Below are 54,037 nucleotides of genomic sequence, written 5' to 3' on the forward strand. Positions count from 1 at the left end.
GAGTCTCGCACTTCCGCTCCAATCAATCTTAAAAAGTTTCGTATTAAAAACAACAATCTTTACGAAAGGAGCCAAAATAAAAAATAAACAACCAATTAGGGTTCTCCCTTGGTTGTTTATTTTTATTCATGACCCCTGTGTTTGAAACAGTAATATTCAACTATTTATACTTTATTCTATTCTGAAATAAAAATCGATTAAGACTTTCCAGCCCATTTTCTGACCTGCCAAACGGATGACTTCCTGCCAGTCACCTATCGGAAGCTTTCGGGAAACGTCCACATACTTATATTCTTAAAGCCGTAAAGCAAATTCCCCCTACGGTTAAGATTAATCTTGAAATGCCTGACTCGGCTCTCTCCTTCTGCCCCAGCCAGACCAATCATTACTAATGCCTTCATGATTCGATACTTGCCCATATACATTGCATCAATGCCGAACGCACTTAAATAGCCTTTGCTGCATTGAGCAAAGGCTTACCTTTTTGACGAGTTTCTACTAATCATAAAAATAAAAATTCCGCCATGCAATTTCGTTTTTCTTCAACCTTTTTTTAAAAAAACAACTCTATTTCTCCACTTTTTCCTTATTTCTTAACTTCTCCACTTTTTCGGGAGTGAGGGTGATGTCCCTGACAGGAGAAACTCTTCCCCATTCATCCTTGTGAACGATGTGTTTTCGTTCAAATTTGGTCGGAGTATCTATACCTGCGGCAGCTGCAAGGTTAAATAGCCCCTCTCGGAGGGATATAACGTAATTGGCGACTCGGTATTGTTTTTCCTCAATGACCAGACCTTCCTGCAACTTTGAATCAGTTGTGGCTACTCCGGCAGGGCAATGATTTGTATGACAGATTTCAGCCATGATGCAGCCAACGCTAATCATAAAACCGCGGGCTATATTGACTAAATCTGCCCCCATCGCTAAAGCGACCGCCACTTTATCTGGAGAAGTCAGCTTGCCTGATGCAATCAGCTTGACCCGGTTACGTACACCATATTTTTTTAACATCTCATCTACGATTGGCAAGGCTGACATAATTGGGAGTCCGACTGCATCTGCAAGCTCCTGATAGGTTGCCCCAGTTCCGCCTTCTCCGCCATCCACCGTGATAAAATCCGGCCCTTTACCTGTATCTTTCATGGTTTTCGTCATTTCCTCAAGTGCATCAAGATCCCCTACAACAATTTTGATACCGATGGGCTTTCCGCCTACATCCCTCATTCTTTCCACAAATTCGAACAATTCATTAAAATTCTTGAATTCATAGAACCGGTTTGGGCTATTGATCGTTTGGCCAGGTTCTACCAGGCGGATTTGTGCAATTTCTTCTGTCACCTTTTGACCTTCAATATGCCCTCCTCTGATTTTGGCACCTTGTGCCAGCTTAATTTCAAATGCCTTTACTTGTTCTATTTCACTTTTCTTCTTGAATTCTTCCCAGGAGAACTCCCCACCTGGTGTCCTTACTCCAAACAGTCCCGGACCGATTTGCATCATGATGTCAGGATTTCCGGAGAGATGATATTTGGAAAGACCACCTTCACCAGTATTCATCCATGTTCCCCCTGCAAGCCCTAATCCTCTCGACAGTGCAGTGATGGCATTCTCACCGAGTGCCCCGTAGCTCATTGCAGATTGTCCTACGAGCCCCTTTAATTTAAAGGGATTCCGGCATGTATCCCCTCCGATTATGACAGCATCCTCGTCTCGTAAAAAGTACGGTTCTATTTGTCTATCTTCCCGCTTCTCCTTTCTGGTCAATAGACCTTCCTCATCTACTTCATATACCTTTGTATTGATTTTTTGGCTATTATCTATTCTCAATTCTTCCCGAAGATTGGGAAACATACTATTTCGAATATAGTATCCAGCCTCATTGAAGTCACGTTCCGATCCAAATCCGATTAAACGCTCCTTATATTTTCCTGCTTTTACAACATCCTCGAATTCCTTTCTTGAGAAAGGGGTGCCTTCATTATTATTTTCAAATAAATACTGCCTAAGTTCAGGTCCTATTTGCTCTGTCATGTATCTTATTCTGCCGATTAGGGGGAAATTCCTCAGGATTGAATGTTGTTTTTGTGTATCATCCTTTCGGTAAAAGTACGCTGCGGCCGCAACTGTCCCTAACACGGCAGATCCTTTTAAAACTGTAGGAAGGTAATTTTTTAACTTGGACATTTTATCACCCTTTGCTTCTTATTTTTTGTGCAAGTTACTCGAGTTATCTATAATCTTTGGAGTGCTTCATTAATCAGAATTTCTCCAGAAGTTACATGGAACGTTTTATTAAATACTTCTTTAGTATCCAGCGCTTTGACCAATACAGAAGCAATATCCTCTTTTGGTATCTCGCCTTTGTCATGCACAATTGATGGTCCAGCTTCTACTTTACCTATTCCCGGCTTATCCACAGGCATACTTGTCCGTATAACCGTATATGTAAGCTTTTCCTGTCTTAATAGCTCTTCCGAATGGTACTTGACATCGCTTGTACTAGAATCTAAGCTCTCCACTTCTTTTGCTCGCATGGTGTTCATCAGAACAAAGCGCTTCACCCCATGTTTCTTAGCAGCCTCAACTGAGTCCATTATTGACTGATGGTCAACCAGTATTGGTTTGCCCTCCCCCGTCCGAGGACTGGCGCCACTCAGGTAGATTACTGCTTCACAGCCCGAAAAAGCACTGGAAAAATCCCTACTTTCCAAAGAAACTACATCTCTTGCTCCAAGTTTAACCATTTCCTCTACTTTATTTTCTGCTCCCACCAGTGCTACCGGGCTATGGTGCCTGTCTGCCAGCTGTTTTACAACGTGCTCTCCGGTCATGTCCTCTGTTCCTATTACTAGAACTCTCATTTTAATACCTCCCTGCTAGTTTCATAATTTATATTTACCACTTTAATGTATAATGAAACAATTAAGCGTCTTCTGCCGTTTCGTTAATTTTAACGATTCTTTGATTGTTAAATATTAGGGAACCCTATTTATTCACTTTTTTTACTTATATTGGACGTACGTAATCTCTATCTGACATCCATTATTACTGAAGCTGTACAATTTAAAAATAAAGAAACCCAACTACACTGCTCTTGTGGAGTAAATTGGGTTTGATTTAGGTGATTATAAAAAACTTGACATTAATGAAGATTATTTCCTGGGGAAACTAAACCTAAAATTATCTCTTATAAAAATTAGTTTTTTCATACATTCCATAGTTAATCGCACCCAAACTTTCTTACGAACACCATATTGAGGAATTCCACACGAAGGATACTGGCCATCTATAAAGTATAAAAACTATATTTATCAATCCGGAAATGAGGATCCCCATTTTTTTCAAAACTGAAAAATTACTAACTACAGGAATGCTAAACTGACAAGCTTTCCATATATGAAAAAAGAACCTCTAGTAATAAACTAGAGATTCGGGATTAATAAATATATTGTAATTTTAATATATTAAATGAAAGCAATTAAATTAATATATTTCCATAATACGAGATAAACGAATAGAGAAAATCTTTTGATTTTCATCCTTTAAGGAAAGGGTTTGTTCATTAAGGTTAAGTTTATGCAATTGTCCCTTGCATGTTTTTAATACTCCTTCTTTATTATAAATGATGGTTGTTATACCCTTTTTTTTCAACGATTTCAAGATCAACTGATTATCTCCTTTCTGTCGATTCAATTATTTATTAAAATTGTATGATAAGTGGTGCAAAACTATGAAATCAATTAGGATATATATATTATACAATGAAAACAGTAAGCGTTTTCATTGTTGTTGTGAACAATTTGTGAAAGTTTGAACATTAGAATATTTTAGGAAAATCAAATAGCCTAGGAAATAGTAAAATCAGTAATAAAAAAATGGATATTAAGTGAATTGACTTTTAGACTGAAAATTACTTAACGTATAATATCCGCGTCTTATTGGCGCACTCCCTTATCGACAAAACGGGCTGATTTCTTTCATGATATATCCAAAGTCATTCCAAGATCATTCATAGATTTTCTAGTCTAGAAAGAATTAAACTTCCTATATTTTTCAAATTGTCATTTGGACTAAACGGTATTGCTTTTCAAAAGTTAGGTTTAAAAGAGATTGATAGATTTGAATGTTTGATCATTTTTTTACAATACAATTTATTGATGGCTTGAATACGTGATGCAATTCTTCATTAAGAAGGATCGCTTTTTCTTTGCGGCATAATCTTAAGGGAAAGCGGGTGTCAGATACCGATTGATATTCGGAATTTAAAGACTAATGCCTCATTTACAAATTATTCAGTTAAATGCATAATTAGGAAGATTATGAATAAGGAGGGATTATATGTATAGAAAATCACTAACAGTACTATTAGCTGCGGGTATGGTTCTATCTACTGGTACAGTATTTGCACAAACAAACGGAGCAATAAATGCCCAGTCTGACACAGCTTTTGATAACAAAGTTATCAAAAAAATTAGTGCGGACAATATGTATAATACGATTGCCTATCTATCAGAGCAACCGAGGGCTGCTGGTACAGAAGGGGAGCTCCGTGCAGTCAAATACATAGAAAGTCAGTTTAAAAGTCTTGGTTTTGAAACAAAGATTCAGCCTTTTCCCATCTATGATACGGTGCAAAATGTAAAAGTGAAAATTGGTGAAAGTGATTTAGGAGGAACACCGCGTGCCCTTAGCGGCAGTATCAGCGGGAAGGTAACGGCCGAACTTGTTAATGTCGGAAAAGCAAAGCCAGAGGAAGTTGGAGAAAATGTATCCGGGAAAATTGCACTAGTTGAACGTGGGGACATTACCTTTGTTGAAAAGGTTCAGAATGTCTTAAATAAAGGAGCGGTTGGCGTTTTAATGTACAACAACTCACCATCAGGAAATAATTTCGGACAAGTATCAGCGGGGCAAAATATACCTGCTGTAGCCATTACCCAAGCCCAAGGGTTAGAGTTGGTCGAACAGCTTAAAACTAAACAAATCACGTCCACTCTGGAAGTGGGAAAAGCTGAAAGAATCGAAAAGACATCCTACAATGTCATCGCTTCCCTAAAACCAAAAGCCAATAAGGATAATGGTCAAATCGTGACTGTGGGAGCCCATCATGATTCTGTCCCGGGCGGCCCTGGTGCAAACGATGATGCTTCGGGTGTATCAGCTGTGCTGGAACTGGCAAGGATCCTGGCCAAAACGCCAATTGACACTGAAATTCGCTTCCTCACGTTCGGATCTGAGGAAAGAGGGCTCGTTGGATCATCCTTCTATGCTGATTCCCTTCCCAAAGAGGATGTAGACCGCATGGTGGCTCACTTCCAAATGGATATGATAGGCGGACGTGATGCTGGCGAGGATAATCCTGCAGGTGGTTTGATTATGTATACCATTGATGGAATGAAAAACCTTGTGACGGACCTGGGTTCCTCAGCAGGGGCCAGAACGATGGATGTTGCGATTCCTTATGGACAGCTGGGCAGGAGTGACCACCAACCATTCCATGAACTTGGCATTCCATCCGCCTTGTTTATTCATTCCCCTGTAGAGCCTTGGTATCACCAGCCTACAGATACACTGGATAAGATATCGAAAGAAAAATTGCAGCAATCAGCTGAAATTGTCGGTGCCAGTGTGTATCAAATTGCCCGTCCGGAAACTCCGGCATTAACAAATGCACGTGTAGCTCCTGGCACGGTAGACTATGATTTTGATGACCGTCCGGTAGATTAGTTGTACAGAATTACTAGATTAATAATGGATCTTGGAGAAAATCAGGAGGGCACCTGTGTAGTTTACAGATGCTCTCTTCTTTTTATCGGCCAGCCTATAAAGCAAAAACCTTTTTAACTTACGCTATCATTTTGCAAAGCTTCCGAAACTTTTTTTAATAGGTATTATCTAATTCGACCAATGAAGTTCCGATTTAGATTTTTAGCTGCTTGTCCTGTTTACCCTTAACCCATAAAACAATCTAATTTAGTTTCACCTTTATTATTGTATGGATTTTATGACTATAACTGGCTTTTGACTTTGACAAATAAATTAATTTAATTGCTTTCATTTATCCCCAACAAAAACAAAGGATGATGAATTACTAGAAAACAGCGTATAACGACATATTTGTTAGATAAACTGATCATCCCTTTTATAAGCCAAACTATTCAAAAAAGGTAAGAGCATACAAGTAGCTCTTACCTCCCTTAAATTTTCCCCTGTTACTCTTCCTTACTTGCTGCCATATTCATGCTCGCTTTGACATTCTCCTGGCTGATGGTGGTGAATGGTAAATTTCGTTTTCCCGAGAAATTCTCAAGCAAGTCTTTGACATCAATTCCCGAAGATGCTTTTAATGACTCCTGCAAGGATGCCATTAAATCCGTTGCATACCCAGTCACTTTATTAGCCCCGCCATTCGCAACAACTCCAAACGCATTATTCTTGAGGTGCTCTTACACTTGTACGCAAAGACTTGTCGGTGATTTCTAAGTTGTGGATTACTGATCTTTCACACACCACCACTTGGCTTCGAGATTCTTATTCTGTTTTTTGTATCATGGATTCTGTGCGGCAGGGTCTCACAAATATTAGCTTATTTCCTCTCTAATTACGAGAGCCGCGAATGGCCTTAAACTACACTGATTCCCCTTTCGCATCCAAAGATGGTTGGAATTGAGATTGCCGTTTTTTTACTATTAATATTAATGTGACACCAACTACAAACAATGTGCTCGTCAATAATAATCCGGTGCTGAATCCAAAAAAACCAAGCAAAGCAGCCCCTACTAAACCACCTAAGTTACCTACAGAATTTATAATGGCAATGCCGACTGCAGCTGATGTTTCTGTAAGAAATAAACTCGGAAGTGACCAGAAGGGTCCTGCACCTGCAAAGATACCCATTGATGCAATCGTAAACATAGCAACTGCGATATATGGATTGTCAGTTAATGCACATCCGATAAAACCTGCTGCGGCAAAAATAGACCCTGCTATCGTGTGGATCCATCTTTCACCCTTCTTATCCGAATGACGAGCCCATAATACCATTGCAATAACCCCTGCAATAAATGGAATCATCGCTAATAAACCGATCAATGTATTAGACAACGTCCCAGATAGCGAATCTATAATAGACGGCATCCAGAAACTTAATGCATACATTCCTACCAGCGACGTAAAGTAGGCGAATCCCAGCATCCATACATCAGCATTTTTAAATACTTCCTTCTTTGAGTAGTTGTTCACCTTGACCTTTGCCTCATGTTCAGCTTTCAGTTCGCCCTCCAGCCAAGTTTTCTCTTCTTCTGTAAGCCATTTTGCATCTTTCGGACGGTCAGTTAAATAAAATAAGGTAACGATTCCGAGAATAACAGCAGGGATTCCTTCTACAATAAATATCCATCTCCATCCTGTCATGCCGAACCAGGTGATATTGTCAAGAATCCAAGTGGAAACCGGAGCGCTAATGATTCCTGCTACAGGGACAGACATGGTAAACAGGGCGACTGCCCGGGCCCGTTCCTTGCTTCTAAACCAATAAGTAAGATACAGAAGGATCCCAGGAAAAGCCCCTGCCTCAGCAGCCCCCAATAAAAAACGTAAAATATACAGATGAGCAGCGGATTGCACCCAACCGGTCAAAACAACGATCAAACCCCAGGTTATCAAAATTCTTGCCAGCCAAATTCTTGCCCCGATGCGGTCCATCAAAATATTGCTCGGCACTTCAAACAGAAAATATCCGATGAAAAAAATACCCGATACAAGTCCAAACACTTCGGCTGCTAAAGCAAGGTCTTTATTCATCTCTAAGGCTGCATACCCCAAATTGACCCGGTCAAGGAAGGCGATGACATACAAAATAAAAACAAACGGAATAATTCTTCTCATCACCTTTTTCATCGTACGATTTTCAAATGAGACTTGACTTTCAGTCACAGAGCATCTCTCCTTTATAGTTTAGCGATACCTGCTGTGATATAAGATGTAATAGACACTGGAGGTGTAATACCGGTGAAAATATCAAAATAAAAGACAAAGAAGTGGGCGGCGAAGACTCCGACATTTGTGAGTGAACTCACAACAACTTAAGAAATGGCTATTCCAATAAATCAGGCTGTTCTTTGACAATTCGACTCCATAAAGGCTGGAACTGAAACCAACCCGTTTGCGGAGATCCGACATAGTTACTTGTACGCTCTGCATGATGTTCGTCAATGAGCACAGGATTACCGACTGATTCAGCCATTAGTTGCGCTTGACAGGAACGTTCCATCGTGATGAACCACCATGCACACTCATCTACCGTTTTCCCAACAGTGAGTAAACCATGGTTACGCAAGATGACCGCTTTATGAGGCCCAAGCGCTTTGCCTATACGTCTTCCTTCTTCAAGGTCATGGACCACACCTGTGTAATCATCAAACACCGAATGATCCTTGTAAAAAGCACAGGCATCCTGCGTGATGGGGTCGAGCAAACGTCCCAGGGTCGACCACGTTTTCCCGTATACGGAATGCGAATGGGCCGCAGCGATAATATCCGGACGTGTAGAATGTACTTGGGAGTGAATAGTGAACGCTGCCCGATTAACAGGCCTCTCCCCTTCTACCACATCACCATTGTGATTAACCAGAATCAGATCAGAAGCCTTGATTTGGCTAAAGTGCATGCCGAACGGGTTCACCCAGAAACAATCTTTTTCTCCCGGATCTCTTGCCGTGATATGACCGGCTACGCCTTCATCAAATCCAAATTTGGAGAACAAGCGAAAAGCAGCTGCAAGACGTTGTTTGATATGTTTCCTTTCTTCTTCAACAGAACTGAAAGTCGGTGGTTCTTTTAAATTTTTTGTTACCATATTTTATCTATCCTCCTTAATTTTTGGCCTCTACCAAAAGGGTTCGGTCAAGTTCCACCACAGATTTTCTGCCGGAAAGGGCTATTGTTAAATCCATATCAGCGATGAGATTCCGAATAACCTTTTGGACACCTTGTTCAACTGCTAATGCCAATCCATAGTCATAAGGTCTTCCCAGGAGAACAGCAGACGCCCCGAGAGCCAATGCCTTTACTACATCTGCACCGCGTCTAATGCCACTGTCAAACAGTACAGGAACTTTTCCCTGGGCAACGTCACACACTTTTGGCAGCGCATTCAGTGCCGCTATCGCCCCATCCACCTGCCTCCCACCATGGTTAGATACGATTAAACCATCCACGCCGTAGTTTAACGCCAGTTCTGCGTCTCCAGAGTGAAGAATTCCTTTCAATAAGATTGGTAATTTCGTGTGATCACGGAGAAACTTTAAGTCTTCCCATGTCAGACTGGTATCTCCAAATATCTGCGACCAAAGGGAAATGGCACCACTCATATCTTCTTTAGGCGGTTTCAGTAACTTTGCACAAAAAGCAGGATCATTCAAATAGTTACCGAGTCCTTCTCCAAACGAGAATGGATGATACATATTTGCAAGATCGAACTCTCGCCATGCCATCATCGGGGTATCTAGTGTAACAACAAGCGGAATAACCGGCCGCTTCTGCACGACGGAGCATACTTGCAGCTATGTTGCGATCTTTACTCCAACACAATTGATACCACCTGGGTGAAGTATCCATGACATCAGCCACCTCTTCCATGGAACAACTCTCTTTCTTTACTCTTTCAAACAGTTCTACACCGGCAATCGCTGAGACCACCCACCATCGATGTTGTACAATCCCGTTCGGTATTACCGGGTCATATTCGCCACTGCCAGCCTGCTGACTTAATCGGGCTAAGGCATCATAGGATAGCGATGACAGATTTTCCGAGAAGGGAGTTAAAATATATCACTCATACTAAGAATGAAGTGTACATTCCATTCAGAGGGTATCTACCTAGAATTATGGAAGTTTCCACAGTACAGACAACTTCACTAATATACCAATGCTGATTAGTCAGTATATAAATAACTCTACTATTTAACTTTTTAAAAAATCTGGTTTCATGTAATTAGGGTTAGGATATTTGTAGAATCCTTCTCCTGATTCTCTTCCAAATTTCCCTTTATCGATAAACTCTGTTTTTAACCACTCAGCAACTTCAGCAGCTTGATTATCACCAGCTTTTGCTTTTTCAAGAAGGGCATTGTATGGAGTATTAAAACCAATAACATCATAAGCACCAAACGGCCCTATAGGAGAACCAGAAGCTATCATCCAAGTCTTATCAACAGTTTCTGGATCAGCAATCCCTTTCATCACCAAATACGTAGCAGCCTCTAAAAACGGACTTAATAAAGTATTTAGAATATATCCTGGCTGTTCTTTGTATAGGGGTATAGCCACCATACCAATCGTTTTTGCAAATTCAATCACTTCATCAAACACTTTCATGTCGGTTTCCTTGTGTTTCATGATTTCTGCCGTATTGTTTTTCCAAATTTCATTTGCAAAATGTAAAGCCAGAAATCTTTCTGGGCGTCCTGTCGCTTCCGCAAATTGGCTTGGTAATAATGTAGAGGAGTTTGTCACAAATGTGGTCTTCTCAGGTGCTACTTTCCCTAACTCCTTATAAAAATCAACTTTAATTTGAACTACTTCAGAAATGGCTTCAATCAAGAGGTCAGCATTGGACACAGCTTTCGATAAAACACTGCAAAAAGAAATGCGATTATAAGCCGAATTCACTTCTTCCTCTAAAGCTCCTAAATCTTCTTGATAACGCAGTTCTAAATTTCTGATTCTTACCTTTGCACGTTCTAAAGCTTCATCATCAATATCATATACTGTTACATTGAATCCCTTAAACGCAGTTTGAAAGGCAATCTGACTTCCTAAAACACCACTACCAGCAATGGTTATATTCATATATTCCATACTTTCAATCTCCTCTTTCATCCTTTTCAAGGTTCCTGTTTACACTTGTTATGACTATTTTTGAAGATTTACAAGTGAAACCTATTTACCAAATGAAAGTAGTATATTCTTGTCCTAATGTATAGTTCTTTATATTAGATTCGGAAAGGAATCGCCTGACCTTTTCTATTGTCTATATGGAACATTCCCAGTGTTTCACGTCCTCTGATTTAATTAATACAATGGTACTGATACGATATAATTGAATTAATATTTTCACATATATAGCTGAGTACTCATCTCGCACTTCTTGTACACGATTTTTGAAGGCATGATATATAGCCTTCAAAAATCGTGTATTATTACCAACTTTGTTGTATTATAAATGGAGTATTTCTCCCTATGAACGACCTCATCGACTGTTATTTCAGACCATCTACTATTTGGACGATTGCCCTATGAGATGAAAGACACTAGCATCCTAGTAATGAATATGGATTGAATTAAAATCTTGTTACATCAACCGGTTCGATACCGTTTTCAGCACAATATTGGTGATATTTCTCCAATGACGTTTGCCAATTGCTGATAAATAAGGTGTTGCCGTTTTCATCTTTAAACTCAAGTGCGCCATCAATGACAACAAATGTCATGATATCTTCATCTTGAGATATAGCCACTGGCCTATGCAGTGAACCAGCTGGTTCAAATACCACGTCCCCTGGTCCTGATACCCATTCCTCTTCAACATACTTCCATTTACCTTGAATAGTATAGACAATTATTGGGCCATGATGAAGGTGGGCAGGCACGTCTTGGTCACCCCCAGGGCTTTTGGTGAGCACAATATATTGACCTGTTATTGGGTTTACCTTACATAATTTTGTTTCCATACCACCTAATCCAGTCGGAACCCAAGGCAACTCCTTCGGGTCAACATAATTAGACGGTAGTACGTTGTTTGCAAATTTCATTTCCATTCCCCTCTTTCCATTTATTTACAGTCTTTTTCTCTCTTAACTTATACTTCTACCGAACAAACTGCACATCATTACTGTAAGCATCGGAAAAACAAATATTATATTGGTAGTGAAAACCTCCTATTCTTTATATTTTTTTGGAATATTCAATATATTCACAAATATAGTGTACCAATTAATTTCATTCTGATAAAATAGCTATTAATCATGATAAACATGACTAACAATCATATATAGAAAGCAAGTAATGGGTGAGTTGGTCATAAGTTCCTTCTGCACCATTTTTTGCGATCCCCCAAAGCTCTTGGTTTCCTCCTCAATTTAGGATCCAGGCTCTCATTCATCGCAAGAGTAAGCTGCGACTATTAAACATAAAAAAACACCTTGCTTTCGATCAAAAATTAAGGATTTTTGGCATTTTAATGGACTTAGGGATACGAATAATCTATGGTTGCATTGTTGAAGAAACGCACCATTTCATATTATAAGATCTGCCAGATATTTAAAGTGTACCCTTTGTAAAGGACATTTTTAAAAAGGGCACATGGAGAAGATGATTCTGTATTGAACAGGATTTACTTTTGGGGACAAGGATTCATAATAAAATATATAGAAGGATACGGGGAATGATCCATGCATATTGAGCAATTGGAATATATCGTAGAAATATCAGAAACCGGTTCATTTTCTGTTGCTGCAGAAAACCTTCATGTAACCCAATCCGGTATCAGTAAATCAATCGGAAAACTTGAAGAGGAATTAGGGATCAAAATATTTAACCGGTCACGGTCAGGGGCTTTGCCAACTGAGGAAGGAAAAACTGTAATTGAAAAAGCGTATGAGGTAATAATAAAACTTCAAGAATTCAGGAAAACAGCAAAAATACAATCGAGTCAAGCGCTTGAAGATCTGAAAATATCTGTATATCCACTTCTTATAGAATCTATATTTAAAAGCCTGTCGTCCTTTAAAGAGGACAACCCACACATCCAAATTGAAATAAAAGAAGCTCCTTCACATATCATTATTGAAAAAATCAAAAAAAAATCGGTTGATATTGGGCTTACGTATATCACTAAACAGATAATAGAGGATGAGGAATTAGATTCTGAGGTATTATTAAATAGTAAAGCGAAAATATGTGTAAGTAAAGACTCCCCATTGGCTTCTAAAGATTACTTGACGCCCCAAAATTTGCTCAATCAGTCTATCATTTTATATGATTCAAAGGAAATGAGAGAGGAAATGCATAATTTTTTAAAAAATTACGGGAAAATGAATGTATTGTGTGTTACAAATAACGTTAATTTGATTAGACAATTTGTTGCAGAAGGTTTAGTCATTTCCGCTACTTCTGACATATTCTTAAGAAACAATCCTTATATATCATCCGGGAAAATTATCCCAATTGATTTATTGCAATATTCCAATACATCAACATCCATAGGATGGGTAAGATTGAAAGAAAGAATGATTACGAAATCTACTAAAACATTCTTAAACCATTTGAAAGATCAGTTCCTAAAAGGTAATTATTAATTACGTGAAACAATTAGGATGTTAGTTATTTCCCAGATAGAATCTGTAAACCCAAGCTAAAAGGTTCTGGTGCAAATATGACCTGTTAGAAACATAGAATCTCAATATCCTAATCATCTATGAATTATGAGGCTACTCCAAATAAGTGAGACGTTATAGATATTTAAACTTCGCAATCACATTATATATTATATAATTAAATGCATCCCATTTTATTCTCTGTTACGGTAATAAATAGAGAATAAAAGCCTCTAGGTTCATCTTAGAGGCTTTTATTTATTGTATCTCATTGCAAAGAGTATTCTTACCTTATGAAACGATAAAAATAAAAAAAGAAATATTACCAATTAATACTGTTTCACCTTTATTAGAAATGGGTTGCAATTATTTTTTCGAGAACAGCAACTGGCTTTTGACAAGGGTGAAATCTCACTATTCCACTAACTATAGGTGCTTCATAAGAAGCCCTATCATAATAGGAATTAAAAGTTCTTTTTGCCCCTTTAGTATAGGAAATAAAATATTCTCATGAGTTTGACAAATAATTTACTTTAATTGCTTTCATTATCCCCAACAAAAACAAAGGATGATGAATTACTAGAAAACAGCGTATAACGACATATTTGTTAGATAAACTGATCATCCCTTTTATAAGCCAAACTATTCAAAAAAGGTAAGAGCATACAAGTAGCTCTTACCTCCCTTAAATTTTCCCCTGTTACTCTTCCTTACTTGCTGCCATATTCATGCTCGCTTCGACATTTTCCTGGCTGATGGTGGTGAATGGTAAATTTCGTTTTCCCGAGAAATTCTCAAGCAAGTCTTTGACATCAATTCCCGAAGATGCTTTTAATGACTCCTGCAAGGATGCCATTAAATCCGTTGCATACCCAGTCACTTTATTAGCCCCGCCATTCGCACCGCTCCCACCTGTGTCCACTACAGTGATCTTGTCTATATTACTAAGCGGGCTTGCCACTTGTTTTGCATATTCCGGCAGCATTTTCAAAATCATGTCCATTACGGCGGCTTGCCCAAACTGTTCAAATGCTTCAGCTATCTTCTGCTTGGCTTCTGCCTCCGCTACCCCTTTTAACCTGATGATTTCCGCTTCTGTCGTACCTTGTGCCCTTTGGGCGTCCGCTTTAGCGAGACCATCCATACGAACGCGTTCCGCTTCCGCTTTCGCCATGGCTTCAATTTTATACTTATCGGCATCCGCTTCTGTAATCTGTTTCATCTTGTTGGCGGAGGCTGCCTGCTCTACCGCATAACGGTCGGCATCGGCCTTTTTCTTCACTTCCGAATCATATTGCTTTTCACGGCGAAGGATTTCTTTTTCCTCCAGCTCAATTTGCTTTTGCCGTTCGATGATCCTGATTTGCATTTCCTGTTCGGTTACGTCCTGTTTAGACCTGGCGGTTTCAAGATCGTAAGCCTGGTCAGCCCGTGCCTTGGCAATATCCTGCTCGCGACGGAATTCCGCAACCTTTAGCTTGTTGATTTTTTCGGCTTCGGCTATTTCTGTTGCCCTTTCAAGTTCGGCACGCTGCGCTTCCTTAGAAGCTTCGGCTCGCTTGATTCGCGTTTCTTTCTCTGCATCGGCGGTAGCTATATCGGCATCCCTCTTTACCTGTGCAATCCTTGGCTTTCCGAGCGATTCAAGATAGCCATTTTTATCCCGAACATCTTTAATCGTGAACGATACGATAATGAGTCCCATTTTAGCCAAATCCTGCGAGGCAACCCTCTGTACTTCCTGGGAAAACTTTTCACGGTTTTTATAAATTTCCTCGACGGTCATCGAACCAAGGATGGAGCGAAGATGCCCTTCCAATACTTCCCGAGCTTCCTGTTCACGGTCATCTTTTGATTTACCAAGGAACTGCTCTGCCGCTGTGGCTATATCGGTGATTGAACCGCCAATCTTGATGATTGATACACCATCTGCCATGACAGGAACTCCCTGTTCCGTATATACTTCCGGAGTTGAAACCTCAAGCTTGCTAGACAATAAGCTCAGTGGTTCCGCTTGCTGGAATACCGGGAGAACGAAAGCCCCCCCGCCGCGGACGATTTTAATTTTATTTCCTGATTCGTCGATGTGAACATTTTTGCTTCCTAAGTAGCTTCCGGTCACGATCAATGCCTCATCAGGACCAGCCGTGCGATATTTCGTAACAAAGACAGCAATAAGTGCGATAAGTAAAACTGCAACAATGGCGACAACTATCCAAATCAAATCAAACATACCTTACCTCCTATTCTTTTTTCAATCCTGGTGGGGTATAACATAGATAACCCCATTTTTCACTTCGATGATCAAGACCTTTGTATCCGAAACAATTCCTTCATTCTTAAAGCTAGCCGCAGTTTTTGCGATGCTTCCACTGATGCTTTCTATCAGTACTTCCCCAAACCCGTCAACAGGGATTGATGTGAGAACCCTGCCGACCCTTCCTCTCAGGTCATTATCATGAAATGTCAAACTTTCTTCCGCTGATGAAATGGGAATCAAAACAAATACATTCAGTAAAGTGACGATGGTAAATGAAATGATGAGGGAAATGCCGCCACACAATCCAGCATTAAGCCCTGAAAGCGATTCAAGCAAAAAACCACTTGCAAAAAACACGGTCAAAAAGCTAAAAATGAGTGTAGGATTAAATATATCAGGTAATTCCAGGCCGGAAAATATATCATTAAACAAGATAAATAAGAATGTTGCCCCCCCGAATATAATTAACCCATATAAATAGACTGTTTCTAATGGAACTCCAAATAACTCCATCTCTGTCATCCTTTAAATTCGATTTTTCCAAGCCGCATAGTGCTTTAATGGCCTATGATAGTCGTTTTACCAATATTATTAATCTATGGTTTTAATCCCCTCCATTTACTTCGCTTACCATACATACGAATGATGCATAAAAAAGTTTCATTTATTTTCCAAGTTTTGAATTTACATTTAGAAAACCCTGTATTCTCTAGGACCATTATTGAAATAAAATGCATAATACCATTGACAGTGTTTACTTAACATATTAAAATTCTTTATATGTTAACTCGTTACATAACCAGGTTTACATTAGGAGGAAACACGATGAAGGAGCGTCATGAGAAGTTAAGAATGATGATGGTTACAGCATTATTTGCAGCACTTATAGGAATACTTGCCCAAATTACAATTCCACTGCCCTTAGTTCCGATTACAGGACAGACTCTAGCTGTTGGACTGGCAGCAACGATACTGGGTTCACGTTATGGAACCTCTTCCGTTTTATTATACCTGTTCATAGGGGCAGCGGGCGTACCGGTTTTCGCTGAAATGTCTGGGGGACTAGCTAAGATATTCGGTCCGACTGGCGGTTATTTATTATCCTATATCCCGACAGTATATATAACGGGTCTGATATTGGAAAAAACCCGTTTCTCAGTTGCAATGGCTTTCGTTGCAAATACAATCGGGATGATAATTACTTTGGTAATCGGTACGGTTTGGTTAAAATATATGAGTTCATTATCTTGGCCAGTGGCATTTGCCAGCGGTTTTGCACCATTTATAATCGTAGGCGTTTTAAAGGCATTCCTTGCATCTTGGCTTGGCATCACGATCCGTTCAAGGTTAGCGTCGGCTAATATGCTGCCTAAAAAAAATGCACCAATTTCCCAATGATGGGTATATGAAAGAGAGGATACCGCTTATGGTATCCTCTCTTTTCTTCTATATTAACTTCCAGATGACTGCAAAAAAAAAGACTCTTAAAAAAGAATCTTTTTTGCAAGTGTTTATTGCGGTCCTATCCCCATAAGTCCGAATATGAATAGCAAATGTATATTATCCCCTTTGCTAACCGTAATCATTTTACTATAGGAACAGTAATTTGACAACTATTGTCGGCACATATGAATATGTGGAATATAGTAACGTATTTTAGTTACTTATTATTCACTTTATATTCTTTTTTCGTACTATCTTCGAAAACGACCTCTAAATCAAATTCTTGATAGTCATCCTTCAAATTAAAAGCTTTTGTCACTTCTTGAATGACTTCCTCATCTGTTGAATCTTTATTGAATGTCAATTTTTCTAGAATCGGCGTCAATTCTTTCATTGCTTCATCACCGTGAGCTTCGTGTTTGTTAAGTTTGTCCTCGATCGAAGCTTCAGTTTGTGCTCCCATTGTATCATATTCAGCTTCGTATTCGTTATCATTGCCGGTATAATCCACTTCTAATTGAAAGTCCTTATATGTGAAAGGCAGTTTTTCATTATTATCCGTACCTGTTTCAGGATTATTTTCCGCTTGATTTTCATTTTCCTGAACCGGCGGGTTTTTCACTTCATCGTTTTCTTCGCCGCATCCGGCCAAAACAATCATAGCGGCAAACGGCACTGATAATATTTTGATTGATCTTCTCATTAGTCTTTTCCTCCTTTAGATTGTATACCTAAATTATTTCCTGATCGGGGTCATTTAAAACCTCAACCGCTCTCTCAAATACATCAAATCGGCCAAGTGATCATAGTGGAAGGATATAAAACAATACCGCAAAAAAGTGTGTGGCAGTTCCCCCAAGCACGAATACATGCCAAACCGCGTGATGGAACGGAAAACCTCGCCAAACATAAAAGATGGCTCCAAACGTATAAAGCAATCCCCCTGCAATCAGTAACTGGATACCCGCTGCAGGCATCGTAGCTGTGAGTGGTCCCCAAACGATAACGATCATCCACCCCATGGCAATATAAAGAATCGTCGAAAGGAAGAGGAATTTTTTCACATAGAAAGCTTTGAAGATGACGCCAATGATTGCAACTCCCCAAATGATACCTAGCAGGGTCCAGCCCAGTGACCCTTTGATCACAAGAAGCATGATGGGCGTGTATGTTCCTGCAATGAATATATATATGGCTGAATGATCAAAGATTTCAAATATATCCTTTGTTTTACCTTCTGGAAAACTATGCACTAAAGTGGAAGAGACGTATAAAAGAAGCATGGAAACACCATATATGACCGAAATGACTACATTCCACGGCGACCCTGTTTGGTCTGAGAATATGATTAACAACACAAGTGCGGCAATACTCAACAAAACGCCGACACCGTGGGTTATCGCATTGACCACTTCTTCTTTTTTTGTATAAACATAAGTATTGGCCATGTTACAGCTCCTTAATTCCGGATTTTCTTTTAGTATTCCCCTAAAGTATACATCAGATCTTCCAAGCAATATAGAAAAGTGAATAGTAACTTGATTAACTGCCACTAATTAGATTATTATCTAATTAAAAGGAAGGGGATAAAAGTGCAGTTAGAAAAATTGGTGGCTTTCCACAAGACGATTGGCGATGTGACAAGGATCAGGATAATATCCATCCTGTCAAACGGTCCAAAACACGGACAGGCACTTGCTGGAATACTTAAATTGACGGCTCCTACCATCTCACACCATTTATCGAAATTGAAAGACATTAATTTAGTGAAGGATCGGAGGGAAAAAAATACGGTCTATTATTTTTTAAATGAAGATGTACTGAAGCATTATTCATCAGCATTACCTAAAATCGTTTCAACTAAGGGGGACTCCAATAAAATGGATAATCAAAAGCTGATTTTAGAACATAAAAAGATTCTTGAAAACTTCTTTACTCCAGATGGTCGCCTAAAAACTATACCAGCACAGAGAAAAAAGAAAATGATCGTACTTCATCATATTGGAAGCCTTCTGGAAAAGGGACGTAAATATCCAGAAAAAGAACTGAATGAAGTCATCCAGTCTTTCCATGATGATTATGCAACCATAAGACGTGAACTCATTATCGGAAGCATCATGTATCGCGAAAACAGCATTTATGAACTGAATCCCCGCGAAATGTGGGCTGATATCGGTTAAACTATTCTAAAATAAAAGAACCGGCTCCCCATTTGGAAAGCCGGTTCTTGTGATGCAGTTTATATGGCAAAATGGTGTCCGCCGATAATTTTTATTACTTCTAATTTTTTCATCCATTCGCTGTCCGAAATACTGGGATTCCAAAAATACAAGGCATCATTTGTGTAGCCATGAATAGCCAATGCTTCATTGACAGCTCTCTTGGCATCATTTCCTGCCGGTTTGTTAATACTGCCATCACCAACAGGCGAGAATTGGTTTTTTTGATAAATCACTTCCCGGACCGTATCAGGGAATTCATTGCTATCAAGGCGATTCAAAACAACTCCCGCCACCTCGACCTTTCCTCTGTATGGTTCCCCTTTGGCTTCTGCATGCACAAGCCTTGCTAATAATTCTTTATCTTTATCATTCATTACATGCGGAATAATCAATGTTTTACCAGGTTCGGCAACATTATTTACGTTATGATTGACTTCTTTTAATTTTCCGATCGGCACACCGTGCTGCTTTGCGATATCCCAGATCGATTCACCTTGTTTAATAACATGTTTGGTTGCCCCATCAGAAGCTTCACTTGTCGTTCCCTTAGGAAAAGCTATACCAAGTACGATGACACTTAGAGTCATTATCACGGATATTAATACTGATAATTTCATCCTGTTACCTCCTCGTTAAGCACCTTCCTAGGATAACAGACCATATGGGAGAAAACAGTGCTAAATTTTTTCCAAGGAAATGAAGGAAAAATTTTCTCGGTTCCATTTACCTTCGGAATTTTAATGATTCCCACTCTTCCCGCAGCATTCCCATTCTGATTGAATCATAATAATAACCATCATGATAGCGGCATTTTCTCAGTCTTCCCTCTACTTGCATGCCCACCTTTTTGCCAACTGCAATCATGCGTTCATTACCTGACCAAGTTGTAAGTCCAACCCGTTCAATCTCCAGGCTTTCGAATAAATACCCAATGAACATCATTAATGCTTCTGTCCCATGACCGCCATTCCAATACTTGGGATCAAAAATAGTAATCCCGATTTCAAGCCAGCGTGAAGGTTCATGTTCCCAGTAATATACAACAGATCCTATAATTTGATCGTTTTTTTCCATTAATAGCTCAGAGTGAGCCCCGATTTTCTCATCATAGGTTTTATGTTTCGTTTCTTTATCGATAAACGTATGGAAATCAATGAGTTCAAGAGGGAGATAAGGCGCATCCCACTTTTTCCATTCTGGATCTGTTTCGCCATATTTGAGGCTCCATAAACGTTTTAAATCGTCTTGTTTAACATTCCTCAATATGACTTTGCTTCCTTCAATCCGAACATCGTCCAATCCGCTTCCTCCCACTTCATCCATGCTGTACCTTCCATTTTACTGGTCGACACATAATTTAATAAAATATTGCCTTTCTCTTGGACCATCGAATTCACAAAAATACACACCTTGCCAAGTACCAAGGACTAAGCTCCCTTTATGGATGATCACCTGTTGTGAAGAACCAACCGTACTTGATTTCAAATGGGCAGCCGTGTTTCCTTCCATATGTAAATCCAATGTATGATTCCATGGGTATTGCTCATCCAGTCTTCTTAATATATCCTTTTTGACATCGGGGTCAGCATTTTCATTGATCGTGATCCCAGCAGTCGTATGTGGACAATATATAAGAGCTACCCCTTCTTGAATCCCCTTTTCCTTGATGAATGCCTGTACTTCTGTCGTAACATCAATCATATCATCCCTTTTCATCGTTTTTAAGGTATTTTTCTTCAGCATGTACATTCACTCCTTTTGTTCATTTTAATCACCTTTACCCATAAACATAAAAATCCATGCTTTCTTAAACCAATCACGACTAAAATATAAGGAAATCTTATCGATGGCAATTAAAAAAATAATCTATCCTTATTAATCTTTTTATTTTAAAATTGGATATATAAGGAATTGGAAGGGGGTGCAAGATGAACTTCATTTTTAAGTCAATCGACCATTACCAATTAGCATCTCCTAAAAATACCGAGGACCAATCAAGGAAGTTTTTCACTGAGATACTAATGTTCCGGGAAGTGAAAAAGCCTCCGTCATTAAGTTCCAATGGCGGGTTATGGTTCGAATCGGGATCAATCAAGATTCATGTCGGAACGGAAGATCATTTCATTCCCGCAAGAAAAGCGCACCCAGCAATTGAAGTTGAAAATCTCAACGAATTTAAACAACATTTAATGACTAAGCATATTTCTTTTACAGAAGATGGAAGGTTGCCCGGTGCGAACCGTATATATTTATCCGATCCCTTCGGCAACCGGATCGAAATATTGGAATGGAAATAATAAAAAGCGGGTCCATTTATCCCGGACCCGCTTTTGTAGAATATTTATTTTTGTTTCTTTTTCCAGAATCCCAATATTAAAGCGGTAATGAGGGCTCCTATTAAAATCGCCAGCAAATAGCGGAAAGGATGGTTGACTAGGGGGATGACGAATATACCCCCATGCGGCGCTGGCAATGTTACACTAAAAGCCATTGACAGCGCTCCTGCCGTCGCTGATCCAACAACACTGCTGACAATAACCCGCAATGGATCCGCAGCCGCAAAAGGAATGGCTCCCTCTGTAATGAATGAAGCACCCATGAAGTAATTAGTGAAACCGGATTTCCTTTCCATTTCACTGAATTTACTTTTAAAGAATGTAGTTGCAAGTGCGATTCCAAGAGGAGGAACCATTCCGCCAGCCATAACTGCAGCATGCGGTCCAAAACTTGATGCTTCAATGGCTGCAATCCCAAAAGTGAATGCCGCTTTATTTAAGGGGCCACCCATATCCACAGCCATCATACCCCCAAGTATCAAGCCCAGGAATATGGCGTTCGTGCCGGATAAGCCCTGCAGCCAATTGGTCAGGCCTGTGTTAATTGCAGTTACTGGTTCATTTATGAGAAATATCATGATAAACCCTGTAATTAACATCCCGAATACAGGATAAAGTAAAACCGGTTTAATGCCATCAAGTGTTTGCGGTAACTTGGAAAACAATTTTCTTAATAGTAAGACGACATAACCTGCAAGGAAACCTGCGATCAGTCCACCAAGAAAACCGGCATTAGCCTGTGCTGCCAATAATCCCCCTACCATACCAGGGGCAAAACCTGGACGGTCGGCTATACTTGAAGCAATGAATCCTGCGAGTACTGGGACAAGTAAGAAGAAGGCTCCATTTCCCCCACCAATATCACTTAATGCTTTGGCAATGGGATTATAATCCGGATTTGCCGGATCGGCTGCCTCAATTCCAAAAAAGAAAGAAAGCGCAATCAAGATTCCGCCCCCGACGACAAATGGAAGCATATTACTTACGCCATTCATTAAGTGCTTGTAAATCCCCAATCCTCTTTTAGCTGAATCACCTTCATCATTTTTATCATTTCCAGTTCCTTTGTAAACAGGTGCATCCTGATTCACGGCTCTGGTTAACAGTTCCTCGGTCTTCCGGATCCCATGGGCAACAGGGACAATAATGACATGTTTTCCATTAAAACGATCCATTTCAACCTGCTTATCAGCCGCAACTATAATGGCATCCGCCTCTTCAATTTCTGTTGCGGTTAGTCCATTTTTTATACCTGTGGAACCATTTGTTTCCACTTTGAAATCGATTCCCATTTCCTTCGCTTTGGCCTTTAACGCATCGGCTGCCATATAAGTATGGGCAATTCCTGTTGGACAAGCTGTAACGGCAAGGATTTTACCCCCTTTATCGTTACTGCTGGCGCCATTACTCGATTGCTGCTCTTCACTTTCTTCTTCATAAGCTTCCATTTCTTTCTGATTGATTATCTCCAACACTTCCTCACCAGAAGAAGCAGAAATCAATCGGGTCCTGAATTTATCATCCATCAGTAACGAGGAAAGCCTGGAAAGGGTTTCCAAGTGATCTGCATTCGCTCCTTCACTGGCTGCAATCATAAAGAACAAATGGGCCGGCTGTCCATCAAGCGATTCATAATCCACACCACTGACCGATTTGCCGAAACAGATGGCAGGTATCTTTACAGCATTTGTTTTTGCATGCGGTATGGCTATCCCTTCACCAATCCCGGTTGTGCTTTGCTCTTCACGTTTTAAGATGGCAGCTTTGAAACCATCGACATCATTTAACCTGTTCGCCTCGGCTAACTTTCCTGATAGTTCATCAATGACTGCTTGCTTTGTAACACTTTGAAGATTGATTATGATTGTATCCAATTTTAACAAGTCTGTAATTTTCATAGAGTCAGCCTCCTGTTAGTTGATTGATAGCAATTTGCGGTAATAACTCTTCAATTTTATCCAATGTACCGAGATCGGATGAAAAGGCTGTAGCACTTCCTGCCGCAAGACTGAAGCGGAAAGCGGATAGAATATCCCCTGTTCTTTCATATGTCCCGATGAAACCTGCGACCATGGAATCACCGGCACCCACTGAGTTGATGACGTTCCCTTTTGGAACATTTGCGGAATATGATTCTCCACCCGAGCAAAGCACGGCACCCTGTCCCGCCATTGAGACAATAACGTTTTGTGCTCCTGCTTCAACCAATTTAGCGCCATATTCCCTAGCATCATCAATGGTACTTATTTCGGTGGAAAAAAGCTCACCCAGTTCATGATGATTGGGCTTTATTAAAAATGGCCGGTGTGGAAGGACATTCAGTAATTCCTTGCCGCTAGTATCCACCACCACTTTAATGCCATTATGGGTACAAGACCTTGCCATGGCTTCGTATACATCCGAAGGAACGCTTGGAGGGATGCTTCCTGACAAAATGAGGATATCATTATTGTTCAACTGTTCAATCTGACTAAATAATTGTTGATAATTCCCTTTTGAAATGACTGGCCCTTGGCTATTTATTTCGGTCTCAAGCCCTGTTTTCAATTTAATGTTAATTCTTGTATCTCCAGCTATTTCTGTAAAGTCCGTGAAAATCTCTTCCTGTCTTAAAAACCTTTTAACAAATTCACCTGTTTGTCCACCGATGAATCCTAACGCTGTTGTACTATTTCCCAGCCTTTTTAGCACACGGGAAACATTGATCCCTTTCCCCCCAGGGAATTTTGCATCATAACTGGTTCGATTTACCTTGCCCATTTGAAAGCTCTCCACTTCGACCAGGTAATCGATGGATGGATTAAGTGTCACTGTATAAATCATTAAATGGTCACGACCTTTACCTTTGGATTTTTTTGAAGGTGAGCAACAGCCTCTTCATCATTGCTGTCAGTAAGGATAATGGCATCGCTTACATCTGCCACCTTGGCGAAAGTAGCTTCATTAAGTTTTGAACTGTCAGCAAGCACGTAGGTCTCGTTAGAGAGACGTAATGCCATCTTCTTCAGCAGGGCTTCCTCCGGGTCGGGGGTTGTGAAACCCAATTCTTGATGGATGCCGTTCATTCCCAAGAAACATTTATCAAAACGGTATTCATTCAAAAACTGTACAGCATTACTTCCTATAACCGCATTTGTCGAAAACTTTATCGTTCCGCCAACTAACACTGTTTTGATTTCCAATTCGATGAGTTTTGGAATATGCATAAGACCATTTGTCAGCACCGTTATATTTTTATCTTTTAAATAAGGAATCATTTCGGCAGTTGTCGTGCCTGCATCAAGATATATACAATCGTTTTTCTCTATGAATGAAGCCGCCAGCTTTGCTATAAGTTGTTTTTCAGCTCTTGCTTTGTATTTCTTTTCCATAGTTGTTGGTTCAAGGCCTTTTCTTTGCAGTAAAGAGGCCCCGCCATGTACGCGTTTCAAGAGCTTCATTTCTTCGAGTTGCACTAAATCTCTCCGAATGGTCGACTCCGAGGCTTGTAACTGATCTACAAGCTCCTGCAGCTTTACCGTTCCTTGTTCTTTAAGGATCGATAAGATGAACTGGTGCCTTTCAGTTGTCAACAATTCACCCACCTCACTTTAATATCATCATCATATATGAAAATGAAGGAATAATCAATCATAAACGTTTAAAAATAATCAAATTCATCCAAAAATACATTCAAAAACATTCATTTTTTATTAGAAATGAACTTTGTTGAATTTCATTATCTTTTTTTCTATGAAAATATCCTTTCTGTTCAACAAAAAACCCCCCCATGTCAAGATGACAGGGGGGTAGTATTATTTTATTAGCCTTGAAGTAAAAGTTGTTCTGGATCTTCAAGCATATCTTTGATGGCCACCAAGAAACCAACAGCTTCTTTTCCGTCTACGATACGGTGGTCATAAGATAATGCAAGGTACATCATTGGTCTGTTTTCGATTTGGTCTCCAACAGCGATTGGACGAGTCTTGATTGTATGCATGCCCAAGATCCCAACTTGAGGGGCATTCAATATTGGTGTTGATAATAGGGAACCGAAAGTCCCTCCGTTAGTGATGGTAAAAGTACCACCTGATAAATCTGAAAGTCCCAGTTTGTTGTTACGCGCTTTAACAGCTAAATCAGAAATGTTCTTCTCGATTTCAGCAAAGCTTTTGCGGTCGGCATCCCTTACAACCGGAACGACAAGACCTTCATCAGTGGATACTGCTACACCGATATCATAAAAGTTCTTTTTCAGGATATGGTCGCCTTGGATTTCAGCATTCAATAACGGATATTTTTTCAATGCGCCAATGACCGCTTTAGTGAAGAATGACATGAAACCAAGTTTAACATCATTTGTTTTCACGAAAGAATCCTTATGGCGGTTACGCAATTCCATGACTGCAGAAAGATCGACTTCGTTAAAAGTTGTAAGCATGGCTGCTTCTGATTGTACTTGAACTAGACGTTTGGCAATGGTTTGACGACGGCGTGTCATCTTAACCACTTCAATGCGGTCATCATTTACTTCAACAGGAGCGGCTGCTTGTTTAGTTGCAGGAGCTTGTTTTGGAGCTGCCGCCGGTGCTGCAGGAGCTGCAGGTGCATTACTTGCTGCTTCTACGTCTTGTACACGTACTCGACCCAGTGGATCTGCTACAGGCACTTGAGTCAAGTCAATTCCTTTTTCACGAGCCAATTTCCTTGCAGCTGGTGATGCAATAACTTGTTGAGTGGATGATGCTTCTTTCGCTTCCGCTTTTGGAGCCTCTTTAGCAGGAGCCGCTTGTTCAGCCTTAACTGGTTCTGCTTTAGCTTCTTCAACCTTAGGAGCTTCCGCTTTTGGAGCTGCTGCAGCTGATCCATTTTCATCAACGATGGCGATAGCCTGTCCGACTTGGACAGTATCGCCTTCTTCTGCTAAATGTTCCGAAAGTGTACCAGTATAATCTGAAATGATTTCAACGTTCACTTTATCCGTTTCAAGTTCAAGGACATATTCTCCTTTTTCAACGTGATCACCGGGTTGTTTTAACCATTGCGCAATAGATCCTTCAGAAATTGATTCTGCTAATTCAGGTACTTTTACTTCAGCCATTTTACTTCTCCCCCTCATTATTGCGTGTAATTGCTTGAGTCATAATCCGTTGTTGTTCATTTTTATGGACAAGTGGATCTCCCTCAGCCGGGCTTGATCTGCGCTTCCTTCCTATATATGTTACTGAAAGATTGCCAGGAGCCGCTGCATTTAGGCGAGGTTCAACAAATGTCCAAGCACCCATGTTTTTAGGTTCTTCTTGAGCCCAGAAGATTTCTTTAAGATTTGTATATTTTTTCAGGGCTTCCTGAACTCCAGTGAATGGGAATGGATAAATTTCTTCGATACTGATGATTTGCAACCAATCCGTATTTTTTTCAGTTGCCGCTTTTTCACGAAGTTCAACCGCCAATTTACCTGTTGCAAAAACAATGCGTTCAACCGATTTAGGTTTTTTGCCCAAAGCTTTAGTTTCTACGAATGATTCAAATGCGCCTTCACTGAATTCTTCTGTTGTAGAAGCCATCACTTGATTACGAAGCATACTCTTCGGTGTCATGATGACAAGCGGACGTACTTGTTCTTGATCCAAAATCTTAGCTTGTCTTCTAAGGATATGGAAGTATTGAGCTGCCGAACTTAAGTTAGCAACTGTCCAGTTGTTTTCAGCTGCTAATTGAAGAAAGCGTTCCAGTCGTGCACTTGAGTGCTCTGGCCCTTGTCCTTCATAACCGTGTGGAAGCAGCATGACAAGACCTGATTTTTGACCCCATTTTGCGCGGCCAGCCGCGATGAATTGGTCAAAGATCACTTGCGCTGTATTGGCGAAGTCACCGAATTGGCCTTCCCATAATACAAGTGTCTCAGGTGCAAAAACATTATAACCATATTCATATGCCAGAACTGCCGTTTCCGTAAGTGGGCTGTTATGAACAGCGAATGAAGCTTTGGCAGTTTCAAGTGTGTGAAGTGGTGAATATGTTTTTCCATTAACACTATCGTGTAACATGATATTACGTTGTGCGAATGTTCCACGCTCTGAATCTTGTCCTGTCAAACGGATTGGCGTGCCGTCACTTAAAATCGAGGCAAAAGCCAATGTCTCGGCATGTGCCCAATCGATTTTTCCTTCAGGACCAAAGGAATCCAAGCGACGTGATAAAATCTTTCCTAATTTTTTATTAGGGGTGAATCCTTCCGGCCACTTAACAAGCTCTTCGTTAATTGTAACAAGTTCTTGTTTCGGAACTGCCGTTTCAATGGCTGGAAGTCCTTTTTCAATAATCCCAGGAGGATTACACTCTTTGGAAGCTTCCGGTTTATTTCCGGAAATTTTCGCATATGCATCTGCAAGCCTTGTATCCACTTGCTCAGCAATCGCTTTAACTTCAGCTTCAGTGAACTCGCCGGATTCAATAAGTTTTTTCCCATAAAGCTCTTTTACGGTTGGGTGCTTATGGATTAATGCATACATTTCAGGTTGAGTCACCAATGGCTCATCCATTTCGTTATGGCCGAAACGTCTGTAACCGATCAGGTCAATCAAGAAATCCTTGTTGTATTTTTCACGATATAGGGTAGCAAGGTTCACAGCAGCCATACATGCTTCTGGATCATCTGCATTTACATGCACGATCGGCACTTCAAAGCCTTTTGCCAAATCACTAGCATATAAGGTTGAACGTGAATCTTCACTTTCCGTTGTAAAACCGATCATGTTATTGGCGATGATATGGATTGCTCCGCCAACTTGATAACCGCGTAAACGGCTTAAGTTAAACGTTTCAGGTACAATTCCTTCACCTGGGAATGCAGCATCACCATGAATGAGGATTGCAAGAGATTTGGAAATGTCTTGCACCGGGAATCCTTTTTCTGTACGGTCTTCTTGAGCCGCACGAGAATACCCTTCCACGATTGGACCGACTACTTCCAAGTGACTTGGGTTATTGGCAAGTGTAATCCTTGCTTTTTGTATATTAGCTTTAGTAATCTGTTTGTCCAGACCTAAATGATATTTAACATCACCTGTCCATCCATTGTTAATGCCTGTCGAACCTTCGGAAGGAACCAAATCTTTATTCGGTGAATGTTGGAATTCAGAGAAAATGACCTCATAAGGCTTTCCTAATACATGTGCAAGCACATTCAAACGTCCACGGTGAGCCATGGCAATATTCACATTACCCGTTCCGTTTTGGACAGTTTGTGAAATCATTTCATCTAAAATCGGAACCATAGCATCCAGTCCTTCAATTGAGAAACGTTTTTGCCCTACATATGTGCGGTGAAGGAATTTCTCGAAACCTTCTACTTCATTCAATCGTTTAAGTAATAGTTCTCTTTTCTCTTTTCCCACTTCCGGGAACATGTTTCCAGATTCGACCATATCAGTAAGCCATTGCTTTTCATCCAAGTCATTAACATGATGAAATTCAAAGGCTATCGTTTTTGTATAGAGTTGTTTTAGGTATTGTACGGCTTCGTATCCGTCTTTCACGTCTTCAGGTGATTCGGGACAAATAAAGTCAGCCGGTATTTTCCTTAAATCATCTGCAGTCAAGCCATATTTTTCAAAGTGAATTTGTTCAGTGTCCAGAGCTTCTTCTTTTAAAGGATAAATATTTGCAGCAAGATGCCCGTATGCACGGATATTTTCAGCTAACTTAACTGCAGACATAATTTTCTTCATTGGAAGAACTTCTCCAGTTTGTACAGTTGATGCACTTACAGTCGTTGTTTCTGCCGATACATCGAATGAAGGAGGACCTGCTACTTCAAAAAAGTTTTTCAGTTCCGGATCCACTTCTTCCGGGTTGGCTAGAAATAAATCGTATTGCTCCATGACATACCCAAGGTTTGGACCCGAAAAAGCTTTCCAGTGGTCTAATACCTTAGAATCATTGATGGTCATTTTGTAAACCCCCAAATTTTTCTCATAATTTTTTTCATTCCGTTTTATCCATCCCCAAATTTCTTTCTTCTAAATTTTCCCCAAATATATGATATATATAAGATATATAATAAATAACTTTGGTTATTGAATAATAAAATTTTAAAGGATAAAACGTTTTCAGATGTTATATTAACATGTTTTTGTCGAAATATCCAAAGGTTAAACCACTTTATACAACCTTTTTTCAACTATATTTCTGCTTAATTCGTCAAAAATCGCTTTTAACTGTCTTTTTTGCTCATTTAAGTCTTTTTTTCGCTAAAAAAAGATTTTTGTATTTTTGTATAATGATTATTTTTCAGGTAAATTTAACTAGTTTGAAAACCCTTTCACCTTATTCAAACTTCCAAGCTGTTAAACTTAGATTGCCATATTGAAAGCTTCTGTGCAGAAGAGCCGCTTTTTTATTGTCATCCCCTGAGCCCATTGCGATGACCAATGGAATGAAATGCTCTTTGGAAGGGACAGCCTCTGTACTGTAAGGGGCGATATTTTCATAATTGAACAAAGATTGCAAATCCCAATTCATTATTTTTTCTTCGACCCAGTTCTCAAACTCGATTGCCCATCCCTCTGCAACATGCATATCTTTCTGAATATGTGTGAAATTATGGACAATTCCACCGCTTCCTATGATCAGGACATTATTTTCCTTTAATTCCCTCAATGCTTTCCCAATTTCATACTGCTTGTCCAATGGCAGCGAAGGACTAATGGACATAGATACGGTCGGGATATCAGCTTCCGGGTACATGATATGCAAAAGCCCCCATGCTCCATGATCCAGGGGGCGCCTTTCATCAAGTTCCCCAAATACATCTATCCTGGACAATAAGGTTAAAATTCGATCTGACAGCTCCAGGCATCCCCTCGCAGGATATGTTATCTGAAATATTTCTTCAGGAAATCCCGCAAAATCGTAAATGACTTCATGCTTCCCCACTGCAGAAATCATTTGATCTTCATTTTCCCAATGTGCTGACAAAATAACGATGGCAGCAGGTTTCTTCATAGTTTGCATATACTCCTTCAAAAAAAGAGTATAGCTATTCTTTTCCAAAGCTAATAGCGGTGTTCCAAGTGATAAAAACAATGGTGGCATCATAGAGACGATAAATCCTTTCACATTGTAATCTCAATATCCTATACCTTAATTTACTATAGTTAAACAATGTGTTCATCAATTAAATTGCATTTTCGGCGTAGTCTCATCAATAGTATCAAAGGCATATCCTTCTTTTTTAAGGAATTCAATTATATCTGGCAACGCTTTCACTGTATTTTTCATACTATTGATATCATGCAATAAGATATTAACATGCTTTTGATTTTTCGTCCCTTTTTGTACAGCAGAAATGATTTGTTGTTCACTTATTGACGGACTGAAGCCATCTGTCGAGTCAATGGACCAATCAAAATAAATATACCCTTTTTCCTTTAGTTGTTGAAGGATTCCATTGATGATCGGTTTCGTTGATGCCTGATGCCGCAGCCGATTATTCGAGCCGCCAGGAAGGCGCACAATACGGCTTTTTATCCCATACTCCTCTTGCAGCATGGTTTCAAGCCTATTCAAATCTTGAAAGAAACTCTCAGTCGACCGATAAACGATGGAATAATCATGTGTATAAGAATGAAGGGCGATCGAATGACCGCGGGATATCATTTCCTGATAACATCTCTTTGCGTATGGTTCTTCGTTACCTTTAACGAAGAATGTGGCCTTAACATGATAGCGGTCCAAAATATTCAATATCTCCATGGTATTCAAGGATGGTCCGTCATCGAAGGTCAAATAAGCGATTTTCTGATTCTCCTTACTTTTTAGCAGCGGTGTCATCTCTTCAGGAACCACTGCATGCACTTGAATGCTATGCACATCCACATCAAACAAAATAATAATGAAAGAACTCGCCATGACAAGAATTAATTTTAGCATCTTCTTCATAGGTGATGCATCCCCTTCCTTTTGACCATTAAGGTGTACCAGTTAAGGGGTTTCATGCGCAATAAGGCAGCGGTAAAAAATACCGCTGCCTTTATTAAATGAAGTTATCGATCGACATTAAAGTAACGAGCTTCAGGATGTGCAAAAACAATGGCGGAAACGGAAGCCTCTGGTTCCATCATGCATCCTTCAGTCAATTCCACGCCAATATCTTGAGGTTGCAACAGGCGGAATAGCTTCTCCTGGTCTTCCAGATTAGGACAAGCAGGATAACCAAATGAAAACCTTTGCCCGGTGTACTTAGCTGCAAATCGCTCTTTCATGGACATATCAATCGGATCGCTTATACCTAAATCATCCCGCATTAATTGATGAATTCTTTCCGCGAACCCTTCAGCTGTTTCGAGAGCAAGTGATTGAAGGGCGTGATTTTTCAAGAAATCACCTTCAAGCTTCAGTTTTTCTGCCCATTTTCTGATTCCTTTTCCGGCAGTGACCAGGAAGAAACCAACATAATCCATTTGCCCGGAGGAGATCGGTTTTGCGAAGTCCGCTAAACAAAGATGCGGATTCGTATCTTGCCGGGGGAATTCGAAAGTTTCCAAAACCTCCTGATGATTGTCCGGGTTGTATATAAATAGCTTATCTCCTTCGCTTTGAGCAGGGAAAAATTGATAAACTCCGTTCAAACCATATTCCGGTTCCGCCTTTAGGAATTCGATCAATTCGTCAACGAGATCATTGAGCTGCACTGCTTTTTCATTCCCTTGTTTAAGCAATTCGGAAACTTTGCCTTTTAACCCCAAATGATGACCAATCAGCATTTGCCTATTTATATATGGTTGGACGACATCCAATGGATAGTTTTTCAGGACGTGACGTTTGATGTCACGCGGTGTTTGAACAGGAACATCGCTTAAAGGAGCCGCTGTGGACTGCTTACGAACAGGTTTCTCCAAAGTGGCAGCAATGGCGGCATTCGCTTTCGATCTTTCTCGTTTCTCGACCAACTCTTCCAAGTACACCACTTTTTTGTCGGCGTCATGTAAAATATTCGTTACCGCCAAACCATCCATCGCATCTTTGGAATATAAAACCGGCCCTTCATATTCAGGTGAAATTTTAAAATCGGTGAATTTACGGGATAATGCTGCCCCTCCAACTAAAATTGGGGTATCTATTCCCGCCTGCCTTAAATCCTGTGCGGTTAAAACCATTTGCTGTGCAGATTTGACAAGTAACCCAGATAGGCCAATGATGGTTGGCTCATGTTTACGAACCTCTTCAATGATTTGTTGCGGTGCGACCTTTATTCCCAAATCAATGACTTCATAGCCGTTATTGGAAAGGATGATATCCACTAGGTTTTTCCCGATATCATGCACATCTCCCTTGACGGTCGCCAACAGGATTTTCCCTTTCTTAGCACTATCTTCAGAGTTTTCCATAAGTGGTTCAAGGTGAGCTACAGCCGCCTTCATCGCTTCAGCACTCTGAAGCACCTCTGCGACAATAAGTTGGTTGTCATTGAACAGCCGCCCCACTTCACTCATCCCATCCATCAATGGGCCATTGATGATTTCCAATGGGGTATCACCGCGCTCTATAGCTTCATTTAAATCTTTAATCAATCCTTCTTTCGTTCCTTCGATAATATAGTTACCAAGACGTTCGTCCAATGGCAGGATCACACCATTATCCTTCTTTTCCGCTTTTTTTCCACGATAAAATTCGGTGAAAATCGCTAAAGTTTCAGTTGAAGTCTCAAACAGGAGTGCCTCAGCCAGTTTCACTTCCTCTTCCGGTATCAAGGCGAAACGTTCAAGTTTTTCTGTATTCACGATAGCATAATCGAGACCCGCTTTTGTACAATGGTAAAGGAAAACGGCATTTAATATTTCCCTTCCCCTCGCCGGCAGACCGAAAGAAACGTTGGAAATCCCAAGTATCGTTAGGCATTCCGGAAACTTTTCTTTAATAGCCTTTATTCCATTCACCGTCTCCAATGCAGATCCAATATATTGTTCATCCCCTGTGCCTACAGGAAAAACCAGCGGATCAAAAATGATGTCATTTTTGTTTAGACCGTACTTATTAACGAGCAAATCCACAGACCGTGAAGCCACTTCCAATTTCCGTTCCGCATCAACGGCCATCCCAATTTCATCAATGGTTCCTACGACAACTGCAGCACCATATTGATGGATTAAGGGTACTATTTTTTCAAAGCGCTCTTCACCATCTTCAAGGTTTATGGAATTTATGATCGATTTTCCTTGTGAATGTTTTAATGCTTGTTCAAGTACGACTTCATCCGTAGTGTCGATGACCAATGGGACTTTCACTTTTTTGACGACTTCTTCTACAAATTCCTTCATGTCGCCAAGCTCATCCCCATCAGGATCAGCAAGACAGATATCAATGACATGAGCACCTTTTTTTACCTGGTTACGCGCAATTTCGGCAGCTGGCTCGTAATGCTTTCCACGTATCAGCTCCTTGAATTTTCGGGAACCGATAACATTCGTTCTCTCCCCTACGAATAAAGGACGCATTGAATCATCATAAATTAGCGGCTCTATCCCTGATACGGCATGACCATGGGCAGTTTCCGTAATTGTACGGGGCTTCATGCCTTCGAGTACCCTGGAAAGTTCTTTAATATGTTCTGGTGTCGTACCACAACATCCGCCAATGATATTGACCCATCCCTTTTCGGCAAATTGCTTCATTTTCTCTGCCAGGGAAGTAGGTGATTCATGATAGTGGCCTTCTTCATCAGGGAGCCCGGCATTCGGATAACAGCTGATGGCGCTATTTGATATATCTGCAAGTGTCCTGATATGATCTATCATGAATTCCGGCCCTGTTGCACAATTAAGGCCGACAGCTACTGGCTTCATATGTTCAACCGATAAATAAAAAGCTTCTATGGACTGGCCGGCAAGTGTCGTGCCCATCGGTTCGATTGTTCCTGATATGATGACTGGCACATCTTTTCCCGTTTTAGCGAATGCTGCTTTGATTCCAGAAAAGGCTGCCTTGACATTAAGCATATCCTGACAGGTTTCCACCAACAGCAAGTCTACCCCGCCATCCAAGAGACCCAGTGCCTGTTCTTCATAAGAATTTGTTAAAACATCAAAAGTCGTTCCGCCCGTTACGGAAAGCGTTTTTGTAGTGGGGCCCATCGAGCCAGCTACATATCTTGGCCATTCATCATTGGAATACTGTTCACAAGCTTTAACGGCAAGCTCTGCCGAAATTTTATTTAACTTGTAGGCAATCGTACTTATTTGATATTCCTCAAGGACGATGCTGGTCGCTCCAAAGGTATTGGTTTCTATGATATCTGCGCCCGCCGCTAAATATTTTTCATGAATGGATTGGATGATTTCCGGTTGCGTCAGTGATAGATATTCATTGCAGCCCTCGAATTGTTCCCCGCCAAAATCGTCTGCTGTCAAATTCTCCGCTTGAAGCATCGTTCCCATCGCTCCGTCAAGAAGGAGAATCTTAGAATTCAACTGATCTTGAATCGCTTTTTTATTCATGTGCTTTCCACCTCTGATGTCTGTTTACTATCGACTTTTCTAATATATTTCGTAAGTTCAGCCGTCATTTCATAGCGAAGGAACGGAGTGATTAAATAAATCCCCTTGAACTTCTCCCTTGCCGCGTCCACCAGTTCCCGCGCGATATTCACCCCTTCAATCCTTGACTTTACAGGGTCATCCCCCGCTAAAGCCATAGCCCTTCTAACATTATCAGGCAATTTGATGCCTGGGATCTCATTGTGGATGAATTCGGCGTTCCGAGTGCTTGTCAACGGCATGATACCGATGAAAATCGGGGTTTCCAAATGTTTTGTAGCTTCATGTACTTCTTCGATCTGCTCCACGGAATAAATCGGCTGCGTCAAAAAGGATTGTGCACCGCAGGCAATCTTCTTTTCCATCCTCAGTACGGCTTTATCCAGATATTTCACATTGGGATTAAAAGCTGCCGCAATTTTAAAATTTGCCCGCTGGCCCAAGCTTTGACCGGAATAGGAAAGACCTTCATTAAATTGTTTGACCATACTTATCAGGTCAAAGGAAGATAAATCATAAACCGAAGTGGCACCCGGGAAGTCCCCTATTTTTGAAGGGTCTCCGGTGATGATCAATAATTCGTTCAACCCCACCGTCTGCAGACCCATTAAATGGGACTGCAGTCCGATCAAATTTCGATCACGGCATGTTATATGCACCATCGGCTTTATATTCAATTGGTTCTTCAGTAAATTAGCCAGTGCATCATTCGATATCCTCGGTGAGGCAAGTGAATTATCCGCTAATGTGATGGAATCGACCCCTGCTTTTTTCAAAACCTCAGCACCAATCATGAAGCTCTCTATTCCCAACTTTTTCGGTGGATCGAGCTCAACAAGAATCGTCCTTTCCGTTTTGGCCTTTTCGTACAGGGGAAGTTCCAATTCTCTAACGCTCACTTCAATTTTTTCTATTTCGCGGGATTTCGTAAATTTATATTTTACTGGAACCAAACTTCCAACCGCATTCTTTACAGCTTGAATGTGCAGTGGAGTCGTTCCACAGCACCCTCCTATGATTGCGGCACCTTGCTTGCGAAGTTCCAGGGCACTGGAACCGAAATATTCCGGCACAGCTTTATAGACGAGCCTTCCATCGACATAATCCGGCAGGCTGGCATTAGGGTATATGGCAATCGCTGCTTGCTTTGGCAAACTCACTTCTTCCAAGGCCCGAATCATATGATGTGGTCCGAGGCGGCAATTCACACCAACCACATCGGCACCCAATTGCTCAAGTTTTTGAAAGGCTTCATTTAAATGGATTCCATTTTGAAGATTCCCCAGTTCATGCATCGAGACATTTGCGATGATCGGCAGTCCAGTTTCATTTTTAACGATTTGCAGGACGGTTTCCAGTTCTTCCAGGTCATAAAATGTTTCCAGGAGAATCCCATCAGGATTTTCCATCAACAGACTGTATAGCTGTTCACGAAAACCCCGTTTTATCTCTTCTATGCTTAAATCCGATTTCCTGATACTTCTCTGTGCCCCTATGGTACCGAAGACGTATGCCTTTCCTTTTGCGGCTTTTTTAGCAAGAATGACTCCCTGGCGATTGATTCTGCTCACTTCATCTTCAAGTCCATACCGCTTCAATTTATTGAAATTGGCTCCGTATGTATTCGATTGAAGGATATCTGCACCAGCTTCCAGATAGGCTCGATGGATGGACTCTATTTGATCTGGGTTCGTGCAGTTTAACTCCTCATAACATTGATCGATGCCATTAGAGTAAAGCAAGGTCCCCATTGCACCTTCCCCGACCAGCATTCTTTCTTTTAATTCTTTACGAAAATTCATCATTACACCCTCTCTCAAAAACAATCCTGTTTTTGTCGTATTCTATGAGTATGAGAGAAAAGGAAAAAAAACCTTCTCAAAGAAGAAGGTTTTTGAAACATTCTCCTCATCTATCAAGCTCTGCTTGCTGGATTTAGCACCTTTGCCTAAGCTGGTTGCTGAGGTTTCTTCGGGCCAGTCCCTCCACCTCTCTCGATAAGATCCATTTATATAATTTTCATAAGATTTCAAAATTTGATTATATTTAATTTACATTAATAATCTGTCAATTTCAATACCTGATCGACATTTTTTTAACTTTTGCAAAAATCATTCAATCTTTTGCTGCTTGAACCCTCTTTAAGATCCTTTGTTTCCAGTCTTCCGCCAACGGGTCTAGTGCAAGTAAGGCCTTAGCACCTTCTAGCCCATCTCGTTTATGAAGGATGACCTCTGCGGCGTAATGGACAGAAATTTTTTCTTGTAGACGATCTATCAGCACAATCTCGTTTTGTTTATTTATCGTTCCTTCTTGAAGTACTCTTGCAAAATAACCAGTGAAACTCGTTTTCAGCACAAGTTCCAAAAACTTAGGTTCTTGATTGAAGAGGGAAATGGTCGAACAAGGTATCCTCCCTTGGTTAATTTGAACAACCACATCGCCTATTTGATAAATATCACCGATATACGTTGTTTCTTCCCTCATCCCCGCTATCGTTAAATTTTCACCGAATGCAGGGATATCCAGCTTTTTAGAGAATTTTTCATTCCATAATGAATAATGCTCAAATGGGTAAAAGCACAAAGCCCGATCAGGGCCTCCATGGAACTTTTCATTACCGACACCATCACCGGTTATGCCAGCTTTAGTCACTGTCAAATTATCCTGTGCTTGTTTATCCATGGCTGAAAAGATATCGATATTCGAAAAAATTTCATGTTTCGGCTTCCCCGCATGTAGTGATTTGATTTTTCCATTTTCCATTTTGCATCTTCCATTCATATTAAATTTATATCATCCTATATGTATAAATTATACTAAAAATCCATTTTATTCAGTACCTTTTTATATGTATATGAATAGAAAAAGCCATATGATCAGTAAATGGGCGAAATATCATTGATTTCCAGAAAAATTCATAGGTTAGTTTCAGTAATTTAGTTGCTATTTCAGAATTAAATATGGTAGAATATGAACACAATATATAGTCGAAAACTACAACCGTTCGCCTATATGTTGATTTTCACGATTGAATTCCTCATTGTCGCTCTTTAGGGAGCGAATTTTTTTTGCTTTCATTAATATCCACTAATTCCCTGTAATTCCATGCAGTTTCTTGCATCGTGATCGACCTACCTATTTATACCTTCCTGCCCTCCTTATCAAGTCCCTTTCATTTCCTTATAAAAAGCCTGATTAACAAGCAGAAAGCCGAGCGACATCATGCGTCTTCCGCTCAGCTTCCTGTTTACGCTTGTTTCTTTTTTTTCGGTGCCGCTTTCTTTCGGGTCGTCTTTTTCTTTTCCGGTTCATCATGTTTGGTACGGTCTATGGACGCCTGTAATGCCTCCATTAAATCGGTTACATTGTTGGAAACTGGTTCTTTTGTTTTCGCTGTAATCGTCGTCTGTCCCGTTTTCTTTGATTCAATCAATTCTAGTAACGCGGTTCGATAGTCATCGGTGTATTTTGTCGGATCGAAAGTAGTCGTTAATTGATCTATCAATAATACGGCAGTATCGATTTCCTTTTTTACAATGGTATCATTGGCAGGGATATTCGGAACATCCGCTGTCGAGCGGACTTCATCCGGATAATGAATCGTTTCCATAACTAAGGTATTATCAACGACTCGGATTACCGCCAATTGTTCTTTGGAGCGAATGATGATTTTTGCCAACCCAACCTTATTCGATTCTTTTAGGGCCTGCCTTAAAAGGGAATAAGCTTTTATCCCCCCGTCATTTGGGGACATGTAATAACTCCGGTTAAAATAAATGGGATCTATTTCTTCAATTTTAACGAAATCCACGATTTCCACGGCTTTTTCTTCGTTTTGTTTTTTCAGTTGTTCTAGTTCATGGTCTTCCAATACAACAAACTTTCCCTTTGTATACTCAAAAGCGCGGACTATATCATCCTTTCCCACTTCTTTCTCGCATACAGGACAAACCTTCTCGTATTTAATCGGTGTATGACATTCCTTATGCAACGTCCTTAAAGATATATCCTTGTCCTCCGTTGCAGCATGAAGTTTGATCGGAATGTTCACCAAACCGAATGATATGCTCCCCTTCCACATCGTATGCATATTCGTCACCTCATAACTTTTTTTGATGAGAAGAACAAGTTTATTATTCCCCTATGTTCAAAAAAAACCGAAAAAACAATTGCCAACTCTAACACTTCGTTTTTTTGGCAAAATAATGGTATCAATTATTTGCGGAGGTAAATACAAAAATGAAACCGATGCTGCCTACCTATTACCCTGAAGCCCCCAACTCCAAGGATTGGCGTTATGAAGTCAAATATGATGGCTTTAGGGCTATTTTAACGATAGACTCCGACACCATAAGCATTTCGAGTCGAAATGAAAAGGAATTATCACCTCAATTCCCAGAAATCATTGCTTACATCAAAGACCTGGACCTGGAAGATTATCTCCCGCTTCAGTTAGATGGAGAATTGGTCTGGCTTACGAATCAGGCGAAAGCGGACTTTTTTCAAATACAGTGGCGAGGACGGCTTGGGAAACAATCCTTAATTTCAGATAATGCCCGTTTTTCCCCATGTCGGTTTATAGCGTTTGACCTGCTTCGCATCAGCGGAAAAGCCGTAGCAGATAAACCTATGGTGAAACGAAGGGAATTGATGTTGAATATGGGGGAAAAACTCGGTCTTCCTATGCCTCCTGATCCCAACGATAAGGCTTTGATACAATTAATAGAGAGTTTTGACGTTTTGGATATTGCCTTGAATAAGGTCACCTTGTTAGACGGCGAAGGGATTGTCGCCAAGGAAACTCGGGGGGCTTGGCAAGAAGGAAAAAGAACAACATCTTGGATTAAGGTGAAAAATTGGAAGACCGTTTCTTGTTTCATCACAGCATTGCACAAAGAAAATGGCTACATTTCCCTCGCAGTTTTCAAAGAAGGTGCCGTAACGAAAATCGGGAGTGTCAAAAATGGTCTGAGTGCTCGAGATAAAAGTATATTGCATCAATTGATCAAGCAAAATGCATCAGATGAAGACGCACAATTTTTTTATATCCATCCATCCATTTGCATTGAAGTTCAATTCTTGCACGTATATGAGGAAAATGAATTGCGTGAACCTCAGTTTTCGCAGTGGCTTTTACAAACTTCTCCCGACGAATGTACCTGGGAGAAATTCGTGCTAGGGCAATATACATTTCCAGATACTGTACAAATAACTTCCAGGGATAAACCGCTTTGGAAAACAGAAGGTAAACAGGTGGTAAAAGTAGAATACCTTCATTATTTACGGGAGGTTTCAGCTTTCTTCTTACCCTTCTTGAAGGATAAGCTCCTTACAACGATCCGCTATCCTCATGGAACTTTAGATAAAGAAAGATTTTTCCAAAAAAACAAACCTGATTATGCGCCGGACTTTATTAAAACGTTCATTGATGAGGATATCGAGTATATGCTGTGTAACGACATTGAAACTCTCCTTTGGTTTGGTAATCAACTTGCATTGGAATTTCATGCCCCATTTCAGAAAGCCGGTAAAACAAGACCCGACGAAATCGTCCTGGACTTGGATCCTCCTTCCATCGAATATTTCTCCTTTGCGGTAAAGGCTGCACAGGAAATAAAAAAGGTGATGGAATCATTAAGGATTAAAGCTTTTGTAAAAACTTCAGGTAACAAAGGACTGCAGATTCACATCCCTCTACCTGAAAACAGATTTACTTATCAGGAGACACGCATATTCACTGATTTTCTAGGTGATTATTTAACAAGTTCCAATCCGAATGATTTTACAACGGAAAGAATGAAAATAAATCGGCATAATCGACTTTACTTGGACTTTGTGCAGCATAGTGAAGGAAAAACCATCATACTTCCTTATTCCCCACGGGGTAATTCTTTCGCTGGTGTGGCTACACCTTTGTTTTGGGAGGAAGTGAACGAAAGTCTCCAGTTAAAGGACTATACGATTGAAACCATACCAAACAGAATAAAAAGGGACGGGTGTGCGTTTATGGATTACCGACTGGTAGATAATGGGCCAGCCTTTTTGGAAGTATTGTCGTTCCTAAAACAAAAAAAGACCAATAACTGATTGGTAAGATGGAAAGTTGCTCTAGAAAATCGCTTTCCGCTGGCGGTCTGGGAGCCTCCTCGGCGCTTTCCTGCGGGGTCTCCCTTGGCCACGTTTTCCCGCAGGAGTCTCGTACCTTACGTTCCAATCAACTGGGACTTTCTTAAAGAAAAACTCTAGGCTAGTCTCATCCCGATTAGTGTTTAAGACTAGGTTACCTTCATGTTTTTTACTATAATCTTTAATGGATTGAAGAAATTTCCGACACACATGCCGAATAACTGGCTAGCCGAGGAGGCTTAGCAGACAATCGGCAAAAAGCGAGCGGATCTCTGAAATTAACGGCAACTTTTTTTAAATAACAAAACTGCAGGAAAACTCGTTTTTTTCGAGTTCGCCTGCAGTTTAAAAATTTCATTATAATTTTGTTCTCAAATAACTTTGCACTTCATCCTGCAGCTTGGCATATAAGCTTGTTTCCAATTCAAAATCTTCTTTTTCAAGCATTTCAAATTTTTCAGGCTGATCTAAGTCTATTTCAATCGATACTTTGAATTCATAGGTTGCATTCCCGATTAAATCAATTGAATACGTTTGGCTTTCTACATCTTGGTGGACCACGCATTTAACTTTTCCACCGTTATTGTAGACAGATATTTCACTTTCCAACGCGTTTAACCCAACAGAGCATGTTACTAGGCTAGAAGCCGACATCGCCGTTCCACATGCATTCGTGAAGCCTACTCCACGTTCGAATGTCCGCACATAAATGCTCCCTAGCTCCAACTCTTTCACAAAGCTGACATTGACACCATCAGGGAAAAGCTCATTCGGTTGATTGACCTTTGTTGAAAGTTTTTCCTGCAAATCACTTTGTAAAACATCACTATCCACAAGTGAGATCAAATGTGGATTAGGAACCGCTAATGCCGAAAATAAAAGGGTATCATGCAGTTCCGGCAATGTTTCGTTTTGCAGCTGTTCTTTAGCCAATACAAGGGGTAGATCCCTAACATTAAAACTTACCGGGGAAATTTCCACCTTGAAAGTCGGAATCCCCTCATAAATATCTTCCGTTTTTTCGACTAGTAAATTCGCCTTCATGGTTTCCACGATCATTTTATCGAGCCCAAGAACGTCATTCGCGTAACGAGCCACACAGCGAAGCCCATTGCCGCACATCGAGGCTTCCGATCCATCCGCATTAAAGACACGCATCCGGCAATCAGCATGTTCACTTTTCATTACGAACAAAATACCATCCGCTCCTAGCCTCTCCCTATTGCATAGGGCCTTCGCGAAATTTTTCCGCTCTTCTTCAGTAAACGTCAGGGTCGTTGTCAATTCATCAATGATCAAGAAATCATTTCCTGAACCATGGCTTTTTAAACCTTCAATAATCATCCTGTCACATCCTCTAATATGCTGCTTGTCATTTATCATTTTTTTAATATTCTATATCATAGCATTTTCATGATGGGTGTGTCATTGCGTAAATCATAATAACTCCATTTTTTTGGCGAAAAACCCAATAAGAAAAGCGGTTGGAATAAGAATTAACTCATACCAACCGCTCCTTTAGAATTATTAACCGATCATACCGATTATGAAATAGACGATAAACATTCCGGCACTCACATACATCGGGGCTGACACATCTCTCGCTTTTCCGGTTACAAGCTTCAAGAACGGGTACAGGATGAAACCGAATGCCATTCCATCGGCAATACTGTAAGTGAAAGGAATGATCGTAATGATCATGATTGCAGGTATGCTCTCGGTTAAATCGCTGAAATCCAGCTTTTTTATATTTCCGAGCATCAAAATGCCAATGATAATTAATATAGGGGCTATGGCGCTATCAGGGATCACTTTAATCACCGGTATGAATAACAGTGATAGCATGAATAGCACGCCCGTCACCACTGAAGTAAAACCTGTCCTGCCCCCTGATGCGATTCCTGCTGCCGTTTCAACTGTAGCAACAGTAGGACTCGAACCGAATAAGCCTGAAAACAGAACGGATACACTAGTCGCCTGCAGCGACTTTTTATAGGCATCCTGGCGGTTTATGCTGTCTACATGCCCGTGAACAAGACCAATATTTTCAAAAACAAGAACCATCGTCATCGCAAATACACTTATCCAGAATTCAATCCGGTTCGCTTCCAAGAACGACAATGAAAAGAAGAGATCGCCGTAGGAAGCTGTGTTAATGCCTGAAAAATGGATTTCCGATAGTTGAACCGTCCCGAACCAATAGGCAATGAGGCTGCCTGCCAGGATGGTTATCATGAAATTACCGGGGACATTCTTGATGAACAGCGTGATTGCCAGTAAAAAGGTCAACACCGTTGCAAACACCGCCGGATCGCTTAAATCTCCCAGTGCGACGATTGATGATGAACCTCTTGTGATTATCCCGCCCTTTTCAAGTCCGATCAGCATCAAGAATAAGCCAAGACCAACAGATATGGCTTCTTTTATCGAACTTGGAATCGAATCACTGATGATCTTGGAGTATTTTGTAAAAGCGATGATTACAAAAATTACCCCTGAGATAAACACAGCACCAAGAGCCGATTGCCATGATAGACCCATTCCTTGAACCATGGTATAAGCAAATAGGGCATTGACGCCCATTCCTGGAACGAGAAGGATTGGGACATTCGCCCAAACTCCTATCATGACACAGCTTAAAGCAGATAAAAGAATCGTGGCGATCACTGCACCATTAATCGGTATGCCCGCTTCCGATAAAATCAGGGAATTCACGATGAGAATATAGACTATCGTAAAATAGCCGACCACTCCAGCAAGGATTTCACGTTTTCCATTCGTACCATAGTCGGAAAAATGAAAAAACGTCTCCAAGTTTAATTTCTTCATGTTGTATCCTTATTAAATTTATCCCTCACCCACCCGTTTGTATTAGTGACAAACTACACTTGGCGATTTTAACAAAAAAAAGGATAAAAATAAATAGCAATGATAAAAATTTGAAAAAAACTGTCGGAAATGTTCCCGACAGCCTTGATGAATATATTATTTTTGTTCTTGCGAATACCCATCGACTACCAATTCCAGCTTCCCTGTATCAGGCGAAATGATTAGACCATGCACAGGAATATTTTTAGGAATCAATGGATGTCCTTTAATCACTTCGACGCTATTCTTACAACTTTCATAAACATCATCAAATCCGCGAAGCCAACTGCGGATATCGATTCCTGCAGCTCCCAGTGTATCGATGGTGCTCTTTGGTATATCACGTTCGATCATCTTGTCCATTACAGAATCGGCATCGACTGATGCCATCCCGCAGTCATGGTGAGGTATGACCAATACTTCATCTGCCTTTAGCTCATAAATAGCAACAAGGATACTCCGCATGACACTTCCGAATGGGTGGGAGACGATTGCCCCTGCTGTCTTCAGGATTTTGATATCGCCATTTTTGACATTCATGGATTTTGGCAAAAGCTCAACGAGACGAGTGTCCATACAGCTTATGATGACCATACGTTTCTCAGGAAACTTGTCGGTTCTATACTTAACATATTCACCTTTTTCTACAAATTGTTCATTGTAATCAAGAATCTCATTAAGTAAACTCATAATTTACCACCTTTTTATTATGTATTTAATCTATGTATCTCCTTTTATTATATCAAATAATTAAAAGATTTGCTAAAGGGGAACCGTAGTCAATTTGAACGATGATTCAGCGTGGCTGCACAGAACCCAAAAACAATGATTTTAGGAATTTCAGCAACATTCGATGAAAAAGAAAGTATGGGTGTATTAGACTTGAATCGTTTCCCCCACTCCAAAGGCATCCAGCCTTCTTGGTATGAAGCGATCTTTTCCCCGTCTTTTGTGGCTATCTCGAAAGAATTCACACTTCCCGGCGTTTCAATTGGCATCCATTCCGTACCATCTTCCTTATAGATCATTCCATTTACCTTCACGAATGACCGATTTTCTTGATACGATCCAATAATGCCGCCCTGATCATCCAGGATCGTCATTTTATTGAAAAGCCCCCTTTTGATATCGTACTTAGCCAGCAAACGCCCCTCATGGTCCACCAGTTCATATCGCTTGGCCAATAGCATCGACAAGAAATTGGGAATCATCCACATGAACCACTTCATATTCAAATCACGTACCTCGCCCATTAGTGACCCATCCGGCGCAAAGAGAAGCAGTCGCAAAGTCGGTGCTGGCATAAAAGTCAATAAAACGTGTTCATTTTTTAATAACCCGGCATTCGTCCCGATGTGTTCATCAGGCAATTCCTTCATTCTATTTTCATATATACGATGACTGACAAATTGAGCAATGCTAAAGAAAATAAAAGGAGACGTTATCAATAATATATTGCCCGGAATCATTGCGAAAATATGGCAAATGAAAAAAACAACGGCCAAAAGAAGAGATACCCAAGATGCATGAAAATTAGAATTGCTCGTTTTCTGATAATATTCACGTATATTCATATCGAGCCCTGCTCCTCACTCCTTACAAGAAAGATTACCGCCTTTAGTGCGGCCATTGGTTAGCAGTACCACAATCCGCCCGGCATCCCCTTCCTAAACGTGCATGGAAGTGGTTATCATAATACTTTATTCGCTTTAATGTGATCTATTCCCTTTTTAATGAAGGGCAATTCCCAACACGGTCCAAATAAAAAGGACTTCGCATCGAACGGAATCCTATAATAGAAAAAATGGGGGTCTACCTAATTTATTCTTAACGTTTTTTTATTGTATTCCTTATTGGATTGAAGAAATTTACGACACTCCTGCCGAATTACCGGCTAGCCAAGACACCGCAGCCGCTAGGTGAGGAGGCTTGGCAGGCAGTCGGCGGAAAGGGAGCGGATTCCTGAAATCCACTGGAACGTTTTTCAAATAAAAAACTGCAGGCAAACTCACTTTTCTTCGAGTTTGTCTGCAGTCTCAAAGGACTCCGAATGAACGGAATCCTTTTACATCATTCTATAAGATCCTGAAAATCAACGGGAATCGATAATCCGTTCCTTCATAAGCCCTAACAGCAGCAATGATGGTGAATACGACTAAAGCTATCCCGATTACCGGCAATAGCAAGAATCCAACCAATACTATAGTGAGTATCCCTGCGACTATTGAATATACGGTGTAGGAAATGAAAAAATTCAAGTATTCCCTTCCGTGATAATCCACAAATTGGGACGAGTCCTTCTTCAATAACCAAATCACCAAAGGACCGATAAATGCTGTAAAAAAGCTGATCACATAAATAAGGGCAGCAAACACTCTTTCATCTTTAGTAGGCATAGTGTCTTCTCCTCCTTTCTCATATAAATAATTACGAATCAAATGAAAAATAGTTTCATTTTTCCACTCATTATATTCGAAAGAAGATAAATCTGGACTGCCTTTTCTTGATATGAACAATAAAATACGGACATGTTCATCGGTCTTGAGCATACAGTTTAAATAATGGATTGTCCTATATCTTCTAGAATGGAGTGATGTTTTTTTGCTGAATGAATTTCAAGCCTTCATCCTTGGGATTATTCAAGGCTTGACTGAGTTTTTACCTATTTCAAGCACTGGACATTTATATTTAGGTCGGCATATTTTCCACCTTGACGAGGCCGGCATTTTTCTGGATACCATGCTCCACATCGGAACCTTGCTGGCGTTATTGGTCGTCTATAAGAATGACATAATTGCCATTTTGAAAAATCCTTTCTCCAAAATGACTCTGCTTCTCATAGCTGGGACGATTCCTGCAGTGATTGCCGGCATTTTACTTGGTGATTGGTTTGATGGCCTTTCAAAAACAGGCGTGACCATAGGTTGGGAATTTTTAGCGACCGGACTGATTTTATGGGTAGCCGACGGAGTAAGAAAAGGCGGCAAATCCCTTAATGAAATTTCGATTAAAGACGCGCTGATCATCGGTACTTTCCAAGCTGCTGCTATCATGCCCGCTCTTTCGCGCTCCGGCTTAACGATAGCAGCTGGCCTCTTCTGCAGGCTGGATAGGGCCACTGCAGCCTATTTTTCCTTTTTGCTTTCCATTCCTGCCATTACGGGTGGCATCGTATTTCAGATGAAACCGATTTTTACAGGAGAAGTTGAACGGCTTCCACTCACTGCGCTTTTCGTCGGAACCCTGTCAGCGGCAATCTTTGGTTATATAGCCGTAGTATGGATGATCGATTTCTTAAAAAAGCGTTCACTCAAAATATTCTCCATTTATGTATGGGCCCTTGGCGCAGTCATTTTATTCATGCAATTTACAGGTAAATTTTAAAGAAAAAAGCGGGCGAAAAAAGCAGTTTTTCATGGAAGAATGCAGACGGTTGCCTAAAGATTTCACCCCTCTCGAAAAAGTTGAAATTTGACGAAAAAAAAAGGCAAAAAACCTATTCCCAAACCGTTTTTTTTTTAGTATTATACCTTCGTAAGGTTCTTTAGATTTGCATACTTTCTGACAATAAAAATAGGGAAGGCAAATGGTGCGCCACCGGTTTCCGGTTCTAGTGGGTTCGATTCCCACCCCGAAATTTTTTGATGAACGACTTAAAAAATTTCGAGGGTGGGCAGCGACTACGCATAAGAACTGCCCTCAAACGGAGGGACGGAAATGTTAAAAAAGAGAGATTTCACAGATTGTTTTTCTCTTTATGAACAAATGACGCATCCAGATGTCTTCCCTTTCGTGCGCCATAAGGTAGATTCATATGAAGAATATGTTTTCATTACTAAGCAAACGATTGAAGCCGAAGATGCTGGGCAACTCATTTCACGAACAATCTTGGATGAATGGGAAAATCCCATCGGTTGCATTTCTTTATACGATATTGAAAATGGTGCAGGTTTCTTAGGCACATGGCTTGGCAAGCCTTATCATGGAAAAGGGTATAATGCCATCGCAAAAGACGCTTTCTTCAAAGAGCTTTTTTTCGAGCTAGGTTTGGAAACGGTCTTCATGCGAATTCGCAAAAAAAATATCCGCTCCATAAAAGCCGCAGAAAAGCTTCCCTATGCCATCAATGCCAACGAAACAAGAAAATCCCTTTATGAGCAGATCAATCATGAAGGAGATATCTACGATTTGTATGAAATCCCTAAAGATTTATACACCTTTCATATCCTTAGACAGCATGATGATGACGAACAGCAGTTACTTGAAGCATAGAGCGAAGAACATTTCAATATGGCTTTGTTTATCCTTTCATATAATGGCCGGAGCTTCCATACCTGGAAAGCTCTTTTTTCCAGTTTCACAGGATGTTTAACATTAGATTGCTGCAAATCCCTATTCTTTTTAGGGATATTTTTTTATAATGAATACAATTGACCAATTCAACAATATATTCAAAGCGTCATTGAAAGGACTTAATCATGAAAAAAACATTTGCTTTTATCGTGCAGCTTATCTTCCTGCTCATCATTTGCAAGCTTGGCTATTATTTAGCCAATTTACTTCACTTACCTATACCAGGTAACGTCATCGGCATGATTCTGTTATTCGGTTTATTACAGACGAAGGTCATAAAAGTCGAATGGATTGAACTTACTTCAGGATTTTTGGTAAAGCACCTAGCCTTTTTCTTCATTCCCATTTCAATCAGTTTAATGACCATGGGCTGGCTTTTCATTGAATTCGGTCTGCCTTTGGCACTTACATTGGGAGTCAGCCTGATATTTGGGTTCATCGTTTCAGCCTGGACCGTTCAGAAGCTATCCCATAGAGGAGAGGTTAAACAGCATGACAACGCCCATCACAATATATAGTATCTTGATAACCATCCTTGCCTATTTCATTGGAAGGAAAATATATGCTAAACATCCATCACCTTTTACAACGCCCGTATTTTTCAGTACGGTTACAATTATTCTCGTACTGCTGATCAGCGGTTTGGACTTCGAGGATTATTCACCTGGGAAAGACATCATCACCTATTTCCTGGGACCAGCTACCGTTGCTTTGGCCGTCCCACTTTATAAAAACAGAAAAATAATCGTTAAATATGCAATGCCGGCAATTAGCGGCATGATTTTTGGTCTCCTTGTCACATTGATCATTGCCTTCGCCATCGCTAAAGCATTTTCACTTCCGCCATTCATATTCCAGGGATTGGCAGTTAAATCCATTACAGTGCCCATCGCGGTTGAAATCACGGAACTTTATGGCGGAAATTCCAATATATCCGCTGCCTTCGTCATTTTGACAGGGGTGCTGGGTACGATGATCGCTCCAAAAATGATGGATAAACTAAACATTACGATGCCCTTTGCACGTGGTATCGCCTATGGTACGATCGCTCATGGTCTCGGAACGGCCCAAGCTGCCCAGGAAAGTGAGTTTACCGGGGCTGTCGCAGGTGCGGCTATGGCTATAGCAGGTATCCTTATATCCTGTTTCTTTCCTTTCATAAGTAAATTCCTATAAAAATAACCGCAACGTCAACGACGTTACGGTTATTTTTATGATTATCTTTTTTGCAGATCCTCGTATAAACGCCTTAGAATATAAGTTTTATACAGCTCCAGCTTTCTTTTTTCAATTGGATGGTAGCTAATCCCTGCGGCTTTTAGCTGCTGAATGAACCATCCTTTGGAATATTCATAAGCCATTCTACCCCCTCCTCTGTTCGAAAAGATATGCTGCATGGAGGGGAATGATACTTATTTTTTTGCAGCCATTACTTTAAGCAGTAATTCATACATTTCAGCTGCCGTTTTGAATGGGCGTTTTTGACGCATTTTCTCTTGGTATTCATCCGATTTTTTCAATAAATCCGCTAATGTAGCATTAAAAATCCGATCATTCAGTTCTTCTTCTTGGATGACTTTACAAAAACCCTGTTTTTCAAAACTTGACGCATTCAGGATTTGATCTCCACGGGATGCATTGGCACTTAGAGGGATAAGCAGCATCGGCTTTTGCAAACCAAGGAATTCAAAGATAGAATTTGAACCAGCCCTTGACACAACGACATCAGCAGCCGCCAAAAGATCGAATAATTCTTCGTGCACGTATTCAAAAGGAGCATATCCCCTTTGTTTCAATTCGCTTTTCACATTTCCCTTCCCGCAAATGTGAATAATCTGATAATCCTTTAATAAGGCATCAAGGTTATCTGTAATTAAATTATTGATTTTAACGGCCCCAAGGCTTCCGCCCATTACGAGTAGCACCGGTTTGTTATTCGTGAATCCACAAAATGCTTTACCAGCAGAAGCTTTTCCCGTAAAAATCCCATCGCGCAATACAGCGCCAAGATACATGGCCTTCTCTTTCGGAAGTTCTTTTTCCGTTTCTTGGAAGGTAGTGAATATTTTCGATGCAAGTGGCATCGCGATCTTATTGGCCAGACCAGGCGTATAATCCGATTCATGTATGGCAATCGGAATCCTCAGCATCCTGCCCGCCAAAACGACTGGAACCGAAACGAAACCACCTTTAGAAAAAATGAAATCAGGCTTGGTCTTTTTTAATATTTTTCGTGCATCAAAAATCCCTTTTATGACCCGGAAAGGGTCTTTCATATTTTCAACAGATAGGTAACGTCGGAATTTCCCAACGGAAATCGTTTCATAACGGACCTCGGGAAATTCCGTTTCGATGATATTTTTTTCAATGCCTTTTTTTGAACCAATATAAGTAACATCCCAATCATTCTTTAAAAATTCCGGGATGATTGCTGCATTAACAGATACATGGCCGGCAGAACCGCCTCCGGTAAATACTATTTTCTTAGTCAATATTTCCACCATCCAAACTTAAAAAATCACTTTGCATCCATATTACCATATATCTTCGCCATTAATAACTTGAAAAAGTATTCAGTGAACCAAAATCCCCCATTATGTATGTAATTATCGATTATTTTTCCTTTTTCAGCATGAATATATTATAATCTTAGTATTCTACAATACTACAAGATACAATGGAGGAGTAATACATTGCAAGAAGTTTCTGAATCACTCAATCAATTTGATGGAATCGAAGCCTGGACCAAATTAGGGATTTCCATAGGCATTTTTCTAATCTTCCTTTTGCTTCGGAAAGTATTTACTACATATATATTCAAGTTCTTTCTACGGATTGCAGAAAAACGTAAAGTTGAATTTGCCGCCAACTTAATGCTCGCAATAGAACAGCCGGTAAGATGGCTTATCGTTTTGATTGGGGTTATCATTTCACTGCACTATTTTCCGATCGACTCACCTTCGGCTGAACTCAAATCGAAAATATACAGATCGTTTTTTGTCTTCATATTCTTTTGGACGATTTTCAACATCAGTTCGATCTTAACCATTTTATTTCCGAAATTAGTAAGTAAATTCGGACTTGAAGTCGATCAAATCGTCATGCCGTTCTTTACGAAAATCATAAACATAATCATCATTGCTTTTGGGGCTTCCATAATTGCGGAGGAATGGGGATTTAATGTCGATGGATTTGTTGCAGGGCTTGGTTTGGGTGGATTGGCTTTCGCACTTGCCGCTAAAGATACCGTCAGCAATTTCTTCGGGGGTATCGTCATCGTTACCGAAAAACCTTTTACCATAGGAGATTGGGTCAAAACTCCAAGTGTGGAGGGAACCATTGAAGACATCACATTCCGAAGCACTAAAGTTCGGACTTTTGCCCAAGCTTTAGTTACAGTCCCAAATGCGACCCTTTCGAATGAACCGATCATCAACTGGTCCAAGATGGGCAAAAGACAGATCGCCTTCCATTTGGGTGTCAGTGTCACGACACCAAAAGAAAAATTGGAAAATGTCATTAAAGACATTGAAAGAATGCTTATTGATCACCCTGAAGTACATCCGGAAACGATTTTGGTTAAATTTGATGAGTTCAGTCATTCCGGTTTCAACCTTTACCTATATTTCTTCACGAAAGCCACGGACTTTGGAGGATATTTATCAATCAAAGAAGATGTGAACTTCAAAATAATGGAGATATTGGAACAGGAAGGTGTACAAATTGCCATTCCTTCACAGGCATTCATTCTTCAAAAAGACTCAGATATGGAAGCCATGAATGATTTTGAATCCATGCGCGATTGACAAAAAAGACTTGCCCAAAACGGCAAGTCTTTTTTGCTTCAAATAAAAACTCTTAAAACATCACATGCTTATGTGATATAATTCTTTCATTGTGTTGAAAATTCCAAATATTGATATTGAGGTACCCTGATGAATCAGACTTATACTAAATCACAAAAGATCCGCCTGTTATTTTATATATTGATACCTATCCTGATCACCCAAATCAGCATGTATGCCATGACTTTTTTTGATGTGATGATGTCGGGGCAATACAGCACTCAGGACGTTGCTGGCGTCTCCATCGGCAGTTCGCTATGGACACCCGTGTACACGGGGCTGAGCGGGATATTGATTGCCTTAACACCGGTGGTTTCACAGCTGTTGGGTTCCAGGCAGTCCAAATCCGTTTCCTATTCCGTGATGCAGGCCGTTTATTTAGCTGTGGCTTTAGCCTTGTTCATTTTAATCATTGGAGCTTTTTCTTTGAACCCCGTATTGAATGCCATGGACCTTGAAGATAATGTCCACATGGTGGCTCATGATTATTTGATCGCCCTTTCACTCGGTATCATTCCTTTATTCATTTATAATGCTTTGAGGGCTTTCATCGATGCTCTGGGGCAAACTAGGATTTCCATGATCATCACCTTATGTGCGCTCCCGGTAAACGTCCTTTTTAATTACCTGTTAATATACGGGAAGTTTGGATTCCCTGAACTTGGCGGTGTCGGTTCCGGGTACGCCACTGCGATTACCTATTGGTTAATTGCCCTGGTGGCCATACTGGTCGTGATAAAAATAAACCCATTTTCGACATATCAGGTTTTCACTGAATTTTTCCGGGTTTCCTGGAAAGAATGGAGGGCCTTATTATTGATTGGTGTACCCATCGGGCTCGCTATTTTCTTTGAAACAAGCATTTTTTCGGCTGTCACCCTTTTGATGAGTAAGTATGATACCGTGACGATTGCGTCACATCAGATTGCCATGAATTTTGCGTCACTGCTTTATATGATACCGCTAAGTATATCCATGGCATTGACGATCGTCATTGGATTTGAAATTGGGGCAGCCCGTTATAAAGATGCCAAAGAGTATAGCTGGATTGGCATTTCAATGGCCTTGACGATGTCACTCGTTTTGTCGACCATCCTCTTCCTCTTCCGTGAACCTGTGGCCTCTTTATACACTAAAGATCACGAAGTAATGATGCTGACATCACATTTTTTAATATATGCCATCTTCTTTCAGATATCGGACGCCCTGCAGGCACCTATTCAGGGCATTTTGCGTGGATATAAAGATGTAAATGTCACATTTGCCATGTCACTGGTCTCCTACTGGATTCTCGGGCTTCCAATTGGCTATTTCTTTGCAAAGTTTACGGATATGGGAGCCTTTGGGTATTGGATCGGCTTAATTTCCGGCTTGGCTCTTGGGGCTATAGGCTTGGCTGCTCGCTTACGGTTCATCCAGCAAGTAAAATATAAAAAAATGGCATAAAAAAAGTGGGGCTGGATTACACCGGTGGTATTATCCCCTTCAGGTAGACAGAGAAAAAAGAGAACATGGTAAAATGTTCTTAACTGTCAATCTGGAGGGGATTTTTTGTATGGCAAAGAAGGGGCAAACGTTTCAAGCGTATACAGAAGAATTAAAGAGAGAAGTGGTTCGTCTGAAAGTGGAGGAAGGTTGGTCATATCGCCAGATTCGTGAGCGTTTTAGTATTAAAAGTGATGCACAGA

44 protein-coding genes, 3 pseudogenes and 1 riboswitch are annotated in these 54,037 nt (G+C 40.4%); of the genes and pseudogenes, 13 read left to right on the forward strand and 34 right to left on the reverse strand.

Going from position 1 to position 54,037, the window contains the following annotated elements; translation table 11 throughout:
- Positions 1–567 precede the first annotated feature (567 nt).
- The 3 genes from J7I96_RS27380 to J7I96_RS27390 all read right to left on the reverse strand — a co-directional run bounded on the left by J7I96_RS27380 (position 568) and on the right by J7I96_RS27390 (position 3,693).
- Positions 568–2,184: an FMN-binding glutamate synthase family protein gene (locus tag J7I96_RS27380; protein WP_214771395.1), complete on the reverse strand. Its 1,617-nt coding sequence runs from the start codon at positions 2,182–2,184 to the stop codon at positions 568–570.
- A 47-nt stretch (positions 2,185–2,231) separates the two neighbouring features.
- Positions 2,232–2,861, reverse strand: coding sequence for an NAD(P)H-binding protein (locus J7I96_RS27385; protein ID WP_214771397.1), 630 nt, complete (start codon positions 2,859–2,861; stop codon positions 2,232–2,234).
- 622 nt (positions 2,862–3,483) lie between these two features.
- Entirely contained in the window at positions 3,484–3,693 is a 210-nt protein-coding gene (locus J7I96_RS27390) for a YolD-like family protein (RefSeq protein ID WP_396020159.1), read from the reverse strand.
- A 645-nt stretch (positions 3,694–4,338) separates the two neighbouring features.
- Between J7I96_RS27390 and J7I96_RS28545 the strand changes: the two genes are divergently transcribed.
- Entirely contained in the window at positions 4,339–5,727 is a 1,389-nt protein-coding gene (locus J7I96_RS28545; protein ID WP_214771399.1) for a M28 family peptidase, read from the forward strand.
- Positions 5,728–6,212: 485 nt separating this feature from the next.
- Here J7I96_RS28545 and J7I96_RS27400 read toward each other — a convergent pair.
- The 6 genes and pseudogenes from J7I96_RS27400 to J7I96_RS27425 form a co-directional block, all read right to left on the reverse strand.
- Positions 6,213–6,410, reverse strand: a pseudogene (locus J7I96_RS27400) (flotillin family protein); the annotation flags it as partial.
- A 217-nt stretch (positions 6,411–6,627) separates the two neighbouring features.
- On the reverse strand, positions 6,628–7,935 hold the full coding sequence (locus J7I96_RS27405; protein ID WP_264894889.1) for an MFS transporter: 1,308 nt from the start codon (positions 7,933–7,935) through the stop codon (positions 6,628–6,630).
- Between the two features lie 160 nt (positions 7,936–8,095).
- Positions 8,096–8,857 (reverse strand): class II aldolase/adducin family protein, encoded by a 762-nt coding sequence (locus tag J7I96_RS27410; protein WP_214771401.1) that lies wholly within the window; start codon positions 8,855–8,857, stop codon positions 8,096–8,098.
- Positions 8,858–8,873: 16 nt separating this feature from the next.
- Positions 8,874–9,639: pseudogene (locus J7I96_RS27415) on the reverse strand (alpha-hydroxy-acid oxidizing protein).
- 324 nt (positions 9,640–9,963) lie between these two features.
- Positions 9,964–10,860, reverse strand: coding sequence for a 3-hydroxyacyl-CoA dehydrogenase (locus J7I96_RS27420; protein ID WP_214771404.1), 897 nt, complete (start codon positions 10,858–10,860; stop codon positions 9,964–9,966).
- Positions 10,861–11,342: 482 nt separating this feature from the next.
- The gene (locus tag J7I96_RS27425) at positions 11,343–11,813 is read right to left on the reverse strand and encodes a 2,4'-dihydroxyacetophenone dioxygenase family protein (RefSeq protein WP_251025223.1); all 471 of its coding nucleotides are present in this window, start codon (positions 11,811–11,813) and stop codon (positions 11,343–11,345) included.
- Between the two features lie 639 nt (positions 11,814–12,452).
- Here J7I96_RS27425 and J7I96_RS27430 point away from each other — a divergent pair.
- Positions 12,453–13,358, forward strand: a complete 906-nt coding sequence (locus tag J7I96_RS27430; RefSeq protein ID WP_214771410.1) for a LysR family transcriptional regulator — start codon at positions 12,453–12,455, stop codon at positions 13,356–13,358.
- 718 nt (positions 13,359–14,076) lie between these two features.
- Here the strand turns inward: J7I96_RS27430 and J7I96_RS27435 are convergent.
- Both J7I96_RS27435 and J7I96_RS27440 read right to left on the reverse strand, forming a co-directional pair.
- Complete coding sequence (locus tag J7I96_RS27435) at positions 14,077–15,609, reverse strand: flotillin lipid rafts scaffold protein FloT (RefSeq protein ID WP_048679968.1); 1,533 nt, start codon at positions 15,607–15,609, stop codon at positions 14,077–14,079.
- 21 nt (positions 15,610–15,630) lie between these two features.
- On the reverse strand, positions 15,631–16,149 hold the full coding sequence (locus J7I96_RS27440; RefSeq protein ID WP_214771413.1) for an NfeD family membrane protein: 519 nt from the start codon (positions 16,147–16,149) through the stop codon (positions 15,631–15,633).
- A 312-nt stretch (positions 16,150–16,461) separates the two neighbouring features.
- Between J7I96_RS27440 and J7I96_RS27445 the strand changes: the two genes are divergently transcribed.
- Complete coding sequence (locus J7I96_RS27445; RefSeq protein WP_048679976.1) at positions 16,462–17,034, forward strand: biotin transporter BioY; 573 nt, start codon at positions 16,462–16,464, stop codon at positions 17,032–17,034.
- Positions 17,035–17,296: 262 nt separating this feature from the next.
- On the opposite strand, the gene J7I96_RS27450 is transcribed toward J7I96_RS27445, so the two are convergent.
- Positions 17,297–17,782 (reverse strand): YusW family protein, encoded by a 486-nt coding sequence (locus J7I96_RS27450; protein ID WP_214771416.1) that lies wholly within the window; start codon positions 17,780–17,782, stop codon positions 17,297–17,299.
- 100 nt (positions 17,783–17,882) lie between these two features.
- The gene (gene trhA / locus J7I96_RS27455) at positions 17,883–18,527 is read right to left on the reverse strand and encodes a PAQR family membrane homeostasis protein TrhA (RefSeq protein ID WP_214926348.1); all 645 of its coding nucleotides are present in this window, start codon (positions 18,525–18,527) and stop codon (positions 17,883–17,885) included.
- A gap of 144 nt (positions 18,528–18,671) precedes the next feature.
- On the opposite strand from trhA, the gene J7I96_RS27460 reads away from it, so the two are divergent.
- The gene (locus tag J7I96_RS27460) at positions 18,672–19,259 is read left to right on the forward strand and encodes a DUF2087 domain-containing protein (RefSeq protein WP_214771422.1); all 588 of its coding nucleotides are present in this window, start codon (positions 18,672–18,674) and stop codon (positions 19,257–19,259) included.
- A 59-nt stretch (positions 19,260–19,318) separates the two neighbouring features.
- On the opposite strand, the gene J7I96_RS27465 is transcribed toward J7I96_RS27460, so the two are convergent.
- The 3 genes from J7I96_RS27465 to J7I96_RS27475 all read right to left on the reverse strand — a co-directional run bounded on the left by J7I96_RS27465 (position 19,319) and on the right by J7I96_RS27475 (position 21,044).
- Positions 19,319–19,918, reverse strand: a complete 600-nt coding sequence (locus tag J7I96_RS27465) for a cell wall hydrolase (RefSeq protein WP_251025224.1) — start codon at positions 19,916–19,918, stop codon at positions 19,319–19,321.
- A gap of 106 nt (positions 19,919–20,024) precedes the next feature.
- Entirely contained in the window at positions 20,025–20,600 is a 576-nt protein-coding gene (locus J7I96_RS27470) for a GNAT family N-acetyltransferase (protein ID WP_214771493.1), read from the reverse strand.
- A 39-nt stretch (positions 20,601–20,639) separates the two neighbouring features.
- The gene (locus tag J7I96_RS27475) at positions 20,640–21,044 is read right to left on the reverse strand and encodes a secondary thiamine-phosphate synthase enzyme YjbQ (protein WP_214771425.1); all 405 of its coding nucleotides are present in this window, start codon (positions 21,042–21,044) and stop codon (positions 20,640–20,642) included.
- Between the two features lie 185 nt (positions 21,045–21,229).
- Here J7I96_RS27475 and J7I96_RS27480 point away from each other — a divergent pair, with 185 nt between their 5' ends.
- Positions 21,230–21,598 (forward strand): VOC family protein, encoded by a 369-nt coding sequence (locus J7I96_RS27480; protein ID WP_214771428.1) that lies wholly within the window; start codon positions 21,230–21,232, stop codon positions 21,596–21,598.
- Positions 21,599–21,642: 44 nt separating this feature from the next.
- On the opposite strand, the gene J7I96_RS27485 is transcribed toward J7I96_RS27480, so the two are convergent.
- The 11 genes from J7I96_RS27485 to ku form a co-directional block, all read right to left on the reverse strand.
- On the reverse strand, positions 21,643–23,535 hold the full coding sequence (locus J7I96_RS27485; RefSeq protein WP_214771432.1) for a PTS fructose transporter subunit IIABC: 1,893 nt from the start codon (positions 23,533–23,535) through the stop codon (positions 21,643–21,645).
- Positions 23,536–23,539: 4 nt separating this feature from the next.
- The gene (gene pfkB, locus J7I96_RS27490; RefSeq protein WP_214771435.1) at positions 23,540–24,460 is read right to left on the reverse strand and encodes a 1-phosphofructokinase; all 921 of its coding nucleotides are present in this window, start codon (positions 24,458–24,460) and stop codon (positions 23,540–23,542) included.
- Entirely contained in the window at positions 24,460–25,212 is a 753-nt protein-coding gene (locus J7I96_RS27495) for a DeoR/GlpR family DNA-binding transcription regulator (RefSeq protein ID WP_214771437.1), read from the reverse strand. The genes pfkB and J7I96_RS27495 overlap by 1 nt, the downstream gene beginning before the upstream one ends.
- A gap of 227 nt (positions 25,213–25,439) precedes the next feature.
- Positions 25,440–26,717, reverse strand: a complete 1,278-nt coding sequence (gene odhB, locus J7I96_RS27500) for a 2-oxoglutarate dehydrogenase complex dihydrolipoyllysine-residue succinyltransferase (RefSeq protein WP_214771440.1) — start codon at positions 26,715–26,717, stop codon at positions 25,440–25,442.
- Position 26,718: 1 nt separating this feature from the next.
- Complete coding sequence (locus tag J7I96_RS27505) at positions 26,719–29,571, reverse strand: 2-oxoglutarate dehydrogenase E1 component (protein WP_214771442.1); 2,853 nt, start codon at positions 29,569–29,571, stop codon at positions 26,719–26,721.
- A 376-nt stretch (positions 29,572–29,947) separates the two neighbouring features.
- Entirely contained in the window at positions 29,948–30,718 is a 771-nt protein-coding gene (locus tag J7I96_RS27510; RefSeq protein ID WP_215048214.1) for a dioxygenase family protein, read from the reverse strand.
- A gap of 75 nt (positions 30,719–30,793) precedes the next feature.
- On the reverse strand, positions 30,794–31,561 hold the full coding sequence (locus J7I96_RS27515) for a polysaccharide deacetylase family protein (RefSeq protein WP_214771446.1): 768 nt from the start codon (positions 31,559–31,561) through the stop codon (positions 30,794–30,796).
- Between the two features lie 104 nt (positions 31,562–31,665).
- Complete coding sequence (gene metH / locus J7I96_RS27520; RefSeq protein ID WP_214771448.1) at positions 31,666–35,115, reverse strand: methionine synthase; 3,450 nt, start codon at positions 35,113–35,115, stop codon at positions 31,666–31,668.
- Positions 35,112–36,956 (reverse strand): bifunctional homocysteine S-methyltransferase/methylenetetrahydrofolate reductase, encoded by a 1,845-nt coding sequence (locus J7I96_RS27525; RefSeq protein WP_214771450.1) that lies wholly within the window; start codon positions 36,954–36,956, stop codon positions 35,112–35,114. Before J7I96_RS27525 ends, metH begins: the two co-directional genes overlap by 4 nt.
- A 103-nt stretch (positions 36,957–37,059) precedes the next feature.
- A riboswitch (SAM riboswitch) is annotated at positions 37,060–37,158 on the reverse strand.
- A 111-nt stretch (positions 37,159–37,269) separates the two neighbouring features.
- A complete protein-coding gene (locus J7I96_RS27530) occupies positions 37,270–37,920 on the reverse strand; it encodes an MOSC domain-containing protein (protein ID WP_214771452.1) in 651 nt (216 codons plus the stop codon).
- Between the two features lie 484 nt (positions 37,921–38,404).
- The gene (ku, locus tag J7I96_RS27535; protein WP_214771455.1) at positions 38,405–39,247 is read right to left on the reverse strand and encodes a non-homologous end joining protein Ku; all 843 of its coding nucleotides are present in this window, start codon (positions 39,245–39,247) and stop codon (positions 38,405–38,407) included.
- 149 nt (positions 39,248–39,396) lie between these two features.
- Between ku and ligD the strand changes: the two genes are divergently transcribed.
- Complete coding sequence (gene ligD / locus J7I96_RS27540) at positions 39,397–41,244, forward strand: DNA ligase D (protein ID WP_214771457.1); 1,848 nt, start codon at positions 39,397–39,399, stop codon at positions 41,242–41,244.
- Between the two features lie 396 nt (positions 41,245–41,640).
- On the opposite strand, the gene dapF is transcribed toward ligD, so the two are convergent.
- From dapF to J7I96_RS27565, 5 genes are all read right to left on the reverse strand, one after another.
- Complete coding sequence (gene dapF, locus J7I96_RS27545; protein ID WP_214771460.1) at positions 41,641–42,627, reverse strand: diaminopimelate epimerase; 987 nt, start codon at positions 42,625–42,627, stop codon at positions 41,641–41,643.
- Between the two features lie 183 nt (positions 42,628–42,810).
- Entirely contained in the window at positions 42,811–44,112 is a 1,302-nt protein-coding gene (locus J7I96_RS27550; protein WP_214926353.1) for an NCS2 family permease, read from the reverse strand.
- Positions 44,113–44,268: 156 nt separating this feature from the next.
- Positions 44,269–44,841, reverse strand: coding sequence for a beta-class carbonic anhydrase (locus J7I96_RS27555; protein ID WP_096337423.1), 573 nt, complete (start codon positions 44,839–44,841; stop codon positions 44,269–44,271).
- 89 nt (positions 44,842–44,930) lie between these two features.
- Complete coding sequence (locus tag J7I96_RS27560) at positions 44,931–45,725, reverse strand: hypothetical protein (protein ID WP_214771464.1); 795 nt, start codon at positions 45,723–45,725, stop codon at positions 44,931–44,933.
- A gap of 501 nt (positions 45,726–46,226) precedes the next feature.
- Positions 46,227–46,547 carry a DUF4870 domain-containing protein gene (locus J7I96_RS27565; RefSeq protein WP_034311189.1) on the reverse strand — a complete coding sequence of 107 codons (321 nt, stop codon included), beginning with the start codon at positions 46,545–46,547 and terminating at the stop codon, positions 46,227–46,229.
- A gap of 208 nt (positions 46,548–46,755) precedes the next feature.
- On the opposite strand from J7I96_RS27565, the gene J7I96_RS27570 reads away from it, so the two are divergent.
- From J7I96_RS27570 to J7I96_RS27585, 4 genes are all read left to right on the forward strand, one after another.
- The gene (locus J7I96_RS27570; RefSeq protein WP_214771497.1) at positions 46,756–47,535 is read left to right on the forward strand and encodes an undecaprenyl-diphosphate phosphatase; all 780 of its coding nucleotides are present in this window, start codon (positions 46,756–46,758) and stop codon (positions 47,533–47,535) included.
- Between the two features lie 333 nt (positions 47,536–47,868).
- A complete protein-coding gene (locus J7I96_RS27575) occupies positions 47,869–48,423 on the forward strand; it encodes a GNAT family N-acetyltransferase (protein ID WP_214771466.1) in 555 nt (184 codons plus the stop codon).
- Between the two features lie 206 nt (positions 48,424–48,629).
- Positions 48,630–49,022 (forward strand): CidA/LrgA family protein, encoded by a 393-nt coding sequence (locus J7I96_RS27580; protein WP_214771468.1) that lies wholly within the window; start codon positions 48,630–48,632, stop codon positions 49,020–49,022.
- Positions 48,997–49,680 (forward strand): LrgB family protein, encoded by a 684-nt coding sequence (locus J7I96_RS27585; RefSeq protein ID WP_214771472.1) that lies wholly within the window; start codon positions 48,997–48,999, stop codon positions 49,678–49,680. Before J7I96_RS27580 ends, J7I96_RS27585 begins: the two co-directional genes overlap by 26 nt.
- Positions 49,681–49,721: 41 nt before the next feature.
- On the opposite strand, the gene J7I96_RS27590 is transcribed toward J7I96_RS27585, so the two are convergent.
- Together J7I96_RS27590 and J7I96_RS27595 are read right to left on the reverse strand one after the other, a co-directional pair.
- The gene (locus tag J7I96_RS27590; protein ID WP_072273150.1) at positions 49,722–49,865 is read right to left on the reverse strand and encodes a DUF2639 domain-containing protein; all 144 of its coding nucleotides are present in this window, start codon (positions 49,863–49,865) and stop codon (positions 49,722–49,724) included.
- A 51-nt stretch (positions 49,866–49,916) separates the two neighbouring features.
- Positions 49,917–51,005 (reverse strand): undecaprenyldiphospho-muramoylpentapeptide beta-N-acetylglucosaminyltransferase, encoded by a 1,089-nt coding sequence (locus J7I96_RS27595; RefSeq protein WP_311315269.1) that lies wholly within the window; start codon positions 51,003–51,005, stop codon positions 49,917–49,919.
- 192 nt (positions 51,006–51,197) lie between these two features.
- Between J7I96_RS27595 and J7I96_RS27600 the strand changes: the two genes are divergently transcribed.
- The 3 genes and pseudogenes from J7I96_RS27600 to J7I96_RS27610 form a co-directional block, all read left to right on the forward strand.
- Positions 51,198–52,310: a mechanosensitive ion channel family protein gene (locus J7I96_RS27600; RefSeq protein WP_251025225.1), complete on the forward strand. Its 1,113-nt coding sequence runs from the start codon at positions 51,198–51,200 to the stop codon at positions 52,308–52,310.
- A gap of 129 nt (positions 52,311–52,439) precedes the next feature.
- Positions 52,440–53,795 (forward strand): MATE family efflux transporter, encoded by a 1,356-nt coding sequence (locus J7I96_RS27605; protein WP_214771478.1) that lies wholly within the window; start codon positions 52,440–52,442, stop codon positions 53,793–53,795.
- A gap of 109 nt (positions 53,796–53,904) precedes the next feature.
- A pseudogene (locus J7I96_RS27610) lies at positions 53,905–54,037 on the forward strand (IS3-like element ISBth8 family transposase); the annotation flags it as partial.

The sequence above is a fragment of the Bacillus sp. ISL-78 genome, from assembly GCF_018613455.1.
In the GTDB taxonomy this organism is placed as follows: Bacteria; Bacillota; Bacilli; order Bacillales; family DSM-1321; genus Peribacillus; species Peribacillus frigoritolerans.

What these genes read in the sequence shown, in the direction of transcription:
- J7I96_RS27435 (WP_048679968.1), bottom strand. Translation starts at nt 15,609, where the DNA reads ATGTTTGATTTGATTTGGATAGTTGTCGCCATTGTTGCAGTTTTACTT.
- J7I96_RS27510 (WP_215048214.1), bottom strand. Translation starts at nt 30,718, where the DNA reads ATGATGCCACCATTGTTTTTATCACTTGGAACACCGCTATTAGCTTTG.
- J7I96_RS27565 (WP_034311189.1), bottom strand. Translation starts at nt 46,547, where the DNA reads ATGCCTACTAAAGATGAAAGAGTGTTTGCTGCCCTTATTTATGTGATC.
- J7I96_RS27515 (WP_214771446.1), bottom strand. Translation starts at nt 31,561, where the DNA reads ATGAAGAAGATGCTAAAATTAATTCTTGTCATGGCGAGTTCTTTCATT.
- J7I96_RS27605 (WP_214771478.1), top strand. Translation starts at nt 52,440, where the DNA reads ATGAATCAGACTTATACTAAATCACAAAAGATCCGCCTGTTATTTTAT.
- J7I96_RS27585 (WP_214771472.1), top strand. Translation starts at nt 48,997, where the DNA reads ATGACAACGCCCATCACAATATATAGTATCTTGATAACCATCCTTGCC.
- J7I96_RS27445 (WP_048679976.1), top strand. Translation starts at nt 16,462, where the DNA reads ATGAAGGAGCGTCATGAGAAGTTAAGAATGATGATGGTTACAGCATTA.
- J7I96_RS27590 (WP_072273150.1), bottom strand. Translation starts at nt 49,865, where the DNA reads ATGGCTTATGAATATTCCAAAGGATGGTTCATTCAGCAGCTAAAAGCC.
- J7I96_RS27440 (WP_214771413.1), bottom strand. Translation starts at nt 16,149, where the DNA reads ATGGAGTTATTTGGAGTTCCATTAGAAACAGTCTATTTATATGGGTTA.
- J7I96_RS27430 (WP_214771410.1), top strand. Translation starts at nt 12,453, where the DNA reads ATGCATATTGAGCAATTGGAATATATCGTAGAAATATCAGAAACCGGT.
- J7I96_RS27580 (WP_214771468.1), top strand. Translation starts at nt 48,630, where the DNA reads ATGAAAAAAACATTTGCTTTTATCGTGCAGCTTATCTTCCTGCTCATC.
- J7I96_RS27425 (WP_251025223.1), bottom strand. Translation starts at nt 11,813, where the DNA reads ATGAAATTTGCAAACAACGTACTACCGTCTAATTATGTTGACCCGAAG.
- odhB (WP_214771440.1), bottom strand. Translation starts at nt 26,717, where the DNA reads ATGGCTGAAGTAAAAGTACCTGAATTAGCAGAATCAATTTCTGAAGGA.
- J7I96_RS28545 (WP_214771399.1), top strand. Translation starts at nt 4,339, where the DNA reads ATGTATAGAAAATCACTAACAGTACTATTAGCTGCGGGTATGGTTCTA.
- J7I96_RS27475 (WP_214771425.1), bottom strand. Translation starts at nt 21,044, where the DNA reads ATGCTGAAGAAAAATACCTTAAAAACGATGAAAAGGGATGATATGATT.
- J7I96_RS27380 (WP_214771395.1), bottom strand. Translation starts at nt 2,184, where the DNA reads ATGTCCAAGTTAAAAAATTACCTTCCTACAGTTTTAAAAGGATCTGCC.
- pfkB (WP_214771435.1), bottom strand. Translation starts at nt 24,460, where the DNA reads ATGATTTATACAGTGACACTTAATCCATCCATCGATTACCTGGTCGAA.
- dapF (WP_214771460.1), bottom strand. Translation starts at nt 42,627, where the DNA reads ATGATTATTGAAGGTTTAAAAAGCCATGGTTCAGGAAATGATTTCTTG.
- trhA (WP_214926348.1), bottom strand. Translation starts at nt 18,527, where the DNA reads ATGGCCAATACTTATGTTTATACAAAAAAAGAAGAAGTGGTCAATGCG.
- J7I96_RS27505 (WP_214771442.1), bottom strand. Translation starts at nt 29,571, where the DNA reads ATGACCATCAATGATTCTAAGGTATTAGACCACTGGAAAGCTTTTTCG.
- J7I96_RS27525 (WP_214771450.1), bottom strand. Translation starts at nt 36,956, where the DNA reads ATGAATTTTCGTAAAGAATTAAAAGAAAGAATGCTGGTCGGGGAAGGT.
- J7I96_RS27555 (WP_096337423.1), bottom strand. Translation starts at nt 44,841, where the DNA reads ATGAGTTTACTTAATGAGATTCTTGATTACAATGAACAATTTGTAGAA.
- J7I96_RS27560 (WP_214771464.1), bottom strand. Translation starts at nt 45,725, where the DNA reads ATGAATATACGTGAATATTATCAGAAAACGAGCAATTCTAATTTTCAT.
- ku (WP_214771455.1), bottom strand. Translation starts at nt 39,247, where the DNA reads ATGCATACGATGTGGAAGGGGAGCATATCATTCGGTTTGGTGAACATT.
- J7I96_RS27480 (WP_214771428.1), top strand. Translation starts at nt 21,230, where the DNA reads ATGAACTTCATTTTTAAGTCAATCGACCATTACCAATTAGCATCTCCT.
- ligD (WP_214771457.1), top strand. Translation starts at nt 39,397, where the DNA reads ATGAAACCGATGCTGCCTACCTATTACCCTGAAGCCCCCAACTCCAAG.
- J7I96_RS27420 (WP_214771404.1), bottom strand. Translation starts at nt 10,860, where the DNA reads ATGGAATATATGAATATAACCATTGCTGGTAGTGGTGTTTTAGGAAGT.
- metH (WP_214771448.1), bottom strand. Translation starts at nt 35,115, where the DNA reads ATGAATAAAAAAGCGATTCAAGATCAGTTGAATTCTAAGATTCTCCTT.
- J7I96_RS27450 (WP_214771416.1), bottom strand. Translation starts at nt 17,782, where the DNA reads ATGAGAAGATCAATCAAAATATTATCAGTGCCGTTTGCCGCTATGATT.
- J7I96_RS27530 (WP_214771452.1), bottom strand. Translation starts at nt 37,920, where the DNA reads ATGGAAAATGGAAAAATCAAATCACTACATGCGGGGAAGCCGAAACAT.
- J7I96_RS27485 (WP_214771432.1), bottom strand. Translation starts at nt 23,535, where the DNA reads ATGAAAATTACAGACTTGTTAAAATTGGATACAATCATAATCAATCTT.
- J7I96_RS27410 (WP_214771401.1), bottom strand. Translation starts at nt 8,857, where the DNA reads ATGGTAACAAAAAATTTAAAAGAACCACCGACTTTCAGTTCTGTTGAA.
- J7I96_RS27385 (WP_214771397.1), bottom strand. Translation starts at nt 2,861, where the DNA reads ATGAGAGTTCTAGTAATAGGAACAGAGGACATGACCGGAGAGCACGTT.
- J7I96_RS27465 (WP_251025224.1), bottom strand. Translation starts at nt 19,918, where the DNA reads ATGAAATTATCAGTATTAATATCCGTGATAATGACTCTAAGTGTCATC.
- J7I96_RS27550 (WP_214926353.1), bottom strand. Translation starts at nt 44,112, where the DNA reads ATGAAGAAATTAAACTTGGAGACGTTTTTTCATTTTTCCGACTATGGT.
- J7I96_RS27575 (WP_214771466.1), top strand. Translation starts at nt 47,869, where the DNA reads ATGTTAAAAAAGAGAGATTTCACAGATTGTTTTTCTCTTTATGAACAA.